Annotated in this window: 40 protein-coding genes and 1 riboswitch; of the genes, 29 read left to right on the forward strand and 11 right to left on the reverse strand. The window is 50.7% G+C overall.

Features of this window, described 5'->3' with window-relative positions; all coding sequences use genetic code 11:
- Nucleotides 1-437 precede the first annotated feature (437 nt).
- The 6 genes from QU597_RS04725 to QU597_RS04750 all read left to right on the forward strand — a co-directional run bounded on the left by QU597_RS04725 (nucleotide 438) and on the right by QU597_RS04750 (nucleotide 11,447).
- The gene (locus tag QU597_RS04725; RefSeq protein WP_236336020.1) at nucleotides 438-1,811 is read left to right on the forward strand and encodes a sugar phosphate nucleotidyltransferase; all 1,374 of its coding nucleotides are present in this window, start codon (nucleotides 438-440) and stop codon (nucleotides 1,809-1,811) included.
- Between the two features lie 138 nt (nucleotides 1,812-1,949).
- Nucleotides 1,950-2,029: riboswitch (cyclic di-GMP riboswitch) on the forward strand.
- A gap of 12 nt (nucleotides 2,030-2,041) precedes the next feature.
- Nucleotides 2,042-4,549, forward strand: coding sequence for a PA14 domain-containing protein (locus QU597_RS04730; protein ID WP_310831593.1), 2,508 nt, complete (start codon nucleotides 2,042-2,044; stop codon nucleotides 4,547-4,549).
- Nucleotides 4,550-4,760: 211 nt separating this feature from the next.
- Entirely contained in the window at nucleotides 4,761-6,278 is a 1,518-nt protein-coding gene (locus tag QU597_RS04735; protein WP_310831594.1) for a glycosyl hydrolase, read from the forward strand.
- Nucleotides 6,279-6,468: 190 nt separating this feature from the next.
- Nucleotides 6,469-9,015, forward strand: a complete 2,547-nt coding sequence (locus QU597_RS04740; protein WP_310831595.1) for a discoidin domain-containing protein — start codon at nucleotides 6,469-6,471, stop codon at nucleotides 9,013-9,015.
- 258 nt (nucleotides 9,016-9,273) lie between these two features.
- The gene (locus tag QU597_RS04745; RefSeq protein WP_310831596.1) at nucleotides 9,274-10,752 is read left to right on the forward strand and encodes a potassium/proton antiporter; all 1,479 of its coding nucleotides are present in this window, start codon (nucleotides 9,274-9,276) and stop codon (nucleotides 10,750-10,752) included.
- A gap of 239 nt (nucleotides 10,753-10,991) precedes the next feature.
- A complete protein-coding gene (locus tag QU597_RS04750; RefSeq protein ID WP_310831597.1) occupies nucleotides 10,992-11,447 on the forward strand; it encodes a Dps family protein in 456 nt (151 codons plus the stop codon).
- Nucleotides 11,448-11,563: 116 nt separating this feature from the next.
- Here QU597_RS04750 and QU597_RS04755 read toward each other — a convergent pair whose 3' ends face one another.
- Entirely contained in the window at nucleotides 11,564-12,268 is a 705-nt protein-coding gene (locus QU597_RS04755; protein ID WP_310831598.1) for an AIM24 family protein, read from the reverse strand.
- Between the two features lie 37 nt (nucleotides 12,269-12,305).
- Nucleotides 12,306-12,800, reverse strand: coding sequence for a hypothetical protein (locus QU597_RS04760; protein ID WP_310831599.1), 495 nt, complete (start codon nucleotides 12,798-12,800; stop codon nucleotides 12,306-12,308).
- Between the two features lie 265 nt (nucleotides 12,801-13,065).
- On the opposite strand from QU597_RS04760, the gene QU597_RS04765 reads away from it, so the two are divergent.
- The 10 genes from QU597_RS04765 to modB all read left to right on the forward strand — a co-directional run bounded on the left by QU597_RS04765 (nucleotide 13,066) and on the right by modB (nucleotide 24,091).
- Nucleotides 13,066-13,752 (forward strand): M50 family metallopeptidase, encoded by a 687-nt coding sequence (locus QU597_RS04765; protein WP_310831600.1) that lies wholly within the window; start codon nucleotides 13,066-13,068, stop codon nucleotides 13,750-13,752.
- 183 nt (nucleotides 13,753-13,935) lie between these two features.
- Entirely contained in the window at nucleotides 13,936-14,586 is a 651-nt protein-coding gene (locus QU597_RS04770) for a hypothetical protein (RefSeq protein ID WP_310831601.1), read from the forward strand.
- Nucleotides 14,587-14,841: 255 nt separating this feature from the next.
- The gene (locus QU597_RS04775) at nucleotides 14,842-15,807 is read left to right on the forward strand and encodes a helix-turn-helix transcriptional regulator (protein WP_310831602.1); all 966 of its coding nucleotides are present in this window, start codon (nucleotides 14,842-14,844) and stop codon (nucleotides 15,805-15,807) included.
- 257 nt (nucleotides 15,808-16,064) lie between these two features.
- Nucleotides 16,065-17,057, forward strand: a complete 993-nt coding sequence (locus tag QU597_RS04780) for an ABC transporter ATP-binding protein (RefSeq protein WP_310831603.1) — start codon at nucleotides 16,065-16,067, stop codon at nucleotides 17,055-17,057.
- The gene (locus QU597_RS04785; protein WP_310831604.1) at nucleotides 17,054-18,046 is read left to right on the forward strand and encodes an ABC transporter ATP-binding protein; all 993 of its coding nucleotides are present in this window, start codon (nucleotides 17,054-17,056) and stop codon (nucleotides 18,044-18,046) included. The genes QU597_RS04780 and QU597_RS04785 overlap by 4 nt, the downstream gene beginning before the upstream one ends.
- A 420-nt stretch (nucleotides 18,047-18,466) precedes the next feature.
- The gene (locus tag QU597_RS04790; protein ID WP_310831605.1) at nucleotides 18,467-20,137 is read left to right on the forward strand and encodes an ABC transporter substrate-binding protein; all 1,671 of its coding nucleotides are present in this window, start codon (nucleotides 18,467-18,469) and stop codon (nucleotides 20,135-20,137) included.
- A gap of 79 nt (nucleotides 20,138-20,216) precedes the next feature.
- Entirely contained in the window at nucleotides 20,217-21,221 is a 1,005-nt protein-coding gene (locus QU597_RS04795; RefSeq protein ID WP_236336041.1) for an ABC transporter permease, read from the forward strand.
- A gap of 11 nt (nucleotides 21,222-21,232) precedes the next feature.
- Nucleotides 21,233-22,126: a nickel transporter permease gene (gene nikC, locus QU597_RS04800; protein ID WP_310831606.1), complete on the forward strand. Its 894-nt coding sequence runs from the start codon at nucleotides 21,233-21,235 to the stop codon at nucleotides 22,124-22,126.
- A 481-nt stretch (nucleotides 22,127-22,607) separates the two neighbouring features.
- On the forward strand, nucleotides 22,608-23,396 hold the full coding sequence (gene modA / locus QU597_RS04805) for a molybdate ABC transporter substrate-binding protein (protein WP_370656252.1): 789 nt from the start codon (nucleotides 22,608-22,610) through the stop codon (nucleotides 23,394-23,396).
- Between the two features lie 38 nt (nucleotides 23,397-23,434).
- On the forward strand, nucleotides 23,435-24,091 hold the full coding sequence (gene modB, locus QU597_RS04810) for a molybdate ABC transporter permease subunit (protein WP_310833230.1): 657 nt from the start codon (nucleotides 23,435-23,437) through the stop codon (nucleotides 24,089-24,091).
- Nucleotides 24,092-24,201: 110 nt separating this feature from the next.
- Here the strand turns inward: modB and QU597_RS04815 are convergent, their stop codons facing one another.
- Both QU597_RS04815 and QU597_RS04820 read right to left on the reverse strand, forming a co-directional pair.
- Nucleotides 24,202-25,218, reverse strand: a complete 1,017-nt coding sequence (locus QU597_RS04815; protein WP_310831608.1) for a substrate-binding domain-containing protein — start codon at nucleotides 25,216-25,218, stop codon at nucleotides 24,202-24,204.
- Between the two features lie 120 nt (nucleotides 25,219-25,338).
- Nucleotides 25,339-26,112 carry a polysaccharide deacetylase family protein gene (locus QU597_RS04820; protein WP_310831609.1) on the reverse strand — a complete coding sequence of 258 codons (774 nt, stop codon included), beginning with the start codon at nucleotides 26,110-26,112 and terminating at the stop codon, nucleotides 25,339-25,341.
- A 195-nt stretch (nucleotides 26,113-26,307) separates the two neighbouring features.
- Between QU597_RS04820 and QU597_RS04825 the strand changes: the two genes are divergently transcribed.
- The 3 genes from QU597_RS04825 to QU597_RS04835 all read left to right on the forward strand — a co-directional run bounded on the left by QU597_RS04825 (nucleotide 26,308) and on the right by QU597_RS04835 (nucleotide 34,871).
- Nucleotides 26,308-27,717 (forward strand): deoxyguanosinetriphosphate triphosphohydrolase family protein, encoded by a 1,410-nt coding sequence (locus QU597_RS04825; RefSeq protein ID WP_310831610.1) that lies wholly within the window; start codon nucleotides 26,308-26,310, stop codon nucleotides 27,715-27,717.
- A gap of 371 nt (nucleotides 27,718-28,088) precedes the next feature.
- Entirely contained in the window at nucleotides 28,089-32,864 is a 4,776-nt protein-coding gene (locus tag QU597_RS04830) for a glycosyl hydrolase (RefSeq protein WP_310831611.1), read from the forward strand.
- Nucleotides 32,865-33,089: 225 nt separating this feature from the next.
- Complete coding sequence (locus QU597_RS04835; RefSeq protein WP_310831612.1) at nucleotides 33,090-34,871, forward strand: methyl-accepting chemotaxis protein; 1,782 nt, start codon at nucleotides 33,090-33,092, stop codon at nucleotides 34,869-34,871.
- 72 nt (nucleotides 34,872-34,943) lie between these two features.
- On the opposite strand, the gene QU597_RS04840 is transcribed toward QU597_RS04835, so the two are convergent.
- Entirely contained in the window at nucleotides 34,944-35,900 is a 957-nt protein-coding gene (locus QU597_RS04840; protein ID WP_310831613.1) for a D-2-hydroxyacid dehydrogenase, read from the reverse strand.
- Nucleotides 35,901-35,991: 91 nt separating this feature from the next.
- Here QU597_RS04840 and thpR point away from each other — a divergent pair, with 91 nt between their 5' ends.
- Entirely contained in the window at nucleotides 35,992-36,591 is a 600-nt protein-coding gene (gene thpR, locus QU597_RS04845) for an RNA 2',3'-cyclic phosphodiesterase (RefSeq protein WP_310831614.1), read from the forward strand.
- Between the two features lie 82 nt (nucleotides 36,592-36,673).
- A complete protein-coding gene (locus QU597_RS04850; RefSeq protein WP_310831615.1) occupies nucleotides 36,674-37,561 on the forward strand; it encodes a cell wall hydrolase in 888 nt (295 codons plus the stop codon).
- Nucleotides 37,562-37,629: 68 nt separating this feature from the next.
- Here QU597_RS04850 and QU597_RS04855 read toward each other — a convergent pair whose 3' ends face one another.
- A complete protein-coding gene (locus QU597_RS04855) occupies nucleotides 37,630-38,820 on the reverse strand; it encodes an MGDG synthase family glycosyltransferase (protein WP_310831616.1) in 1,191 nt (396 codons plus the stop codon).
- Between the two features lie 304 nt (nucleotides 38,821-39,124).
- Here QU597_RS04855 and QU597_RS04860 point away from each other — a divergent pair, with 304 nt between their 5' ends.
- The 5 genes from QU597_RS04860 (at nucleotide 39,125) to QU597_RS04880 (ending at nucleotide 49,604) form a co-directional block, all read left to right on the forward strand.
- Nucleotides 39,125-39,715 carry a TetR/AcrR family transcriptional regulator gene (locus tag QU597_RS04860; RefSeq protein WP_310831617.1) on the forward strand — a complete coding sequence of 197 codons (591 nt, stop codon included), beginning with the start codon at nucleotides 39,125-39,127 and terminating at the stop codon, nucleotides 39,713-39,715.
- A gap of 205 nt (nucleotides 39,716-39,920) precedes the next feature.
- A complete protein-coding gene (locus tag QU597_RS04865) occupies nucleotides 39,921-42,275 on the forward strand; it encodes a YhgE/Pip family protein (protein ID WP_310831618.1) in 2,355 nt (784 codons plus the stop codon).
- Nucleotides 42,276-42,750: 475 nt separating this feature from the next.
- Complete coding sequence (gltB, locus tag QU597_RS04870; protein ID WP_310833231.1) at nucleotides 42,751-47,346, forward strand: glutamate synthase large subunit; 4,596 nt, start codon at nucleotides 42,751-42,753, stop codon at nucleotides 47,344-47,346.
- A 547-nt stretch (nucleotides 47,347-47,893) separates the two neighbouring features.
- Complete coding sequence (locus QU597_RS04875) at nucleotides 47,894-48,823, forward strand: ABC transporter ATP-binding protein (RefSeq protein WP_310831619.1); 930 nt, start codon at nucleotides 47,894-47,896, stop codon at nucleotides 48,821-48,823.
- Nucleotides 48,816-49,604 (forward strand): ABC transporter permease, encoded by a 789-nt coding sequence (locus QU597_RS04880; RefSeq protein ID WP_310831620.1) that lies wholly within the window; start codon nucleotides 48,816-48,818, stop codon nucleotides 49,602-49,604. Before QU597_RS04875 ends, QU597_RS04880 begins: the two co-directional genes overlap by 8 nt.
- A 65-nt stretch (nucleotides 49,605-49,669) precedes the next feature.
- Here the strand turns inward: QU597_RS04880 and QU597_RS04885 are convergent, their stop codons facing one another.
- Together QU597_RS04885 and QU597_RS04890 are read right to left on the reverse strand one after the other, a co-directional pair.
- Complete coding sequence (locus QU597_RS04885) at nucleotides 49,670-50,119, reverse strand: bactofilin family protein (protein WP_310831621.1); 450 nt, start codon at nucleotides 50,117-50,119, stop codon at nucleotides 49,670-49,672.
- Nucleotides 50,120-50,203: 84 nt separating this feature from the next.
- Nucleotides 50,204-51,406 (reverse strand): M23 family metallopeptidase, encoded by a 1,203-nt coding sequence (locus QU597_RS04890; RefSeq protein WP_310831622.1) that lies wholly within the window; start codon nucleotides 51,404-51,406, stop codon nucleotides 50,204-50,206.
- Between the two features lie 250 nt (nucleotides 51,407-51,656).
- Between QU597_RS04890 and cls the strand changes: the two genes are divergently transcribed.
- Both cls and QU597_RS04900 read left to right on the forward strand, forming a co-directional pair.
- Nucleotides 51,657-53,084 carry a cardiolipin synthase gene (gene cls / locus QU597_RS04895; RefSeq protein ID WP_370656253.1) on the forward strand — a complete coding sequence of 476 codons (1,428 nt, stop codon included), beginning with the start codon at nucleotides 51,657-51,659 and terminating at the stop codon, nucleotides 53,082-53,084.
- A gap of 251 nt (nucleotides 53,085-53,335) precedes the next feature.
- Nucleotides 53,336-54,166 carry a YitT family protein gene (locus QU597_RS04900; protein ID WP_310833232.1) on the forward strand — a complete coding sequence of 277 codons (831 nt, stop codon included), beginning with the start codon at nucleotides 53,336-53,338 and terminating at the stop codon, nucleotides 54,164-54,166.
- 204 nt (nucleotides 54,167-54,370) lie between these two features.
- On the opposite strand, the gene ligD is transcribed toward QU597_RS04900, so the two are convergent.
- The 3 genes from ligD to ku form a co-directional block, all read right to left on the reverse strand.
- Entirely contained in the window at nucleotides 54,371-55,255 is an 885-nt protein-coding gene (gene ligD / locus QU597_RS04905) for a non-homologous end-joining DNA ligase (protein WP_310831624.1), read from the reverse strand.
- 71 nt (nucleotides 55,256-55,326) lie between these two features.
- Nucleotides 55,327-56,274, reverse strand: a complete 948-nt coding sequence (locus tag QU597_RS04910) for an ATP-dependent DNA ligase (protein ID WP_310831625.1) — start codon at nucleotides 56,272-56,274, stop codon at nucleotides 55,327-55,329.
- 35 nt (nucleotides 56,275-56,309) lie between these two features.
- Entirely contained in the window at nucleotides 56,310-57,281 is a 972-nt protein-coding gene (ku, locus tag QU597_RS04915) for a non-homologous end joining protein Ku (RefSeq protein WP_310831626.1), read from the reverse strand.
- A gap of 164 nt (nucleotides 57,282-57,445) precedes the next feature.
- Here ku and QU597_RS04920 point away from each other — a divergent pair, with 164 nt between their 5' ends.
- The gene (locus tag QU597_RS04920; RefSeq protein WP_310831627.1) at nucleotides 57,446-57,619 is read left to right on the forward strand and encodes a hypothetical protein; all 174 of its coding nucleotides are present in this window, start codon (nucleotides 57,446-57,448) and stop codon (nucleotides 57,617-57,619) included.
- Nucleotides 57,620-57,671 lie beyond the last annotated feature (52 nt).

A 57,671-nucleotide genomic window follows, 5' to 3' on the forward strand; every position in this document is an offset into this window, starting at 1 on the left:
GCTTTAGCTGCCGCTCCGCTCCTTGCCCTTAAATTGCCGCTACAACAAGCGGCAATCCAGATCTTTAGCAGGGAGCCAGCCTGCGGGCAAAGTAAGCAAAAAGATGCGATTCTTCCAGAACGCTCAGTCAAGCAAGAGTTCTTAATCGTAAGCTGTTATGGAATGGAACGGAGAGGAATTTTGGAACTGTAGGAACATAGTGTCCGCCTTTGTCTGCGGATTTCAACCGCGAACAGCGGTATAAATCAGGAAATCTGCAGACAACAGCGGCCGAAAGTCCAAACATTCTTTGCAGTGACTCTCATAACAGTGAGACCTTAAGGAATACTGCGCAGCAAAGGGCATTCTGTAAGGAGCATTCCAGCTTTCCACAGTCCGCAGCGAACTAATAACAATCCGATATTTTCGCGACAACACATAAATAGGAGGGTTCACTTATGAAACTGGTACTTCTATCAGGCGGTTCTGGTAAACGGCTCTGGCCTTTGTCCAACGATTCACGTTCGAAGCAATTTCTGAAGGTACTGGAAAGCCCGACGGGTGAACCGGAATCTATGGTACAGCGTGTCTGGAGACAGCTTGAGGAAGCGGGCATGACAGGTTCGTCTTATCTGGCAACTGGCCGCAGCCAGGTGGAATCGATTCAGAGCCAGCTTGGCAGCGAGGTTCCGATCATTGTTGAGCCTGAGCGCCGTGATACGTTCCCGGCCATAGCGCTGACAGCAGCTTACCTGTATTCGATGGCCGGTGTTTCTCCGGACGAAACAGTCGCTATCCTGCCTGTTGATCCCTATGTGGAAGCTTCATTCTTCGATACCGTAGTCCAGCTTGAGCAGACAATGGAGGAAAGCGGCGCAAATCTGGCGCTGATGGGCGTAGTTCCTGAACATGCGTCAGAGAAATACGGATATATCATCCCTACCACTGCTGAGGCGGGAACAAGCGGATATCTGCAAGTGAGCCATTTCCAGGAAAAACCTGACCGTGTACAAGCCGAAGGTCTGATCAGCAAAGGAGCCCTTTGGAATTGCGGGGTGTTCGCTTTCCGCTTAGGTTATCTGCTTGATATTCTGCAGCGCAAAGGGCTGCCGCTTAACTACGAGGAACTGCAGAAGCAGTATAAACTGCTTGCCTCCATCAGCTTTGATTACGAAGTGGTGGAAAAAGAGGAGAATATCGTGGTTCAGCCTTATGCAGGCTTCTGGAAGGATCTGGGTACCTGGAATACACTGACTGAAGAAATGAGCAGCAATCTGGTAGGGAAAGGTGTTGTCACTGCCGATTCTGAGGGAACCTGCCTGATCAATGAGCTGGATATTCCGATTACAGTCATCGGGGCGAAGGACTTAATTATCGCCGCCAGCCCGGATGGCATCTTGGTTACGCATAAAGCGGAAAGTCCACGGATCAAAGAAGTGCTGAAGTCTTACGAGCAAAGACCGATGTTCGAGGAACGCCGCTGGGGCCATTACAAGGTCATTGATTATGTGAAGTACGATGAGGGCAATGAAGTCCTGACTAAGCGGATTTTTATTGAAGAGGGCAAGAACATCAGCTACCAGCTGCACCGCAAACGCAGTGAAATCTGGACCTTTGTAAGCGGGGAAGCCAGCATTGTGATTAACGAGAAAATGCATAATGTGAAGGCGGGCGATGTGGTTCGCATCCCTGAAGGCACCAAACATGCGATCCTTGCGCTGACGGATGTGGAGTTTATCGAAGTGCAGACCGGATCTGAGCTGGTGGAAGAGGATAATATCCGAATCACCTTGGACTGGAAGGATATAGCATTACAACAGTTCATTTCGTAGGCCTAAATAATCTATTTAACCAATTGTTACAAATCCAAAACAGGTATTAAGAACCATTTATTAAGAAATCTTAATTTTTGCTATAAACCTACAACTTAATAGAGTCGATACTTACGGTAAGAAGGAGAAATCCTTCCAAAACGACAAAGGCAAACCTACTCGAAAGATAGGGACGCAAAGCTATAGGGCCTCTTAAAAGTGGCAGCCTGGCTACCGAAAGGAAGATCATTTTGAAAACTTACCGTAAGTTTCGTCTGTTGTCCGCCGTGTTGTCTCTGGCTGTGTTTTTGTCCGCAGTACCGCTTGGACTAGGACTTGCACCTTCCCCGGCTAAAGCAGCTTCAAGTACAGCTGTGCCAGTTAATCCGGACGCTTCAGCTGAAGCCGTCAAGCTCCTTGGTAACCTGTATTCTATTTCCGGAAAAGGAATTATTTCAGGCCAGCATGACTATCTGGAGAGCCCGGATGAATTTAGCAACAAGCTGAAAGGAACAAGCGGACAATATGCCGCACTTCACGGATATGAGCTTGGAGTAATCAGCGGACAATCGGAAAGCACTGCTGCAACGCAACGGAAGAATGTAGTCAATAGTGCTATCAACTGGGCCAAATCGGGCGGTATCGTAGCAATGACTTTTCATGAGAATCTGCCGGGCACTACGTATGATTGGGCAAATGTGCAGAAATCATTAACACAAGCAGAGTTCAACAAATATATAACACCAGGTACGGCACAGTACAATGCATTGATTGCCGACCTCGATAAAGTTGCAGTTTCACTCAAAAGCCTGCGGGATGCAGGAGTTCCCGTACTCTGGAGACCTTACCATGAGATGAACGGTGACTGGTTCTGGTGGGGAAAGAAGAGCAATTTCACTGATCTTTGGAATATTATGTATGATCGGTTTGTTAATTATCATAAACTTAACAATCTGCTGTGGGTATGGAATCCGAATGCTCCGAATGCCTGGTCTGATCCCTATGAGCTGACCTATCCTGGTGCGAATAAGGTCGATGTACTTGCAGCTGATATATACAATAATGATTATATGAATAGATATTATGACAGCTTGGTTAGTCTGGCTGCCGGTAAGCCGGTCGGCATCGGTGAGAATGGTGAAATGCCGAGTACAGCTAAGCTGCAGCTCTACCAGAAGAATTACGTTTATATGATGAACTGGGGAAAAATGCTCTATGATAACAACAGCACGACTACAATCACAAGCTTTATGAATGACAGCTACACCCTGACCCGGGATGAATATAAGGCGTGGACAGTCCCGGGCGCAACGGCAACGCCGACAGCTACGCCAACGGCAACGCCGACAGCAACGCCAACGGCAACGCCGACAGCTACGCCAACGGCAACGCCGACAGCTACGCCAACGGCAACGCCGACAGCAACGCCAACGGCAACGCCGACAGCAACGCCAACGGCAACGCCGACAGCTACGCCAATGGCAACGCCGACAGCAACGCCAACGGCAACGCCGACAGCGACACCAACGGCAACGCCAACGCCGACTCCTGTACCTGAAAATACATTGCAGGCACCGGTACCGTTGGTAAACGGGCTTGCAGGTGAATATTTCAAGAATATGACGCTGTCCGGCACGCCTGTGCTGGTACGCAATGATAGTTTGCTTAATTTCAACTGGCGTCAGGCATCACCGGATGCTTCATTGCCTGTAGATATTTTTTCCGTACGCTGGACCGGCCTGATTAAGCCTTCTTATAGTGAAACCTATCAATTCTATACAACATCGGATGATGGTATCCGTGTTTATGTGAATGGAACAGCCGTTATCGACAGCTGGATGAAGCAGAGCGGTACCGAGCGTACCGGAAGCATTGCCCTGAAAGCCGGACAGTATTATGACATTAAAGTAGAATATTATGAAAATGCCGGTGATGCCAATATCCGTATGATGTGGCAGAGTCCCAGCCAGGCCAAAGTAACCGTTCCTTCAAGCGCATTGTTCTTGAAAAGTTCCACATCATCTATAAGTACTGCAGAATCATCATTGGTGACGAATTCGCTGGCCATGGTGCAGACAGTAACAGTGTCGCCGACAACGGCACCAACGTCAACGCCGACAGCGGCACCAACGCCAACGCCGACAGCGGCACCAACGCCGACAGCAGCACCAACGCCAGCGCCGACAGCAGCACCAACGCCAGCGCCGACAGCAGCACCAACGCCGACAGCAGCACCAACGCCGACAGCGGCGCCAACGCCAACGCCAACGCCGGCACCAACGCCAGCGCCGACAGCAACGCCGACAGCAGCACCAGCACCTGCAGCCAACGGGCTGCAAGGGGAGTATTTCAACAACATGCAGCTGGCGGGAACTCCCGCTGTAGTACGTACCGACGCGGTCCTTGACCTCAACTGGCGTCTTGGCTCGCCGGATGCGGCGATCGGAGTGGATTTCTTCTCCGTACGCTGGAGCGGTAAAATTAAGCCCCTGTATAGTGAGACGTACCAAATCTATACCTCTTCAGATGACGGTGTCCGTGTCTGGGTCAATGGCAGTCTCATCATCGACAGCTGGGTGAAGCAGAGTGGAACCGAACGCATGGGAAGCATAAACCTGCAGGCAGGACAGTTATATGATATTAAAGTGGAATATTATGAGAACCAAGGGGATGCAAGAGCGAAGCTGATGTGGGAAAGCCCGAGTCAATTAAAGGGGACAGTCCCGTCAAGCGCCTTGTTCCTACCTTCCGCTTCCTAAAATAAGCGATCGGCAGTCTGTTCTATCACCGCCGTCACTGATGCTGGTTAAGCCGTTACAATACTAAATCCTCAAAAGTCCACCTATTAGGGCCCTGCTTACCAGCAGGGCTACTAAGCTATAGGCCTCAGTTGGCTGCAAAATGACTGCCCTGCTAATGGAACCGTCACTTGCTCCATAGAGGTTTAACGGCTGGAGAAAGGAGTTAACATTGAACACTAACCGCAAGTTCCGGCTATTTACGACGATTTTGCCTATAATCTTCATTCTCTCTTTACTGCCCTGGTCGGAGGTACGCAGCCTTCCGGTTACCCGGACTGTGGTTACCCCGGCAGCAGTGAATACTCCGATCAATCCTAACGCTTCCCAGGAGGCGGCCGATTTGCTGACCTATCTATCGAATCTCAGCGGAAACGGCATGATTTCAGGACAGCATGACTATCTGGAGAGTCCTGATGAATTCAACAATAAGCTGAAAAAGGCCACCGGGCAATCTGCTGTTTTGCATGGCTATGAGCTTGGAGCCATCAATAATCAATCGGAATCTGCCATTAAGCGTCAGCGTAAGGCTGTAGTAAACAGTGCAATCAAATGGCATAAGGGCGGAGGCATCGTAGCGATGACCTTTCATCAGAACCTGCCCGGCACTTCTCCGGAATGGTCCAATGTGCATATGAGTCTCAGCCAGGATATGTTTGATGCCTATGTGACCCCGGGAACAGCACAATATAAGAATCTGATTGCCGATATTGACGAGATTGCCGGGTATCTGGAAGATCTTCAGGATGCCGGAGTACCGGTTTTGTGGCGTCCCTATCATGAAATGAACGGAGACTGGTTCTGGTGGGGGAATAAAGACAACTTCACTAAGCTCTGGGACATCATGTATAACCGTTTAACAAACACGCACAAGCTGAATAATCTGCTATGGGTATGGAACCCCAATGCACCTAATGAATGGTCGGATGATTTTGAGCCATATTTCCCCGGATCGGGAAAAGCAGACATTTTGGCGGCAGATATATATAACAATGACTTCAAGCAGTCCTATTATGAGAATCTGCTGAAGCTGGCAGACGGAAAGCCTATCGGCATCGGGGAAAGCGGAGAGCTGCCAGACCCTGTTATATTGTCTCAAACCCAAAGTAAATGGGTATATACCATGACATGGGGGAAAATGCTGACTGAAAAAAATGATCTGCAGAAAATCAAAAATTTTATGAATGATAATTATATCGTTTCCCGCGATGATTATATTATTATGCTCGCTAGTAAACCGAACACGAAGCCTCCCGCTTCGACCAAGGGATTAAGGGCGCAATATTTCAATAATACAGACCTGGCCGGCGGAGCACAGCTGATCCGTAATGACAACAAAATTGACTTCAACTGGCACGGGGACTCTCCGGCAGTCGGCCTCGGGAAGGATCTCTTCTCGGTTCGCTGGACCGGAACGATCATGCCGATATATAGTGAGAAATATACATTTACGGCCTCTTCGGATGACGGAGTGCGGCTCTGGATTGACGGTAAACTGGTGATTGACAGCTGGAAGAAGCAGAGCGGCGTCGGACGCGAGGGAAGTAACGAGCTTACCGCCGGAACCTCATATGATATTAAAGTGGAGTACTATGAGAACCGCGGGGACGCCAACATCCGTTTATTATGGAAGAGTGCCAGCCAGAAGCAGGGGATTATCCCCAAAAGTGCATTAACCCTCCCTAAGTAACCTAATCTGGCTTTACGACTTATGGGCAGACACCCCGGAAGAAAGCGAGGACAAAGGAATGAGGACTAAGAAAAAAACAACCAGACCTCTAAAGTTACTACTAAAATTTGCAGCTTTAACCATCTTGTTTCTTATGTCCGTTTCTGTCTTCGGAGATGATGGAACGAAGCGGGGCGAAGTGGAGGTAGACATGACTAAGTTGTCCTCAGCGGCTGATTCAGGTCCGGCTTTACCGGACGGAAATGTACTGTGGCAGCTGGGTCAGCGTGATGGATCTGCCGGAGAATTTGCAGCTTCCGGTTCCTCAGACGCTAAAAAGATTTATAATGCTGTCTCTACCGCAGCCAAGGCTGTTGAGCTGAAAGGCGTTCCTTCGGGCCTGCGGGGAGACACCAACCCTGAATTGATTATTACGTATAACTTGAATAAGATCCCGGCGAACGGGGTCTTATTTCGCGTAAGTATTCTCGATGCATACAAATCCGTTCCGCAAATGAGTGTTTTCTCCAATCATCAGCTGTCAGGCATCATACAGATTGCCGGTGTCGCCGGGACGGACAGCAAATATACCTTCCGCAAAACGTATGAACTCTATATCCCGAAGGAACAGCTGGTGCAGGGCAGTAACGAGCTGAAGCTGCGGACTACACGCGGTATTTATTCCTCAAGTATGGAAGATAAGTACGACTGGTGGACCTGGGATTCCTTGAGTCTTGAATCGCTGAATGCTCCTATTAAAGAGCCGATTCACGGCAGCTATACACTGACCGGCACAATGGTCAACAACAAGCAGTTTTATTTTGATGAAGGTGCGGTTACTCATTTGCCTTACATCATGAAGTGGCTTGGCGTGGCTTACAGCGGCAACATTATGCGCACCAGCTGTGCCAGCGATGTCGGCCGCTCCTGCTCCAACATGGAGGATTATTACAAAGTACTTAGGGATTACAATATGCAGTCAGTTGCCCTGTATCTGTACACGGGAGATATTAAGCTCAAAGCTGACGGCTCGCTGCCGGAAGAGGCAGAGAAGAAGCTGACGGATTACTTTAAGCAATACGGCTCGTACTTTCAGTATTATGAAGTAGATAATGAGCCAGGCCTGTTCAATCGTTCAAAAGCTGTCAATCTGGCGATCGCCGATTGGCTGAACAAGAAGGGCAAGGCAATTGCCCCTCATTTGCAGACAGTGGCACCTGGCTGGGCTTACTGGCCGAGCTATAGCGCGGATTCCTGCGGCAATCAAAAGGGGACGGTCAAACAGTGCGGTGACCCTGACGGCTGGGAACGTGATCCGGAGCAGCGCAATGAGCTTGAAGAGGTAACCGATTTGACCAACGGGCATTCCTATGGGGAATCCTATATTTTCAGCAACGGAGGCAGCTTTACTGAGAATCTCAAGACCTTCGGCGGAGCTGCAGACGGCCTGGGCAAAAAAATGCTGACGACTGAATTCGGTACTTCGGATAGCCACGTGGATGCTTACCAGTATGGGGCTTCCGAGGCTACAGCAGCAGTGTTTGACCGGATTATGCGCGCCCATATCGGTTATGCGGATATGTTTGTGCAGCATGCCGCCTTTTTCAAAAACTTCAGTTTGTTTAAATACGGATTCAATTTGGAGGAGCATGATCCGGCCAAGACAGAGATTTACTATACAAAATCCAACGAGGATTCCCGTGTCAGTATCATGAGAAGACTTAGTCTCGCTTATGCAACGCACGGTACACCGTTAACCTATCAGATCAGTAATAAGGATCAGCTGGCAGACAAACTTGTATACGTCCGTGCTGTTGATACCTCTACCCTTACGCCGCTGGCAGGCAGCGGTGCAACCTCCAATAAACTGCTGATTAACTTTGTGAACTTTGAAGAGACAACGCAAAAGGTCTCCGTGAAGGTAACGATGCCGAAAAAAACAGTCTACGAAGGAGAACGGTTTGGCAACGGAGATACTTATGAGGAAGCCCGCAGTTATATTTCTGGCAGAAGTGCAACACCTGTACTGGAATTTAACGAGACCCTCGCCCCGGGGGAGGCAGTGCAGTATATTCTGCAGCCCTCCTCAGAGGTAGCGGATACGGCGCCGCAAGGCTTCAAAGCGGCAGCAATCAAAGGATTATCCATGAAACTGAGCTGGCTGGAGGCCCCCGGAGCAAGTTATGAAGTGCTCCGGGCCGACGGCTCCGGCGGGGATCTGAAGGTTATTGCAACGGGAGTTCAAGAAACCGGATACATTGACAGCGAGCTGCAGGAAGGTACGCTTTACACGTATGCGGTAAGAGTTGCAGGTTCAGGCGTTATGTCTGAGAAAGTGCAGATTACGGCTACTGGCCTGGTTCCGCTTGACCGGACCGAATGGAAAGTGTCGTCCAATGTCAATACCGAAGCCTCGAATCCGTCAAGTGCGATAGACGGGGACCGGCGTACACGCTGGGATACCGGCAAACATCAGGCCTCGGGAGAATACTTTCAGATTGACCTAGGCAAAGAGCATTCGGTGGAGGCTGTAGAATTGGACTATTCGTTGTCCTCCTATGACTATCCGCGTGGTTATGAGCTTTATGTATCTAATGATGCGGCGAATTGGAAGCTCATGGTTAGGGGAAAAGGGCAGCTGAACAGCACCAAGATTAGCTTTTCCCAAGTAAAAGCCCGCTACATCAGGATTTTGCAGACGGGTTCCGGCGGCAACTACTGGTCCATTCAGGAGATGCAGGTTTACTCAAGAGAATAACAGCTTGATGGGCAGAGAAATGCTGCTTAATAAGGGAGACCCAGCTATATTTATGGCCGGGTTTTTTTGCATTGGGAGGAAATCCTCCGTCTTAGGCAAGTTCAATACACGGAAGGATGTATGATGCTACAGAGTTGGTGCATTCTAAATGCAGTGTGGACCGGTTGTCTCAAAAAAAGCATTTTAGGGTTAATAACGTAAATAACGCTGGAACAGCGGTAAGCATTGTAATAATAGAACAGGGGGGAGATGCGGAAAATGACTCATTTAGCGGACAGTGTTATCTTATTACTCGCGGTTCTGCTGCTGATTGGAGTGCTATCAACCAAATTCTCGACACGTTTCGGGATGCCGGCACTGGTGCTTTTTATCTTGGTAGGGATGGTGCTCAGTCATTTTGTATATTTTAATAATGTATCTTTAACTCAAATTGCCGGAATATTTGCGCTTGTGGTCATATTATTCGAAGGAGGAATGCAGACCAGCATAAAGGATATCCGGCCGGTTATGGCATCCGCATTGTCCCTGGCTACGATCGGCGTGCTGCTTACGACTGCCATTGTAGGAGTGTTCGCCAGGTTTGTGCTCGGAGTGCCGTGGGCAGAAAGCCTTCTGTTCGGGGCAATCGTCGGTTCAACGGATGCGGCCGCAGTTTTTTCCGTTCTCGGCGGCAAAAATATTGATAAGCGCCTGACCTCCACACTGGAAGCAGAGTCCGGAAGCAATGATCCGATGGCTGTGTTTCTGACAGTTTCGCTGATCGAATGGATTGAACATCCGGAAACGGCAATATGGAGCATGCTGCTGTCCTTTGTTTGGGAGATGGGGATCGGACTCCTCATGGGGGTTGTGATTGGCAAGCTGGCTGTATATTTAATCAATAGAATCAATCTGGATTCCACCGGACTGTATCCGGTGCTGGCGATAGGATTTGCTGTACTGACCTACGGCGTTTCGACGCTTGTGCACAGCAGTGGACTGCTCGCCGTTTTTGTGATGGGATTGACGCTTGGCAATTCAGAACTGATGTACCACCGGACCATTATGAATTTCAATCACGGGTTCGCCTGGATGATGCAGATTGCGATGTTTATCCTGCTTGGTCTGCTGGTTTTCCCTCAGGAGCTCTCTGAGATCGCCTGGCAGGGACTGCTGCTGTCTGTAATTCTGATGCTCGTGGCCCGGCCTGTCGGGGTATTTATAAGTCTGTTATTTGCTAAGTTTTCAGTCCGTGAGAAGACACTGTTATCCTGGGCGGGTCTGCGCGGCGCGGTGCCGATCGTACTGGCTACCTACCCGCTTCTGGCCGGGCTTCCTGAGGGGCGGATGTTTTTTAATGTGGTTTTCTTCGTTGTCCTGACATCGGCTGTGATTCAGGGAACAACCATCTCCCCGCTGGCTTCCAGGTTAAAGCTGGTGGGTAGTGACGAAGCAGCACAGCCGTCGCTTATGGAACTGGTTGCACTTGGAAAGACCGATTCCGAATTTAATCATATCGGGATTGAGTCCAGTATGCCGATTGCCGGAATGCAGATTGCGCAGCTGAATTTGCCGGATGATATTCTCTTTACGGCGATCATCCGCAATAAGGGAATCGTTACGCCGCACGGCAGTACCGTGATCCTGCCCGGAGATACCGTTTATGTGCTGAGTCCTAAGGCTAAACGCGAAGAGATGCGGGCGGTTTTCCGGAGCGGAAAAGGCAAAGCAGCGGAAACATATATTCCTCCGGTGTAGCAAATATGCCAATAATGTAAAGTTTTATTCCACAGTCAGGTAATTTGTGGCAATATAGGTGCGTTTGGATGAATGTGACACAAATAACAGGTTTCTAAAAGGAGGTATGCTAGAATTTGCAGCAACAAAATCGTAAAATGCTTGCGGGAAAGCAATATTTATGTTATATTGTATATAGATTTAGAACAAGTCTAAATACAATAAATAATATATAATTACACTATAGGAGGTTATTTAGAATGGGTACTCATGTAAAGAACCAGACAGAACTGCACGCAGCATTGAACCGCCAAACCGCGAATTGGAGCCTGCTTGGGGTGAAATTGCATCACTATCACTGGTATGTGAGCGGATCACAATTTTTCACTCTGCATGCTAAATTCGAAGAACTCTACACTGAAGCAGCCACTTATGTGGACGACCTGGCTGAGCGGTTGCTCGCTATTGGCGGCAAGCCGGCCTCTACGATGACACAATATTTGGCCCTGTCAGAGCTGAAGGAAGCTGCCGGCAGCGAAAGCCCCAAAGAAATGGTTGCCCAGCTCGTTAAAGACTTCGCGCTTGTCTCCGAAGAGCTGAAGAGCGCCATCGCGGCTGCGGAGGAACTTAGTGATCAACCGACTGCTGATCTGCTGATCGGCATCAGAAGCAGCGTTGAGAAGCATGCCTGGATGCTAAACGCTTATCTGGCGTAAGGATACTATAACTGAAGGCTAGGACTGCAGCCCGGTGTACGGATTGCAGGAGCAAAGAGTGCCCGTGCGATAACCGCACGGGCACTCTTTGTTCAAACGATTCTCTCACAAGTCGTCTATTTGATAAATACACCGCCAAACGGCAGCGCCTCGCGCAGAAACCGTTTAATAATACCGTCCTCGTTATTATCCCGCTCAAAGCGGCGGCTCTGGCGTCCGGCTTGAAACAGTACAGGTCCATGGCCTGTCATCTTCCAGTGATAGCTCATATGCTGGCTGGCCAGATGATTGCCGTACACGGTCAGCTCAAGCTTGGCATTCTCCGGATACGCTATTAGACTGCCTGCATCGACGTAGAGCGGATCGGAGGGATGAAGCTCGGCTTCGCACACCGTTCCCTCCGTCAGTATACCGATGCTCCCGTTGCCGGCAAATTTGACTTTGACAATGTCGCGGGTAACCAGCATATTCTTCATGCTCAGCACCCGCGTCTGCATCGTGATTCCTTTACTGTAGAAGAAGAGATGCCTGAAATCATAGAGCAGATCGCTTTTACCGTTCAGCTGCAAGGTTTTGACACGGTAACCGGGAGGCAGTGCTGCCACAAACCGGCAGGGGCCGGACATATCCGAACGGATCAGCTTGCGCTTGCGGTACATGCCTTTGACGTCCATCAGCCGGTCTGCCCGTCCGGATGAGGGGCCCTGATAGGCGATAATTTGCTGGGGATGCAGCACATGAACCTCTTCATTCTCCCCGATAGTAAAAGCAACGGCCTGTCCGCTGCCGCTGTCGCCTTCATCCTGGACATCGACGTTCATCGTACACACTCCTTCATATTAGAGAGAGGTCAGGCTGCTAGCGCAACCGGTCCCCTCTTCTTGAGCGGTGGCGCATGGTAAAGCGCAGCAGCCGGATAATCAGGAAATAACCAAGAATAAGGGCGAACCCGGTAATCACCGTAACCTTTATCCGGTTATAGTAGTTTTCACGCGCAGTGCGGTCATTTTTCAGCTCGTCAACCACCAGGCTTAACTGGCGGTTCTGCTCCTGGAGTGCCTCGTTCTGGGAACGGTACGCTTCCATTTGCTCCTGGGTCTGTCCCAGTGCGTCTACTGTCTCACTAAGCTCATCTTTGGTCTGCTGAAGCTCCTCAACCGTCTCCTGGTAGTTTTCCTGCAATTGATTCACTTCACCGGGCAGTTCTGAGAAATTCTGCAAGCCTTTATATAAATCACTGAAATAATTGGCTTCTGCTGCCGGAGCCGGGACGCAAGCGGAAATTCCAAGCAGCAGCAGAGCCGAACCAAGCAGCTTCATCCATAGGTTTGATAAGTGCTTTTTTCTGTTCATCTTATTCACCGCCTGTATAGGTTCATACTGCTCTTATTTTAACATAGAGCTGCATTTATAGGCATTAATCAACGTAGTTTGACATCATTTGGCGTCTAGTGGAAGATTACCGCATAACTTGCGGCCGCCGGGTCTTAAGCATTTTTACCCTGCCGCTGACAGCAATAACCATAGAGTAATACAGTACTGCGGACTGGCAGGTTTCATTTTGGCTACCTTGCAGCAGGAATATAACGTATACTTTGAACGGGAAGGGGCTGAGGATATGAATAAATGGCTGAAAACGCTGCTGATACTGGCAGGGTCGGCGCTATTGACACGCTTAATTCCATTTTCATCGCTATTCCGCAATCTGGATACAATGTTCCATGAATTCGGGCATGCACTGATGACCCTGCTTCTCTCAGGCGATGTGCTGAGGATCGAGCTGTATGCGGATCACAGCGGTGTGACGTATTCTGCGGTTGAAGCCGGTCTAAGACCGGTGCTGGTGTCGTTGTCAGGATATCCGTTTGCCTCCTTATTCGCCCTGCTGCTGTTTTTTTTGTACAGTAGGGGACGTCAGCGGTGGGGGCTGCTGCTGTCTGCTGCTGTGGCGCTGATTATGCTGGTGCTGTATGTCAGGGGCGCCTTTGGTATACTGTGGCTCAGCGGTTTGATCGCACTCAATCTGGCAATGGTGTTCCTATGGCCCAAGGCAAGCAAATATTACTATTTGTTCCTGGCCTTCTTGACCCTGGAGGAATCTGTAATGGGCACACTGTATCTCTTGTCAGCTTCACTACTGACCCCGTCCCGTGCAGGTGATGCGGCTAATTTAGCCGGATTAACGCCTCTGCCCGCTATATTCTGGGCGGTGGTCTTCTTTCTTTTTTCATTCCTTTGCGCAAAATGGTCTCTGGGATATTTTTTCAGGCAGGAACGTTTGCAGAAACAAAGGGGCGGCAGGTAGGAGTCATCCATTTCGTCACGTTTAGACAAAAAGTCAGATTTAGCAAAGAGGCAATCCACTTTTAAAGTAGATTGCCTCTTTTTTTGTCGATATTATAGATGCGAACATACATTCCATGACAAGGAGTTGTCCGCCATTATTGGTACATTAATAGAAGAACCAAAAAAAGAAAGAGGTGGAAATATGCAAGCAAGTATCCAGCCCATATTTACATGGAGCCGCAGCCGTGTTTTTGCAGGAGTTTCCCAGAGTTTAGTGTTGCTTGTGGAATGGAAAGGCCTTCCCCCGCGTGAGGAGCTGCGCAAAAAAAGCCGCAAACTGCTTGCCCGGGAAATCGAGCTGCGCATATGGCTTGAAGCCCACATGACATTTACAGGAGCTTATGGCTGCATCACTGAAGCAGGAGAAGGAAGATCGCTGCTGCTGAAGCTGGGTAAGATCCATTCCGGGTCCCGCAAATTCATCTGTCTTGAATTTAAAACCGAAGCCATGCCTGCCGGAATTCATGAAGCACTCTGGCTGCAATGGCAATACAGACAACCACCTGTGGAGCGGATAAGAGAACTTCCGCTGCAAAAGCTGGGACTGGAATATACGCATCATACCGATGTGCTGGGTAATGGCAGCAGCTTTCATGTTGAGAAGCATATGGAGCTGCTGAGAACGGTGAAGGTACTGGAGGAAGCAGCATTGCTGCGTACGCGTAACTCAGACCCGTCACTGTCCGAGAAATTGCGGAGACAGGCAGATAAACTGCTGCTGCTGGCGGCGCGCTCTGGTGATATGCAGCTGGTGAAGGAGGCGGAGATGGTGTATAGACAGCTTGAAGCTTAACTCAGCTGCACATTGTGAAGGGGTGGAACGAAGCAGAATATCAGTTGTAATAAACTGAAACATACATAATAGCACAACCTTAACTCTCTTTCTCGATCATTTAACAGCTCATGTAATATATATGTGTGGTAATGTAGTAAAATAGTTCTATTATATTATCTTAATTCGGTTATTACATTATTAGTTGTAGATATATATAACTAATTCATTTAAAATAATGGGTCTATTTTACCATATATCAAGGGGAACTGAACAATGACAGACCGATTAATCCGGCTGATGCGCATTATCACACTAGTGCAAGCTAAACCTGGAATCCTGGCACGTGAGCTGGCTGAACGCTGCGGCAACAGTGAAAGAACGATATATCGGGATATGGACGCGCTAAGCGCAATGCATATCCCGATTACCCATATGGGACATGGGAAGGGATATGCGTTTATCGGTAATTTTGCATTGTACCCTTTAGATCTGACGGATAGTGAGGCGGCTGCATTTTCCGAGCTGCGCAATGTGATGAAAGACATCAAGCCTTTGCTGCCGACTGAATTTGAAAATGCCTATGAGAAAATAATGGCTGCACAATATAAGCAGAATGTGGAAAGGGAAGAAAGAATGGAAAGCGTCACAAAAGAAGCCGGAAATCCTTGGACGGAACGGAGTCCAATGGCGATCGAGCAATCGGCTTTTTTAACGGAAATATTGTCCGCTGTGATGAAACAAAAAAGCTTCCATGCGGACTATTGCGAAAATGCAAATGAGGAAAGAGGGTTACAGATTGATCCTTACTGCCTTGTTCCGCTGGAGAACCGGATCTATGTGATCGGCTTATGCCACAGGTTTGGGAGAATCCGGGCCTTTCATATTAACGGTTTTTCCAATGTCACCCTGCTGAATAACTGGTTTTCAAAAGAGCGGTTTGATTTACAGTCCTTTATGTCGCAGAAATGGAGCCTTGATCCTGACAGCCTGCAGATAGAGTTCAGAATCAGGTTTTCCGAACGGATGATGGAGAGAATCAAATATGAAGAGCTGATGATGAAACCCACTAAAGTTGACCGCCAGAACTGCTGCCTGCACTTTAAAGTAGCCATCGAACAAGATATCGGTTTTGTCCGCTGGATCATGGGGTTCGAGGAAGAAGCGGAAATTCTGGAGCCGTTTTATTACCGGGACATGTTGAAATATCATATGGAAAGATGGCTGATGTTATACAAATAACATAGGATGTTACAGGAGTTATTCCTGTTTCACCATCATTAAACCCTCTAAATTCATCAGGTTAGTTAAGTGTACAAATTTTCCTTGTCTACGGTACATTTCTATAGTAATGTTATACATTAAATAACAACTATGTTGATTTAACCCGAAATTAATATCATTCTATGTCAGGTTCGGGTCATAATATCTTACTTTTTAAGGTTTTTTTATCCTCCAATTTGACCTTTGTTCAATTTTTAGTAGAAAGAGGGTTCATCATGATCCAGCCAATTCTGAAAATTGAGGATTTGCATACCCATTTTTTTACCGACCGCGGTGAAGTGCCTGCCGTTGACGGCGTTGACCTGTACATCAATCCCGGGGAGGTCCTTGGCGTCGTTGGCGAATCCGGCTGCGGTAAAAGTGTGACCTCATTGTCCATCCTGAAGCTGGTTCCGAACCCGCCAGGGAAGATTGTGGGCGGCCGTATCCTATTAAAAGGCCGGGATATCGTCCCACTTAAGGAAAAAGAGATGCGTATAATCCGTGGTGATTCCGTATCGATGATTTTTCAGGAGCCAATGACCTCGCTCAACCCGCTGTTTACAGTCGGGCAGCAAATCATCGAAACGGTGCGGCTGCACCGCGGCTTGTCCAAAAAAGAAGCGCGGGAGCACGCGGTCGAGATGCTGCGCAAAGTCGGCATTCCGCGTCCAGAGGCTATTATTGATGAGTATCCTCATCAATTGTCAGGGGGCATGCGCCAGCGGGTAATGATCGCGATGTCCATATCCTGCAGTCCGGAGCTGCTGATTGCCGATGAGCCGACTACGGCGCTGGATGTAACCATTCAAGCGCAGATTCTGGATCTGATCCGCCGCCTGAATGAAGAACAGGGAACAGCTGTGATGCTGATTACCCACGATCTTGGCGTCGTTGCAGAAATGTGCCACCGGGTTGCCGTAATGTATGCAGGCAAGGTGGTCGAGGAGGGCAGTGTTCGTGATATATTCAAGAATCCGCTGCATCCGTATACCCGTGGCCTGATAGAGTCCGTGCCGCGAATGAATGAGACCCGGGAACGGCTGTATTCCATCCCCGGCAATGTGCCGATTCTCAGCACAGAGATGCAGGGCTGCCGGTTCGCTCCCCGTTGTGCGAATGTTATGGATGTCTGCCGTGAGTCGCTTCCGCAGCTTACCCTGCAGGAGGAGCAGCATAGCTGCAGATGCTGGCTGCATGAAGTCAGTCAGGAGGAGGCAGTGGTATGAGCGAAAGCCTGCTTGAGGTTAAGAACCTCAAAAAATATTATCCGATCAACAAGGGATTTTTCAATAAAACGCAGGGCTTCATCAAAGCTGTAGATGATATCTCGTTCTCGGTAAACAAAGGCGAAACCTTTGGTCTGGTAGGGGAGAGCGGCTGCGGCAAATCGACAACCGGGCGTTCGCTGCTGCGGCTGATAGAGCCGACAGCAGGCGAAATCTGGTTTGAAGGGCAGGACATTACGAAGCTGTCGATGGAAGAAATGCGCAGGCGCCGCCGGGAAATGCAGATTGTATTTCAGGATCCGTTTTCCTCACTGGATCCGCGAAATACGGTGCAGCGGATTCTGGAAGAGCCGATGATCGTTCACGGGGTAGGCGATGCTAAGCAGCGGAGGGCTGCCGTGGAGCGGCTGGCTGACGTTGTTGGTCTTGCCAAAGCGCATCTGCAGCGGTATCCGCATCAATTCTCAGGCGGACAACGCCAGCGGATCGGCATTGCCAGGGCACTGGCTCTGCAGCCTAAACTGATTATCGCCGACGAGCCAGTGTCTGCACTGGATGTTTCTATCCAGTCACAGGTGATCAATCTGATGCAGGATTTACAGCGGGAATTCGGATTGACCTACATATTTATTGCCCATGATCTTAGCGTAGTGAAGCACATCTGCGACCGGGTTGCTGTAATGTACCTGGGACGGATCGTGGAGGTTACGGATAAGCACAAGCTGTATGATGAACCGCAGCATCCGTATACACAGGCACTGCTCTCGGCGGTTCCCGAACCGGATCCCGATATCCGCAAGGAACGGGTAATTCTGCAGGGTGAGGTGCCGAGCCCGGCCAATGCGCCGGTCGGCTGTGCCTTTAATACCCGGTGTCCGCGGGTGATGGATGTATGCCGGAATGTAAGGCCGCCGCTGCTTGAGACCGGAGCAGGACATTTGACTGCCTGCCATCTCTATGACGGAGAGGCGAATGTCCGGCTGGCTTAAATGACTAACAACCACATCAATATAAGATGAACGGTAGGTATGACTGGAGGCAAAAGCAGCGGAGGGGAAGTTTGGAACTGTAGGAGCGAATGCGTCGGCTTGAAAGCTTTCCGCAGGAAGGCTCGCTTCGGAAGCATGTGCTAGGTTTGGATTTCTAGCGCGAAATGCGGTTAAATCGGGAAATTCAAACCTAACAGCGGCCGGAAGTCCAAACATTCCCCGCAGCCTGCGTATGATGCCGGAAGGGTGAAGCTAGAGTTCATTTTATAAAAGAAAACTCAACCAAGAATGACCTTCGTATTCATCGTGAACGGTAATGGCCGTGAGTAAAGGAAGTGGATTTGGTATATGGCTGCACTTTGCTGCAGCTCCATATAAACGCTTTAATACATTCAATGATAGAAGGGAGCTTTTCTAGAGATGAAGAAATGGAGTAGTCTTGCACTGGCAGTAACTCTTGGGGCTGTTTTGACACTAAGTGGCTGCGGAGGTAATAACAACAATGCCGGCACAGAAGCAACTGCGGGTTCCAATGCAGCGGCAACCACCGCACCGGAAAGCTCTCCGGATGCAGCAGCATCCACACAGGACACATTGATTCTGGGACGCGGCGGCGACTCTGCCTCGCTGGATCCGGCCATCGTCACTGACGGCGAATCGCTTAAGATTGCCCATCAGGTATTTGACTCCCTGCTGGAATACAAGCCGGGAACTTCCGAAGTACAGCCCTCGCTTGCTGACAGCTGGGAAGTTTCAGCAGACGGTCTGACTTACACCTTCAAGCTGCATCCGGGTGTAAAGTTCCATGATGGAACGGATTTTGATGCTGAAGCGGTTGTGTTCAACTTTACCCGCTGGAGTGATCCTGCAAGTGAGTTCAAGTTCGAAGGCGATTCCTTTGATTACTACGATTCCATGTTCGGTCCGGACGGCAGCCGTGTAATCAAAGAAGTGAAGGCTGTGGATGCCACAACCGTACAATTTACACTCAACCAGCCGCAGGCTCCGTTCCTGCAGAATATCGCAATGACCTCGTTTGGGATTGCCAGCCCTACCGCTATCAAGGAGAAGAAAGAGAACTTCAAGAATGAGCCTGTGGGTACCGGGCCGTTTGTCTTCACAGAATGGAAGCATAATGATTCCATTACGCTCGACAAAAACCCGAACTACTGGAAAGAAGGGCTCCCTAAGCTGAACAAGGTGATTGTCCGTTCGATTCCGGACAACTCTGCACGCTTCAATGCGCTGCAGAATGGTGAAATCGACCTGATGGAAGATCTTAGTCCGGATGACCTGTCGACCCTTGAGGGCAACACGGAGCTGCAGAAGATTGAGCGTCCGCCGTTCAATGTCTCTTACCTCGGCTTCAACTTTAACAAGAAACCTTTTGATAATGTAAAAGTAAGACAAGCGCTGAACTATGCTGTAAATAAACAGGCGATTATCGATGCTTTCTTCTCAGGCCAGGCTACTGCCGCTGTGAACCCTATGCCTCCATCACTGTGGGGCTATAACGATGCTGTGAAGGATTATGAATACGATCTGGACAAAGCAAAGGCACTGCTGGCTGAAGCCGGTTATCCTGATGGTCTTCCGGATACTGTAACCCTGTACGCTATGCCGGTATCCCGCCCTTATATGCCTGACGGTAAAAAGGTTGCGGAAGCCATTCAAGCCGACTGGGAGAAGATCGGTGTTAAAACCGTCATTGAGTCCCCGGAATGGGCGACATACCTCGATGACACCAAAGCTGGTGAAAAAGATGATATCTACATGCTCGGCTGGACCGGTGATAATGGCGACCCGGATAACTTCCTGTATACGCTTCTCGACAAGGATGCTATTCCTGGTAACAACCGCAGCTTCTATGTAAATGAAGAACTGCACACCATTCTGATCAATGCCCAGAAGGAAACAGATCAGGCTAAACGCTCCGACCTGTACAAACAGGCTCAGGAAATCATCAAAGCGGATGCGCCTTGGATTCCGCTGGTCCACACAACTCCGCTTCTGGCTGCAAAAGCCAATTTGAAAGGCTATGTTCCAGGTCCGACAGGTACGGAATATTACAGCGAAATTTACTTCGAATAGTATGATCCATCAGCATTTTCTTGCCGCCGCGCTTTCGCTGCGGCAAGTTATGTTGTGGATCGCTGGAAGGTGAGCCGACTTGAACTCCTACCTATTAAAACGTGTTATGGTATTAATCCCGGTTCTGATCGGGATGACGATTATTGTATTCTCGATTATTCATGCCATTCCGGGTGATCCGGCAGAGACGATCCTCGGGCAAAAGGCAACTGAACAGTCCAAACAGGCGTTACGTGAACAGCTCGGCCTCGATAAGCCGTGGCTGCAGCAGTATTTCAATTATATGGGGGATTTGCTGCAAGGCGATCTCGGGACTTCCATCCGTACTAAAACACCGATTGCCAAAGAAATTATGCCTTATCTTGCAGCTACACTGGAGCTTACGGCGGCCAGTATGCTGTTCGCCACAATTGTAGGTGTTAATGCGGGGATTCTAAGCGCTTGGCGGCAGAATTCATGGTTTGACTATACTGCGATGATCATTGCACTCATTGGCGTATCTATGCCGATCTTTTGGCTGGGGCTGATGGAGCAGCTGTTATTCGCACTGAAACTGCATTGGCTTCCTTCTATAGGAAGGATGGATCAGCGCAATCCGGTGGAGAGCATCACTAATCTCTATATTATTGATACGATTATTGCTGGACAGTGGGGTCAGCTGTGGACAGTTATTAAGCATTTAATCCTGCCAAGCATAGCGCTCGGCACCATTCCGATGGCGATTATCGCCCGGATGACCCGTTCCAGTATGCTGGAGGTTATGAACTCCGACTATATCCGTACGGCTAAAGCTAAAGGAATGTCGCAATTCCTGGTCGTGTACAAGCATGCGCTGAAAAATGCCCTGATCCCAGTGTTAACGGTGGTGGGGCTGCAGACAGGCGCTCTGCTCGGCGGTGCCGTTTTGACCGAGACGATTTTTGCTTGGCCTGGCGTGGGAAGGTATATATTTGAAGCGATAAGTGCCCGTGATTATCCTGTCATTCAGACCGGAATCCTGATTATTGCTTTTATTTTCGTCGTTATTAATCTGCTTGTGGATCTGCTTTATGCGGCCGTTGATCCGCGCATTAACTACAAGTGAGGGGTGAACCGATGGGACAAGCAACAGTTAACGTAACACCCCCGAATGTACAGGCCGAAAAGGTTTCCGGACCTTGGCGTGATGCGTGGAAGGCTTTCCGCAAAAATAAGACGGCGATGCTCGGGCTTTGTATTATTGTGTTTTTTGTGCTGATAGCGCTGCTGGCGCCATTTATTGCCCCTTATGGTTATAAGGAGCAGGAGCTGGTAAACCGGCTGAAGGCGCCTTCTGCCGATCATTGGTTCGGTACTGATGATCTGGGGAGAGATTTGTTCACCCGGATTCTATACGGTGCCCGCATTTCACTGTGGGTGGGATTCTTCTCGGTCATCGGATCGATCGCCGTAGGGACTTTTCTGGGAGTGTTGGCCGGGTTTTACGGCAAATGGATCGATATGCTCATATCCCGGATGTTTGATATTCTGCTGGCATTTCCGAGCATTCTGCTGGCGATTGCGATTGTGGCCATTCTCGGGCCTTCGCTGCAAAATGCGCTTTATGCCATTGCAATCGTTAATATTCCTACGTATGGACGGCTGGTGCGGGCGAAGGTCCTTTCCCTGAAATCGGAGGAATACATTACGGCAGCCCGGGCGATTGGAATGAAGAACTCGCGGATTCTGTTGACCCATATTCTGCCTAACAGTCTGACGCCTATTATAGTGCAGGGCACGTTAGGAATCGCTACTGCGATTATCGAGGCGGCTGCACTCGGCTTCCTGGGGCTCGGCGCCCAGCCGCCGGACCCTGAATGGGGGAAGATGCTTTCAGATTCCCGGCAGTTCATTCAGAAGGCGCCGTGGACGGTGATTTTTCCCGGCCTGTCCATTATGCTGACTGTGCTGGGCTTCAACCTGATGGGGGACGGCCTGCGTGATGTGCTCGACCCGCGGATGAAAAATTAGGGTAAGTAAGTTGGTCCAAAGGTATATAGATTGTATAAAAGAAATCTCTCTTTTAAAATGGTTGGACGCACTTCCATTTAACAAAAGAGTGGTTTCTTTTTTTTGCGTTTTTATAGATGTTATAGTCCATTGCCCGTTTAAACAGCGGAGAGAACGGAACGATTGTGGAAAAGCGGTAGCGGTCGCCTTGGTCTCCGGATTTTCACCGCTAAGGGGAATGAAAAAAATCTGGAGAGCACAGCGATTGGAACAACGTTTCGTTCGCGGAGCGTCCTCACCAAGCACAACCGTTTATCCAACTCCAAAAACAAGGGGGTTCCCAGTGATTTCATGGCTTATGGGACACCTCTTATTATTTTAAAGAATAACTAATCTATACTATACATAGCTAAATATAAGTAAACATAATCAAACGTATAGTAAAACAAAAAAGGATATGCTAGAATATCATCTAAATATATAAGATGCAGGAACGGGAGGGATAGGAATGTTCAAGAAATTAGCAGTAGGAGTTATGTCTGTCTTGCTGGTTTCAGGCTTAGTGGCAGCATTCGGAGGCCAACTGGAGGCGGCTACGAAGAAGACGGAAATAATTGTATCGGCGGCGGCAAGTCTGCAAGACAGTCTGGATAAGATCGCCGAGCTCTATGAGAAGCAGCATCCCGATATTGATCTTGTTTTCAACTACGGCGCTTCTGGCACCTTGCAGAAGCAAATTGAACAAGGCGCTCCTGCTGATCTGTTCTTCTCTGCCGGGGATAAGCAAATGAAGGCGCTGGTGGATGGCGGGCTTATCACTGCTCATAAAGAATTACTGAAGAATCAGCTGGTGCTTGTGGTGCCTTCCGATTCCACAGCCCGCATCACCACAATTACACAGCTTACGGATAAATCCTTTAAAAAGGTAGCTGTCGGCCAGCCGGAATCGGTGCCGGCCGGCCAATATGCGCAGCAGGCTTTGACTGCCAAGAAGGTGTGGAACACATTGCAAAGCAAACTGGTCTTTGCCAAGGATGTACGCCAGGTGCTCTCGTATGTAGAGACTGGGAATGCGGATGCCGGTTTTGTCTATAAGACCGATGCCCTGACTTCCGGGAAAGTGAAGATCGCGCTTACGGTAGGAGCAAATGTGCACACTGCGATTAATTATCCGGTTGGAGTTGTCAAAGAATCGGATCACCTTACGGCAGCTAAAGCCTTTTACGATTATGTGCAGACCAAAGAAGCTGGCAGCATCTTCACTGGTTACGGATTTACGCTGGCTAAATAATTTAGAATGATGATAAGCGGGGTGGGGATCGGATGGGGATGAACTGGACTGATTTTTTCGCCCCGGTCTGGCTTTCGGTCAAAATCTCTTTAATTACCAGTATAATTGTATTCATTCTGGCTACCTATGCGGCCAAGCTGATGGCGGGCCGGAAGTTTCCGGGACACAATCTGGTTGAGACCGTGCTGCTGCTGCCGCTTGTCCTGCCGCCTACTGTAGTGGGATTCGTGCTTTTGGTAATCCTGGGGCGCAGGAGCTGGGTTGGCAGGCTGTATGAGCAGTTTACGCAGCATACCATCCTGTTCACTTGGGGGGCAGCCGTTATCGCAGCGGTGGTTGTCGCTTTTCCGCTCGTATACAGAACTGTTAAAGCTGGGTTCGAAGGCGTAGAGAAGGATCTCGAAGATGCCGCCCGCGCTCAGGGGGCCAGTGAGCTTCAGGTTCTGCGCTATGTGACGCTTCCGCTGGCCAGCCGCTCGCTGGCTGCGGGTTATGTGCTGGGCTTCGCCCGGGGGCTTGGGGAATTTGGCGCCACGATCATGGTGGCGGGCAACATTCCCGGCCGCACCCAAACCGTGCCGACCGCGATTTATGTAGCTGTTGACGGCGGGAATATGACGCTTGCCTGGATGTGGGTCTGCTCGATTATTGCCATTTCGGCCCTAATGCTGATGTTCGTCAACCGCCGTTCCTGAAGCGTAGAATGCAAAAACTCCGGCTATGCCTGTGTAACCAGGTAAGCCGGAGTTTTTGTGTGCAGCTTAACTCTCATTTAACTCTCATTTAACTCTCATTTAACTCTCATTTAACTCTCATAAATTATCCTGCCTGTATCGGAAAGATCATAGCTGTGGATGGAGCTAAGCTCGCTCTTAAAGGCAGAGGAGCGCAGAATATCAAGCACTGCACTGATCCACTGTTCATTCCCAGGCTTCTTGAGCATGACCAGATCGTAACGTTCCTTGATCAGCGGAATGAATTCAAGTCCATCAACAATTTTGGCCGCCTTCTCAGTGCCGATGCCGACATCGGCTTCGCCGCGGGACACTCTTCCGGCAACAGCTAAGTGGCTGTTCTCCTCGGTGTCATATCCGATTAGCTCTGCGGCGCGGATGCTGTGCAGACGCAGCTGCTCGTCCAGCAGGACCCGTGCGCCGGAGCCGCGTTCCCGGTTAATCAGCTTCAGCTCCTTCTGCTGCAAATCCGACCAGCTCCGGATGTTCTTCGGGTTGCCCTTCTGTACATAGAACCCTGCACTGCGTGCCAGCAAATGGACTACGATATAAGAGGAACCGACCAGAAGCCTGCGGATATAAGGAAGGTTATATTCGCCTGTATCGCCATCCAGCAAATGAGTGCTGACGATGTCGGATTCGCCATGATACATGGCGATCAGGCTGTCCAGACTGCCTGCATAAGAACGGAGCGGGCGGGTGGACGGGAGGCTGCGTTCCAGATGGCTGGCCAGAATATCCAGCGACATGTCCTGTCCGGTAATGACAACATTCGTTCCCGCAGCTTTATTGGAATACCCCGCAGGCTGGGCGAGATGAAGCGGCACCGAGAATGTGGCTGGAGGCAGCACGAACGGGGTGGCAGGCGGCAGAGTGGAGGATGCTGCTGGACCTCCCTGCAGGCCGGCGGCAGAGCTGCTGCGTGAGTTCTGCTTGTAGGCCTCAAGATCGGTATGGTCCACCCGCATTTGCTTACCTACGCGGTAAGAAGGCAGCTCGCCTTTTTTGATCAGGTCATAGACCTTTAACTTGGATATCTTCAACAACCGGGCGATTTCCTCGGTAGTGTAGGAAGTGTTCTCGGACATAGGGGAAAGCCTCCTAAAGGATGCACTGCTCCAGCGCTCATTAAGTCTTGATGATAGCTCAAGACTACCTTATTTTGAAGACCCGTGCAATTAAAGAACCTTGAGGAGTCAGCGAATTGATTAATAAGCCAGTTGTCTGTTGTTTTCCGCTTTCTCGGTATTCGCCAGTCCGATCAGCTCGGAGACGGTAACAAAACGGAAGCCCTGTTTCTCCAGTGCAGGCAAAATAATCTGGAGGGCTTCCCTCGTCTGAGATTGCCCGTGAACATAGTCGTGGAAGAGCACAATATCGCCGCTATGGGCGTTCTTGATGACTTTATTAGAGATGCTCCATACCCCTGGACGGTTCCAGTCGCGTGTATCCTGATGCCAGGACCACAGTACCGGCTTCAGTCCCATGCGGTTGGAGACGTCCACCAGGGTTTCGTCATACATTCCGCCTGGTGGTCTGAACAGACTGCTGTGCCGGCCCGAAATCTTTATAATCTCATTCTCTGTCAGCTCCAGTTCCTTCATAACCTGCTCTGCGGAGATTGGTTTTTTGAAATAAACGTGATTGTACGTATGATTAGCCAGCTCGTGCCCTTCGTAGATTACGCGTTTGGCAATCTCAGGATAAGCAGCGATTTTTTTGCCGATGGCAAAAAAAGTGCATTTGGCGTTGTAATCATGCAGCACATTGAGAATTTGAGTGGTTTCCGTCGGATCTGGACCGTCGTCAAAGGTTAGGGCGATCACCTTTTGACTGGTTGGCACTTCCCAGATCATATCCCCCTTCTGCTCGTAATAATAGCGGTTTTTGACATCTGAACGGGCCAGCAGCGGGTTTGAGCAGCCGAGCAGAAGTACCAGTGCAGTGAGTGTCACGGCGGAAATGCGGCAGCTTGTTTTCATGGGTATCTCAGTTCACTCCATACCGGACCCGCCTCTGGAGAAACGGGCTATTTTGACATTAGAATGCACCATGACTGCGGTGAAATATTCACTATGGACCGGACAGGATGTATATTTCTATTTTAGAGTGAAAGTTTTGCAGGAAATGAATTATAATGTAGTACTAAATACAGAAACAGGATAGGGGCAGCGGATATGACACTTATTGAGAAAAGAGAGCATCGGCAATATCCGGAAATTACCCGTCTGGAAACGTCACGAGCCGCCTATGAGCGTGATTATTCACGCCTGATCCATTCGCCGACTTTTCGCCGGCTGCAAGGTAAATCACAGGTGTTCGGCGCCGGAACCGGCGATTATTACCGGACGCGGCTTACCCATTCACTGGAGGTAGCGCAAATCGCCCGGGAAGCGGCCAAAAGCCTTCTGCGCTCCTACCCGGAAGTGGAGACAGGACAAGCGGATAATCCGGGCCTGGTCATTGATCCGGAGGTGGTGGAATGTGCCGCCATCGCCCATGATTTTGGGCACCCGCCGTTTGGGCACAAGGGGGAAGAGGTGCTCGATAATATTTTGGAGCAGCTCATTGCCAAGAAGGCAGCTGAAGAAGCGCTGAAGTCAGGCGCGGGTCCGGTACAGGAACAGATTATCCACGGGAATATGAAAAGGCAGTATGAGCATTTTGAAGGCAATGCGCATAACTTCCGTCTGATTATGTTTCTTGAGAAGCGCGAGAATATAGACGGCCTGAATCTTTCTGATGCCGTGCTGCTGGGGATCAACAAATATCCTTTTCCCGGCACGGTGCTTAAGAAAGGAATGTATCTGTCCGAATGGAATTATATCTCGGAGATACGGGAAACGTGGGGAGTTCCTGCAGGAAAGAAGACGCTGGAAGCCCAGCTCATGGATCTGTGCGATGATATCGCCTACTCTGCGCATGATCTGGAGGACGGGATTAAGGCGGGTAAAATCGAAGTGCATGAACATTTCATGCATGATGCCTACATTCAGCGGCTGATCGTAGAGAAAATCACGACGCTGGAGGATTCCTTCTGGACGGGCTGGAAGCCCGAGGCCATCCATACGAAAGTCGAAGAAGTATTAAGCGATTTCCTTCGGGTCTGGATGGAAAAGATGCCGACCTGCGAAAATGATTATTCCCGTACCCGCCGTGAGGTTAAAGCCTACTGGGTCAGCACCTTTGTCGCCAGTCTGGGGGTTATCCATGACGGAGACTGGAAGAAGGTTACCTTTATCAAGGATGGCAAAGAGGACGAGGATATGCTGCGGACGGTCAGTGTGCTCAAAAGCTTCGCCTGGGTGACGATGATCCGTGATCTGCGTGTGCAGCGCCTGCAAAAACGCAGCGAGTGGATTTTGCGGCGGCTGTGGGCGGCGTTCAATGATCCGGAAACCTCGAAGGCGATCATTCCGAGCGACTGGCTGCAGCGCTTCGAGAAGGATCAGCGGCAGAACAAGCCGATTTGGACCTGGGAGCATATGGTGATTGATTATATTGCCGGGATGACGGATGCATTCGCCGAGAAAATATACAATGAACTGTATGGTTTGAAGGTAGGATCGATTTACGATTTGGATTAGAAAAACGAACCGGACCCGTTAAGGGTTCCGGGTTTTTTTTTTTCTGTTTTTCTGGTCTTGGCTTTTCTTTTCTGGTGCTGATTTTAGTTTTCTGGTCTTGTATTGTGTTTTAGTTATTATTTTGTTAGTACTAAAATTGGACCTTTAGAATTATTTTTATACCCAAAGTGAGTTTGATTAATCTGAATATACCTTTATTTATCAAGGTTTTTTCGAAACATGGCTTATCTTAAATTTATATATCTTCAGCTGAAGGAATTATTTTATTTGAAAAAGTTATTGTTTAATTATTATTTAAGTGCTACTATTACCAGGAAGTTATTGGTGTGATTTTGTAATTGAAAGCACTTACACAAAAGGAGGATGAGGTAGTGAAGAAATTTAAAAAGAGTTTCCTGCTATTCCTGACGGCCATCATGCTGTTTTCACTGGCCGCACCGGCACTTGCCGGCAGTAACGCACAGGAGAAGCTGGATACGCATTGGGCGAAAGAGAGCATTGGAAAGTGGCGCGGGAACGGCGTCATTCAGGGCTATCCTGACGGGTCCTTCAAGCCGGATAATCAGGTTACCCGTGCAGAGCTTGCGAGCATCATCAATAAGCTGTTCGGGTTCAGCACACTTTCGGGAACCCCGTTCTCGGATGTGCCTGCCGGAGCCTGGTATGCCAGGGATTTAGCCATAGCGAAGCAGGCGGGTTATTATAAAGGCTTTCCGGATAATAAAGCGAAAGCGGATACACAGGTAACCCGTCAGGATGCTGCAGTGCTCCTGGCATCTGTATTCTCGCTTGCCCCCGCTAATGGAGGGATTACAGCGGCATATACGGACGGGGCTGCTATCAGTGCCTACGCTGGAGAAGCTGTTCAGGCGCTGAAGGGCACAATCAACGGCTATCCCGACGGCTCTTTCCGTCCGGATCGTCCAATCACCAGAGCAGAAGCTGTCAGTATCATTGACAGGCTGGTCAGCGGCTACTATAACATGGCTGGAACGTTCACCGGCGGCGATATTACCGGCAATGTACTGGTGAACCGCAGCGGAGTAGTATTGAAGGATGCGAGGGTTTCCGGCAACTTGTATTTGGCTCCCGGAATCGGCAGCGGTGAAGCTGCGCTGGATAATGTAACCGTACAGGGATCGGTGTATGTCTCCGGCGGCGGTGAAAATTCAATTCATTTCAAAAATTCGAAACTGGCGGTTGCCCAAGTGAACCGGCCGGACGGGAAGGTACGTATCGCTGCAGAAGGAAATACAAGTATCGGACGTTTGTTGATTGAAAGCGCTTCTATTATAGAGCTCGAATCCGGCGCAACAGTTACAACGTTGATAATCGGCAATAATGCCCAAGGTACGGTGCTCAGCGGCAAAGGAGCGATCGGCAGACTTGAGGTGCTTGCTTCTTCCGTCAGCTTAAACGGCAAGACGCTGGCACAAGGCAGCTACACTGTGAAAGATGGAGCTGCCGCAGCAGAAGGCACCACAGCCGGCAGCACAGCGGGGAGCAATCCGGGCAGCAGCAACGGAACCGGCGAAACCGGCGGAACCGAAACGCCGGAAATCCAAATCGTGGATACCGCAGCAACTCCGGCTACGAAATCCTTATTTGCTTATCTGGACGAGATGAGCGGCAAGCAGACGATGTTCGGGCATCAGCATGACACCACCGTCTCTATAGCCGGCAAAGATACGAATGGCAGCGTAATCTCCGATGTATACAGCGTTACCGGCGACTATCCGGCGGTATTCGGCTGGGATACCCTCTCCCTGGACGGCTATGAAGCACCTCCCGGAGTCAGCGGGAATTATGAAGCCAGCCGCTTAGGGCTTACTGCTGCTATGAAGCATGCCCATGAGCTTGGCGGCATCTTGACACTGAGCACGCATCCTTATAATTTTGCCACCGGAGGAAGCTTCAATGATACAGGGAACACTAAGGGGGCAACAGCATCCGTAGTTGCGCGGATTCTGCCGGGCGGTGACAAGAATGCTGATTTCAATACGTATCTCGACAGGATCGCAAATTTTGCCAACAACCTGAAGGATGATAACGGCAGCCTGATTCCGGTGCTGTTCCGTCCGTTCCATGAGCAGAATGGCGGATGGTTCTGGTGGGGAGCGGCAACGACAACCAAAAGTGAATATGCTGAGCTGTACAGATACACCGTAGAATACCTGCGGGATGTCAAAGGCGTACACAACTTCCTGTATGTATTCTCGCCAAACGGCTCGTTCAACGGGAATGAAAATGAATATTTAACTACCTATCCGGGAGATCAGTATGTGGATATTCTGGGGATGGACCAGTATGACAATAAGGACAATGCCGGTTCTGATGCTTTCCTGAACGGGCTTGTCAAAGATTTGAAGATGATCTCCGGGCTCGCCCAGTCGAAGGGGAAGATCGTTACCCTCTCTGAATACGGCTACAGCGCCGCCGGGATGAAGACCACCGGTAACAATGAGCAGGCATGGTTCACCAAGGTGCTGAATGCGATCAAGGCGGACCCGGATGCGTCCAAAATCTCCTATATGCTGACCTGGGCCAACTTCGGTGAAGGCAATAATTTATATGTTCCTTACAAAAATGTGCCCAACAAGGCAGATCACGAGCTGGTGGGTGATTTCGTCAATTTCTATAAGGATTCTTATTCGGCGTTTGCCGGCGATATCAAAAATGACAATAAATACAGCCGTGTGGTAAATGCTGCAGCGAAGCAGCCCTTCCTGCATATTGTTTCTCCGAATAATGTCGGTACGGTTACTGAGGCCAAGACGGTCATCCGCGCCAAGGCGGCGAATTTTGTTCCTGCCAAAGTTACCTACACTACAGGAACTAATGCCGAGACCGAAATGACGCTCGGAGCGGACGGCTATTATTCCGCAGTCTGGCAGCCGGAAGCAAGCTTGAACGGTACAACGGCTGACATTACGGTAAAGGCATACGGAACAGGAAATGTGCTGCTTACACAGAGCATCTCTGTATTTGTGAAGATTAACGAAGTTGCGGTAAAAGAAATCCCCTTTAATATAGCAGCCGATGCCGGTCTAATTCAGAACAATGGCACCTGGTCCGGCCTGGCAGGCAACGGGGAGACCATTAAGACGGAGCTTCAGCATGCGGTACTGGCCGGGGACGGCAAGCTAGCAGTCAACATCACTGGCGGACTGTCTCCCGAAGACACCTGGCAGGAGCTGAAGCTGCAGCTTACACCGGCGGCTCTCGAAGGTGTTAATTTAGCCAAAGTCAGCCGGGTGAAGCTGGGAGTGCTGATTCCTGAAGCGGCGCAAAATGAATCCGGAAATGCTGCGGTCCGGACCGTTGTGCAGCTGCCTGAGGACTGGAATACCAAGTATGGCATGGATTCCAGCTACAAAGCGTTGTCCGCTCTGGAGAAAGTGACAGTTGACGGTGCCCGGTATTACAAATATGACGCGGTTGTAGAGTTGGATAATGCTGAGAAATCGGCAGCCGCTACGGGTCTGGCGATCTCCATCGTTGGCAGCGGGCTTGTCTCGGATGGCGTGCTTCCGGTTTACGTAGACGATATCGGTCTATATAACAGCTACACTGCGCCGGTAGCCGACAATGCGCTGGTGGATGATTTTGAATCCTATGGCTCCAGCAGCGAGGCGCTTGCGGCTAAGTATCCAAAAGCCGGCGGTGATGATATCAGCGCTACTCTAAGCACCGAACGTAAAAATTCCGGAAGCTACGGCATGAAGCTGCAGTACAGCCTGAACAGCCAGCAATATGCCGGGGTCGGAAAAAGCCTGGGCTCGCTCGACTGGTCTGCTTATAACGCAATCAGCCTGTGGGTGGCATCTGATGGCAGCGGCTCCTATGCGGAAACGGGGAAACCGCTGAAGCTGGTTGTCCAGCTTGTGATTGACGGCGGATACTTCGAAGCTTATCCGGTCATCACCCCGGATCAGAACGGTAAGGTCGTCCTAAGCCTTAAGAATCTTACAGAGATGAGCTGGGGCAAGGGCGGTGCACTTACTGAGGAAAGACTGAAGCAAGTACAGAGCTTTAATCTTTATGTGAATTCCATGGACGGCCAGGCGCATGAAGGTGCACTCTATTTTGACGATATCCAGGCGGTGTATGATCCTGCAATGCCTGATCTGTCCGGTGAGGACGGAGGAGAGTCCGGAGGACACGCGCCAGGTGTGCTGTACAAATTCAGCAGCGCTGAAGATATTGCCGGCTGGGTAACAGCAAACGGGGACAGCGCCAAAGCGAAGACTCCTGTGTTTTCGGAAGAAGAGCAGGCTGCAGGTGTGGAGTTCGATATGGTCAATACAGGTCAGAATGCAGACGGCAGCTATAAGCAGTCCTTTGAGCTTGCGGTTGATCCGGTTAAGCTGGATCTGAGCGGGCTGGATACGATAAACGCCAAGGTTAAGCTGTCAGCCGGCACGGCCAAAGCCCGGCTGTTCATTAAGACGGGAGCCGGCTGGACATGGTCAGACAGCGGGACACCTGTAGCGGTAGACTCCAGCGGGTATAAGACACTGACGATTTCACTGCCTGCCGCAGCCGAAGCAGCGGGTGTAGATCTGACTGCCGTAAAGACCATCGGTATCAAGATTGAAGATATTGCTAACAGCGGGGGCACGGCGAACCTGTTCCTGCAGGAGATTGCGCTGGCTGTTGCAGTTCCTGACATTTATTACGGGTTCGAAGGCGGAACAGACGGCTGGGCCGCGACGACTGGCACTGCCGTGGTATCCAAGGCTGTTTATGCGGAGGGCAGCCAGTCTTTAGGACTGGATTTCACTTGGACCGGTGCGGGTTCTTCACTTGAAGTGTCAAAGACCGCCAATCTGGATCTAAGCTCCTTCAGTGGAATTACCGCCAAAGTGAGAGTGGTATCTGATCATCCTGATGTACAGGCCAAACTGTATTTGAAGCTGCGCGGATATGCCGTTTGGCTGGACTCCGGGGCGAAGGCGGCAGCCGGAACAGGGTTTACGGAGTTCACCATTGACTTCAATGATATCTACAATGTGTACGTAGGCAGCGGAGCAGAGTTTACACTGGATGATCTGAAGCAGGTAAATGCTGTAGGCATTCAGCTGATTACCCCCTCTGAAGCCGGAAATGCAACGGTTTATATTGATGATGTGAAAGTTTTGCAGTAAAGGTATTCCGGTTTGTTTAAGATCCCGGGGCTCTCTAGGTTGAGAGTCCCGGTTTTTTTTGCAGCAAAAGAACGAGTCCCGATTAAATACCTGACATCGCCTAAATATATCCCCGGAATCTGCCGAAATATAGAGTGTAATCCATCGTTTTGCCCTTTTATGAAAAATGAAAGCAATCGATATGAATTACATGTAAGGTTTTCGGAAAATAGAGGGGGCACATATATGGGACAAAATCGGAAACTAAAGGAACTGAAGGAATTCGTGTTAAAGCATGGAAGTGGAATAAAGAAAGTTGTTGCTAACAGCAACAGGAGCATTGGTGTAAAGATAGCTTCAGGCTACGTGGCTTTAGCGATTTTGGTTTTAATTATTGGGGGCGCTTCTCTCTTTCAAATGAACAACATGCAGAAGAACACGGGCAACATTGTGGAGAATGTGATTCCTGCACTGGATCAGGTACATAAGATCAACTATTACATGGAGCATATTATGGCTTTGAGCATGCAGCATATTTTGAACGCAGACAGCGCAGAAAAATCAAAGCTGGAAGAACAGCGGGGTCAGTTTATCCGAAAAGTAACGGATGCGATGAAGAGCTACAGGCAGTCGGTTAGCGACAAAACACGGCTGCAGCAGCTGACAGCGCTGGGCGATAAATGGGAAGAATATATGACCATCAATAATCAGGCGATTAAACTCAGCAGCTCAGGGGATGAGGAGCTTGCCCTTGAGGTTTCCCAAAAAGGAATCGCTGCCTTCAATGCCATGCAGACCGATTTAGGCGCATTGGTAGACTATAGCCAGAAGGAAGCTGCGCAAGAGGGAAGTCATTCCGTTCAAACGTTCCATACCTCGATTACGATAAATATTGTGATCATTGTGCTGGTATTGGTGGTCATAGGCTTAATCAATATGGTGATCCGCAAGACAATGATTAACCCGCTTAAGAAAGTAACCGCCCATTTGCAGCGGATTGCAAGCGGAGATTTGACCTCAGAGGATACCTTTATCGTTAATGAGGATGAGATCGGCCGGCTGGCCAAAACAGTAAATGAGACGAACCGCACACTTCTGGAGATCGTTAACCAGATCCGCCATGTCTCGGGGGTTATCGCCAACCAAGGGGAAGAACTGGTGCGCACGGTTTCGGGTACGAAGGAAGGAAGCAGCCAGATTGCTCTTACCATGGAAGAACTGGCCAAGGCGTCAGGAAGTCAGGCGGAAGCCGCGGTGGAAGCCTCCAAAGCTGTCGATGACCTGAACAGGCTGATCGGAGATTTTGCCGGAAAAGGAAATGAGCTGCTGCATCACTCCGAGCAGGTGCGTTCCAAAGGCGACCGGGGCAGACAGCTGATGGATAGCTCAGTCGCGCAGATGGGGCAGATTGCAGAGGCTGTATCTCAGTCCATGGAGACGGTAGAAGAGCTGAACCGCAAGAATGAAGGCATATTCCGGCTGGTCGGCTCGATCCGCAATATCTCCGAACAAACGCATTTGCTGGCTATCAATGCTGCAATTGAAGCCGCCAGGGCCGGAGACAGCGGACGCGGCTTTGCGGTAGTGGCGCAGGAGGTGCGCAAGCTCTCGGAGGATGTGCAGCAGACGGTAGCGGAAATTACCGGCATAACGCAGGGGATACAGCTGGATTCGAAGGATATGGTAGAGAATTTGCGCAAAGGTGTCCTGAAGACAGAGGAAGGCAGCCGGCAGATCGTAGAGACAGGTGACGCTCTGGCCGAGATCAACAGGTCGGTAAATGTTATGGCCGGAACCATTGAGAATATGGGCCATAATATTGCGCAGATGACCGGTGCCAGCGAAAAGATGAACGAGTTCAGCCAGCATATTTCAGCCCTGGCGCAGCAATCGGCAGCCGGTGTAGAAGAAACCTCGGCTTCTGCCCATGAGCAGGTGAGTGCAACCAGTGAGGTTGCAGAAGGAATCGGGCAGCTGAAGAGCCGCCTGATTGAGCTTGAGGAATCTGTAAAACGGTTTGTAGTATAAGAAAACAGCCCCCTTGGGGACATATACTCACAAAGAGTACATGTCTTTATAGGGGGCTGTTTTAGTCTGCAATTAGTATTGGCGGTTATAATCAACAACGTTACGTGAAGGGGTGCCGGTCTTCAGATAAGCCTCCATATTGGCAGTGAAAATTTCGACCACCCGGTCGGCATAGCGGTCCGTCGAACCCGCACAGTGCGGGGTAATGACGACCTGCTCCATACCCCAGAGAGGGTGCTCCGAAGGCAGGGGCTCAGTCTCAAATACATCCAGGCCGGCACCGGCCAGCCGGCCGCTGTTCAGCGCGGCCATCAGGTCTTCTGTATTTGTTGTGGCTCCGCGCCCGATGTTGATATAATAAGCGCCTGTTTTGCAGGCGCCAAATACGTCTGCATTAAACAAATCCTGCGTTTCGTCCGTAAGCGGCAGCGTGTTTATGATGAAATCAGCCTGGCTGACAGCTTCTGTGAGCTGGCCGGTTGTGTAGACCTGGTCAAAGCCGGGAGCGGGGTTACCTGAACGGCTGACTCCGATCGTGTTCATCCGGAAGGCTTTGGCGATTCTTGCCGTTTCGCTGCCAATGGAGCCTGTACCGGCAATAACGGCTGTCTTGCCGGTCAGCTCACTCTCCGTACCGTCTGAATGCCAGTTGCGATCCTGCTGATTACGGATAGCGGTATGCAAATTCCGGGTGAAGATCAGCATAAAACCGAAGATGACGGCTGTAATCGGTTCAGCATGGACACCGCTGGCATTCGTTAGTATAATTCCCCGCTGCTCCAGGCGTTCCAGCGGCAGTTTTTCAACACCTGCTGACCAGGTTTGCAGCCACCGGAACGGTGAATCCGGGCGCAGCAAGGTGTCACTGATGCCTTTGCCCCAGCCGATTACGATTTCTGCCTGGGCGAGCACCTCCAGATCCGGTTTTTTGGCATCTCCCAGTGTAAGGGTATAACCTGGGGCGGCGGCGAGGATGGATTCCTGCTGCCGGGATGTAAGGGGCTGTAAACATACAATAGATTTAGTCAATGAAGGTTCCCTCCTGGTATGCTTTTTAGTAAAAATGGCTGATTCTGTATACAATAAGGATAACAAATCTGCCTGGAAAGGTGAAACTGATATGAAATCTGCTGCGAAAGAAACGGAGCGACTGTTTATAGCTGTGAAGCTGCCTGCGGAAATAAGCAGAGTATTAGGGCAAGAATGCGCTGAGCTGTCTGAAAGGCTGAAGTTTGCCAAATGGACACATCCGCTAGACTATCATATTACCCTCCAATTTCTGGGTGACACACGAAAGGAACAGATTCCGGCGCTGCTTGAAGCACTGAAGGAAATTTCCGGCAAGCATGCTCCGTTTAAACTGCAGCTGAAGGAATGGGGAACCTTTGGTCCGGGAAGTGCGCCAAGAGTGCTTTGGGCCGGGGTGTCAGGCGAGCTCGAGAAGCTTCAGGGGCTTCAGCGTAGTGTGGTTTCTGCAACGGCTCCCCTGGGTTTTAGTGCAGAGGAAAGACTATATGCCCCCCATCTTACGCTGGCCCGCAAATACCGGGATGAGCTGCCTTTCAGCACGGAACGGCTTGGGAATTTACAGGTCCATAAGCCGGGTGACGAGAACAATTGTTCGGAAAATGACTGGACGGTAGAAGGCTTTGTGGTGTATGCTACTAGGATGCATGCCATTCCTATGTATGAAATCATCGAAAATTTGACATTTTTCTAATGATAAATCGACAAGAAAGTTTTCAAAGCTTCCATTTTCGGTTACATACAATAGGAATGTGCCGTAAAATAGGAGGTAAAAAATGGAAATTTTTAAACAAAACCGCTGTATTGCGCTGCTTGTCGGCGTTATTCTAGTGTGTTTCTCTGCTATAAGCTTGCTGAGCCCCGGTAGAATTAACGAAGGGCAGAATACATTGAAGATGGATAAATTTGGAGGTGCCGGCCATGCATCTGCAGCAGCCCTGTTGCCGCAGACAGCAGTAACCCCTGAGAGGATAAAAGGAACGGTTAAACCCATGCTCTACACCACAGCGGCAATTCCGGGCCATGTCTGGAACGGCAAACAAACGGTGGACTGGTTCACTCCCGCTAAGCTGAAGCTTAAGGCAGCAGCCGGGACGCAGCCCGCCAAGCCGAAGACCGTTGTGGTGAAGGTGTCGCCGGAAGCGCAGCAAGCGCTGAAACAGGCGGCAGCTAAGGGGAGTCAGAGCGTAACCAAAGTAAAAACGGCATCTCAGCAACATCCCCCCACAAAATTGTTCTTCTCCCGGACCAAGCTACTAAGCCAGGAACAGCAAGCACAAGCAACCTGGAGCTACGCGGTATCCGAAGAAGACCTGCTACTGCTGCAAAAAATCGTTATGGCAGAAGCGGAAGGTGAACCGTACCAGGGCAAGGTGGCAGTCGCCAACGTTGTTCTGAACCGGCTGCGGTCAGCCAATTTTCCCGACACTATACATGAGGTTATTTATCAGAAAAGCCAGTTCAGTCCTGTGGCGAACGGGCGTCTTCAGCGAGTAAAGCCGAATGAAGACAGTATTAAAGCAGTCAATGCCGCGCTTTCCGGGGTGAAAGAAGTTACTGACGATACTTATTTTTTCCTGTCTCTAAAGTTGGCACAGGATCTTACCGTGCATCATTCACGGACCTACGCCAAGACAATCGGCAATCATACATTCTATAAATAATTACGAAAACTGAAAAAGCCTCCATATCCGTATGACTCCGGATTGGAGGCTTTTTATTGGGTTCTTCATTAAGGTGTGACATAGACAGGCTCTTCCGTCCGGGCTTGTTGCGTCCGTGCAGTCCGTGGTTCAGCTGCCCCGTCTGCACTCTTGCCCAAGAGCTGCAGCACGGTGGAGGCACAGTTATGCGGCTGCTGCCGTTCCAGGGCCAGCCGGCGTTTCCGCTGCTCCTCAAGACCGGCATATTCCCGCAGCAACAGGGAAAACCATCTGTCCACCACATCCGAATCGAGCACCTCGGCGAGTCCCAGCTCTACGAAATATTGGGCATTTTTCTCTTCCTGTCCCGGAATGGCACTGTAGAAGAGCATCGGTATACCCTTGGCCTGACCTTCTGTACAGGTCATCCCGCCAGGCTTCGTAATCAGCAGATCAGATGCATCCATCAGCTTATTGATTTCGCTGCTGTATCCCAGGATCTTCACATTGGGATGATTCAGCAGGGGAGTGGCGCGCATTTTGGCCACAAGCTTATCGTTGCTGCCCATGCAGAAGACCAATTGGATGTCGTCCATCCGGGCGGTCAATGAATCCATGACATCTTTGCCGAACATCAGACCCCATCCACCGCCCATAATCAATACGGTAGGGATATCGGCAAGCCCGAGCTCCTTGCGGAGCTGCTGCTTGCTGGAACGCTCCCAGAATTTCGGATGCACCGGAATGCCGGTGACCGTTACCAGTTCAGGAGGAACACCCCGTCCGGTCAGAATCGATTTGACCCGGGAGGTTGAGACCAAATAGCGGTCTGCCTCGGGATTAACCCAGCTGCCGTGAGCATCATAATCAGTTATCAATGTATACAGCGGTATATCCAGCCCCTGCTGCTTCAGCCTGGAAATGACGGCAGCAGGAATCGGATGGGAGCAGATAATGAGATCAGGCTTAAGCTGCTCGATCACCTTTTGGGCATGTGTATAAAAAATCCGGTGAAGTGCCGCTCGGGTCAGCCGGTTCAGTGATTTATGATATTGGGTTTTATACATCATGCCGACCAGCTTAGGCTGGCTGCTGACTGTTTTGCGGTAAGCGGAAAGAATCCAAGGAGCAACCGTAGGATTCAGGAATCTCCCCAGCTCAATGACCCGGCACTGGACGTCCGGGTTAAGCAGTCTGATTCCTTCGGCCAGAGCATAGGCTGCCCCTGTATGGCCCGTGCCGAAGCCTTCCGAAAACAGCAGTACTCTTTTCTTTCGCATAAGTTCACCTGCTACTTTCCTTCATGGGTAGAATTGCGGGTTCTCTTCTTAGGGCGAATTGGAGATACCTCTTCAGTAAAACATTCTCTTATATTATACAAGGGAATTAGCTTCTTTTCTCACATTATACAAATAAGACGTAAATAGAAAGTTAAAACCCTGCAAAAAAATAAAAAAATATGGAGAGCTCAGGTATTGCAAACAGATATATAAAGTGATAAAGTGGTTAATGACCGAATGACCGGATTAGTAAAGTGGTCAAAATGCGGTGGCAACGATTTTTCGAAGGAAAGGGTGGGTACGGGTGGCTGTGGTAGATCGAAGGCAGCTGGTGCTTCAGGCCGCGACGAAATGTTTTTCATTATTCGGCTATAAGGCAACCACAATGGATCAGGTCGCAAAGATTGCGAATGTCGGAAAAGGAACGATCTATACCTTTTTTACGAATAAGGAGCAGCTGTTTGATGAGATCCTGCGTGATGTCATTATCGAGATGAAGAAAATCGCCGAGCGGGAAGTCAAACACGATAAGCCGTTTTTTGATAACCTGCACAGGGTTCTGGATGCGCTGCTTGAATTTCGAAGCGAACATGAGCTATTCATCAAGCTTTCCCAGGAAAGTCGCGATTTCGGAACGCCGCAGGCTGGTGAAGGGCTCGATAAGATCGAGCGTGTTGTACTTGAATATTTGGAACGGGAGGTGGAACAGGCGATACGTCAGGGGGAGATTAAGGATTGCGACCCTAAGATTGTGTCCGTTGTTATGTTTAGGCTTTATATCGTGCTGACAGCCGAGCTGAACAAGGTGCATGTGTCTTTAAGCAAAGAACAGATCAAGGATTATTTTCAGTTGTTTCTGTCCGAAGGCTTGGCACAGAGAGCTTTGCACTGCTGATAGGCTCCTGGCATAGGACGTCCGCATGAATGCGAGATGCGCGTGACAACATATTTTTTTTGCCTTTCGCTGACCGATTGAGGAAAATGGTCAACCAGTGTTCCTGCAAACTTTCAGCAGATTAGCAATTTTGTGAAAACTGTTCTGATAGAGAGAGACTTATAGCTTCATAAAAAGAGCATATGATTATAAGGAGAGAACCAGAATGAAATCTTTATCCGTGTTTATTAAGGACCTTGGCGCGGCGCTTAAGAATCCTAAAGTGCTGATACCTATGTTCGTTGTCCTTTTCATTCCTGTGCTGTACAGCGGATTGTTCCTGAAAGCGTTCTGGGACCCGTACGGTAAAATGAACGAGCTGCCGGTCGCTGTTGTAAATGAAGATAAAGGTGCCGATTATGAAGGCTCGAAGCTGGCCGCCGGTAACGAGCTGGTAGAGGAACTCAAAAAGACCGACGGGTTTAAATGGAACTTTGTGACCCGTGAGCAGGCGGAGGCCGGACTGGACGATAATACCTATTATATGGCGATCATCGTTCCTGAAGATTTCTCAGCCAAAGCAACTACCCTGCTGGATACAGATCCGCAGCCGGCCAAAATTATTTACGAGCCTAATGAAGGCTACAACTTCCTTGCCGGGCAAATCGGCGGAACTGCAGTAAAAGATATCAAGACAAAAGTATCCGCCAAGATAACAGAAGCTTATACAAATTCCGTATTTGATAAGATTACTGAGATCGCCAGCGGCCTTGGTGATGCCGGAGACGGCGCTTCAAAGATCGCAGACGGCGCAACGAAGCTGGACGACGGTGCACTGAAGCTTAGAGATAATCTGCTTGTGCTGACCGAAGGTACCGGCAAGCTGGTTAATGGCGTAGCACCTCTTACAGAAGGTGTGACTGCTCTGAATACAGGTGCAGCAGCACTGGAAAATGGCAGCAGCACCCTGGCAGGCGGACTTGAACAACTGTCTGCCGCCCACAAAAAGCTGCAGGCAGGCGTATCGCAGACCGCAGCCGGAAGTAAGCAGCTCAGCGACGGTCTGAAGAAGACTGAAGCCGGAGCGGCAGCGCTGCAAGCCGGAACACAGTCGGCTGTAGACGGAACTGCGAAGCTGCAAGCGGGAACGCAGTCAGTGGTTGAAGGCAGCTCGAAGCTGGCGGCAGGCCTGACTTCTTCCGCCGAAGGCAGCGCGAAGCTGGAAGCCGGTCTGAAGGCTTCCAAGGACGGCAGCGCTAAAGTAAGCGCTGGAGCTAAAGCAGTGGCTGATGGTCTGCAGCAGCTGGTTAAATCGAGCCCGCAGCTTGCGGCGAGCCCGGATGTGCAGAAGCTGCTGGCGGCAAGCGCCGCTGTAGCCGAAGGCACAGCGCAGCTGGATGCGAGCCAGCAGCAGCTGCTGGCAGGTGCGACCTCCCTGCACAGCGGCCAAGAGCAGCTGGTACAGGGTGCGAACCAGCTGCACGACGGTTCGCAGCAGCTGGACGCAGGTGTCAGCCAGCTGCATGACGGAGCGCAGCAGCTGAATGCCGGCAGCACTCAGCTGCTGCAAGGACAACAGCAGCTGCTGGCAGGTGCTGCGAAGCTGGAAACAGGCGGCAATACTCTTTCCGCCGGTATGAAGCAATTCGGCGCGAAGCTGGATGAAGCGGCAGCAGGCGGTGCGAAGCTTGCGGATGGCGGCAAGGCGCTGGAGGCCGGAACATCCAAGCTTCTGGCAGGCGCAGGCCAGCTCAGCAGCGGCCTCACATCGGTAGCCGATGGTTCCAAAAAGCTCAGCGACGGTGCAGGCCAGCTTAAGGATGGCCTGGATGAACTGAAATCCGGATCAAGCGAGCTGGCCACGAAGCTTGGCGATGCCGCTTCGCAGACCAGCACGGTGAATAAAACGGACGCGCTGGTGTCCATGTTCGCACAGCCGGTTAAGATTGAAGAGGTTAAGGTCAGTGCAGTACCTAACTATGGTACCGGCTTTGCTCCTTACTTCCTGTCGCTCGGATTGTTCGTAGGCGCACTGATCTGTACACTCGTTATTCCGATGAGAAGCTCTGAAGTGCTTGAGGCGAGCCGGTTCAACCGGTTTATGAGCCGCACACTGACCTTCTCTATGATGAGTATGCTGCAGTCCCTGATGGCGGCAATGATCGTGCTTTACGGATTGGGACTTGAAGTACAAAGTGTACCGTTGTTCTATGCTTTCACCTTTATTACAAGCATTTCCTTCATGTGGATGATTCAAGCGATTGTTACCTGGATGGATCAGCCTGGACGTTTCGTAGTCATCGTTATTCTCATTTTCCAATTGACTACAAGCGCAGGTACCTTCCCGTTGGAACTGATTCCGAACTGGATGAAATTCTTCAATCCGCTGCTGCCTATGACTTACAGCGTCCGCGGATTCAAAGCAGCTATTTCCACCGGAGATTTCAGTGCCATGTGGAGTGATGCGGGACTTCTGGCCATTTACGGCATTGTGTTCCTGGCGCTGACCTTTACCTATTTCATGACCCGTGAGCAGGAAAATGAAGTTATGGTAAAAGGTGAACAAGCGTTGACTGTATAATCAGAATTTGAGGTATAGATTAAAATTAGCAAAGAACGCCCCAGACTGGGGCGTTCTTTGCTATTCTTTACTAGAATGCTCCAAAAATACAGTGCAAAAGTTACATCATATGGAAAGAAAACATTTGAAGCGTTTTCAATGAATAAGAACTTATTCGTTATTTGTGTATAAATATGCATCGGAAAGTTTTTTTACACTTTTACTCACTAAAGCTGTACCGTAAAAACATTTGTTAATCAAACTCATAAAAAACTTTAAATTGCACTCATGTCAGGTCGATGATAAACTTATATAACCAATCTGGCTTGAATAATTATTAAGATTTTTCTGAAAAATTTTCCTAAGATATAAGGTACTATACTCTTTAGGTCTTTTTATCTTATATTTTATGTGAAGCGGATGCCGCCTGATTTAAGGACGTGCAGCCGCTTCTTGTGAAGATAACGTCTACTTTATAATAGAAAGGTTGCGTATGATGAGACACACTGAACTGCCCGGCAAACAGGGCCTTTATGATCCCCAGTTCGAAAAAGATGCATGCGGCATGGGTTTTGTTGCCCATATTAAAGGAAAACCTTCCCATGATATCGTTAGCAACGCTTTGACTATGCTCTTTAATATGGAGCATCGGGGAGGACAGGGAAGCGAGCCGAACTCTGGTGACGGAGCCGGCATTATGCTGCAGATTCCACACCGTTTCTTTGCCGGTGAAGCCAGTAAGCTTGGCTTTGAACTGCCGGAACAGGGCTTTTATGGCGTGGGTATGATCTTTTTGTCTCACAACGAGGAGATCCGCGCCCGTCACGAGGCTCTCTTAAATGAGATTATTGCCGAAGAAGGCCAGGCGGTGCTTGGATACCGTGATGTGCCTACCTTCGACGAAATGCTGGGCAAGACCGCTAAAGCAGCCAAGCCTTATGTCCGCCAGGTATTTATCAGCCGTGCGGAGGGCCTTGCCGATGAGCTGGCTTTTGAACGCAAGCTGTTTGTAATCCGCAAGCGTGCCGAGCTCGCCATCCGCTACGGCGGTGTGGAAGAGGCAGAATCCTTCTATATGCCAAGTATGTCCTGTCGGAAGATCGTATACAAAGGCATGTTGACAACCGAGCAAGTAGGCCAGTTTTACCTGGATCTGCAGAATGAAGAGCTGGAGTCGGCGATTGCGATGGTGCACTCCCGTTTCAGCACCAATACGTTCCCAAGCTGGGAGCGTGCCCACCCGTACCGCTTCATGATCCATAATGGCGAGATCAACACACTGCGGGGGAATGTGAACTGGATGCATGCCCGCCAGTCCCTGTTCAAGAGCGAAGTATACGGTGAAGACCTGAGCAAGATCAAACCGATCGTAAATCCGGACGGTTCCGACACTGCGATGTTCGACAACACCTTTGAGTTCCTGTATCTCAGCGGACGCTCCTTACCGCATGTGGCGATGATGATGGTGCCTGAGCCTTGGAGCAATCATGAAAGTATGGGCGATGAGAAGAAGGCATTCTATGAATACCACAGCACCCTGATGGAGCCGTGGGACGGCCCCGCTGCGATGGGCTTTACCGACGGTGTGCAAATCGGTGCAATGCTTGACCGTAACGGCCTGCGCCCTGCACGCTATTATGTAACCAAAGACGATATGATTATCTTATCCTCTGAAGCTGGAGTGCTTGATATTCCGGCAGAGAATGTACTATATAAAGACCGCCTGAGACCAGGCCGCATGCTGCTGGTGGATACGAAGCAGGGACGCATTATCTCCGACGAGGAAGTAAAGGCCGCCATCGCTTCCGAGCAGCCTTACCGCCAGTGGCTGGATGAGCATCTGATAGGCCTCGATCAGCTTCCGGATGCTCCGGAGCTGCCAAATCCGAAGCATGACAATGTGCAGCAGCTGCAGCAGTCATTCGGCTACACGTTTGAGGATCTGCGCAAGGTATTGGAGCCTATGGCTTCCACCGGTGCCGAAGCCGTTGCTTCCATGGGCTACGATGCCCCGCTGGCCGTGCTCTCGGACCGCCCGCAGCGTCTCTACAACTACTTTAAACAAATGTTCGCGCAGGTAACCAATCCGCCGATCGATGCGATCCGTGAGGAGCTGGTTACTTCTACAGCCACCACGATCGGGCCGGAACGCAACCTGCTGAAGCCGGAACCGGAGAGTTGCCGGCAGATTTCACTGGAATCGCCGATTCTCTCCAACGAGGATTTCGCTAAGATCCGCCATGTCCGCCGTGCCGGCTTCAAGTCGATGTCGATTCCGATCCTGTTCCCGGCTGAGCTTGGAGCGGAAGGAATGCGCATTGCCCTGGAACGCATGAATGAAGCAGCTGACCGTGTTATGGCTAAAGGACATAATATTCTTATTCTGTCTGACCGCGGAGTAGACCGTGAGAATGCCGCAATCCCGGCCCTGCTGGCTGTATCCAGCCTGCATCACCACTTGATCCGCTCCGGGACACGGACGAAAGTCAGTATTCTGCTGGAGTCCGGCGAACCGCGTGAAGTGCATCACTACGCGCTTCTCCTTGGTTACGGCGTGAGTGCGGTCAATCCGTACCTTGCTTTTGAAAGCTTGGATGACATGATCGGCCAAGGCCTGCTGCGCGGAATTTCGCATGAGAAGGCTGTGAAGAATTACATTAAGGCTGCGACTAAGAGCGTAGTTAAAATATTGTCCAAGATGGGGATCTCCACGATCCAATCGTACCGCGGCGCACAGATTTTTGAAGCTGTCGGCCTGAATTCGGAGTTTGTGGACCGTTACTTTACCTGGACACCTTCCCGTATCGGCGGTATCGGTCTTGAGGAAGTAGCTGCTGAAGCACTGATTCATCACAACCGTGCGTTCACCGACAAGGACGGCAACGACAAGGTGCTTGATTCCGGCGGTGAATATCAATGGCGCAGTGACGGGGAAGAGCATCTGTTCAACCCGCAGACGATTCATCTGCTTCAGCATTCCGTACGGAGCGGTGACTATGGTTTGTACAAAAAGTATGCGGCGCTCGTTCAGGGTGAGAGCAAGAAACACCAGACCATCCGCTCCATGCTGGAATTCAAATCAACGAACCAACCGGTTCCGCTCGAAGAGGTAGAGCCTGCAGAATCGATTATGAAACGCTTCAAGACCGGAGCAATGTCGTTCGGTTCCATCAGTAAGGAAGCTCATGAGACACTGGCGATTGCAATGAACCGCATCGGCGGCAAGAGCAACACCGGTGAAGGCGGGGAAGATCCGGCGCGCTTTATTCCGGACGCTAACGGCGATTCCCGCCGCAGTGCGATCAAGCAGGTGGCATCTGGCCGCTTTGGGGTAACCTCGAATTATCTGGTGAACGCTGATGAGATCCAGATCAAGATGGCACAGGGGGCTAAGCCTGGTGAAGGCGGACAGCTTCCGGGCCGCAAGGTATATCCTTGGGTAGCCGAAGTGCGCGGTTCCACAGCGGGTGTGGGCCTGATTTCACCGCCGCCGCATCATGATATTTATTCCATCGAGGATTTGGCCGAACTGATTTATGATCTGAAGAATGCCAATCCGCGTGCAAGCATTAATGTGAAGCTCGTGTCTGAGGTGGGTGTCGGAACGATCGCTGCCGGCGTAGCCAAGGGCCGTGCCGATATTATTCTGATCAGCGGATATGACGGCGGTACAGGGGCATCCCCGTTGAACTCCATCCGTCATGCCGGTCTGCCGTGGGAGCTTGGACTCGCGGAGACGCATCAGACGCTTATGCTGAACAACCTGCGTGACCGTGTTGTACTGGAGACCGACGGTAAAATGCTCAGCGGACGCGACCTTGCGGTAGCTGTACTGCTGGGAGCAGAAGAGTACGGATTTGCTACAGCACCGCTTGTAGCGGTAGGCTGCATCATGATGCGCGTATGCCAGATGGACACTTGTCCGGTTGGTGTTGCGACACAGAATCCGGAACTGCGTAAGAACTTTACCGGCGACCCGCAGCATGTCGTGAACTTTATGACATTTGTGGCTCAGGACCTGCGCGAAATCATGGCTGAGCTGGGCTTCCGCACCATTGAAGAGATGGTCGGACGTACGGATTGCCTCGATGCTGTGCGTGCTTCGAGTCACTGGAAGAAGAAAGGCGTAGATCTGAGCAGTCTGCTGCATACTCCGGAACTGCCTGAAGGCAGCACCCGCTTCCGCAGCAAATTCCAGAACCACGGCCTGGAAGAAACCATTGATGTATCGAAATTGCTGGATCTGGCAGCGCCGGCACTGGAATCCGGCCAGGCGGTAGAAGCCTCGCTGCCGATTACGAACGTCAACCGTGCAGTGGGCACGATTCTGGGGAGCGAGCTTACCCGCAAATACGGGGCCGCAGGTCTTCCGGATGATACGATCCGTCTGCACTTCACCGGCTCTGCCGGACAAAGTCTGGGTGCTTTCGTACCGAAGGGTATTACAATTACGGTCGAAGGTGACTCCAATGACTATGTGGGTAAAGGGTTGTCCGGAGGCAAGCTGATTATTAAGCCGTCCCCTAAGGCTACCTTTGCCGCTGAGGACAACATCATTATCGGGAATACGGCGCTTTACGGAGCGACCAGCGGTGAGGCGTATATCAGCGGTATCGCCGGTGAACGGTTCGCCGTGCGCAACTCCGGTGCGAAGGTAGTTGTTGAAGGTGTGGGCGACCACGGCTGTGAATATATGACCGGCGGCCGTGTGGCCGTGCTTGGTCCAACCGGCCGCAACTTTGCGGCAGGGATGTCCGGCGGTATCGCTTACGTCTATGATCCGGACAATACCTTCATCAAACGCTGCAACCTGGAAATGGTGCTTCTGGAGCGTGTAGAGGAAGCGGATGAAGCAGCTGAGCTGCACAGCCTGATTGCCCGCCACTCAGAGCTTACAGACAGTGCTGCTGCAAGCCGGATCCTGGACAGCTGGGAAGCTTCGCTGCCGAAATTCGTCCGTGTTATTCCGAAGGATTACAAACGGATGCTGGAGCAGATCCGCAAGGTAGAACAGACCGGGTTAACCGGCGAAGCTGCCCTGATGGCTGCCTTCGAAGCTAATATGCGTGAACTTGCGCGTGTTGGAGGCTAATTAGAAATTGCCGTAACTAACTGAACGGCTGTAATAAGTAGTAAAAGGCTGAATCCTTCCGAATGAGGAAGGATTCAGCCTTTTTTCCTATTATTGTCCTTTTTCCTTATTTCCAGGAAAAAGGCAGGTTGTGGTAATATGGAAAATATATAAAATGAATTATGTAGATATAGAAGCAAGGAGGAAGTAACGAAGGGGAATTTGATCCTTATGGAGCAGGAGCGTCCGCTTTTGGTCTTGGATTTGAACTTAAGATTAACAAACAGGGAATAGTGGCGGAAGAGAATTTTGGAACTGTAGGAGCGATAGCGTTCGCCTTTGTCTGCTGATTTCGTCCGCTAATAGCGGTTCAAATCAAGAAATCTGCAGACAACAGCGGCCGGAAGTCCAAATATTCTCTGGAGTCACGGCCAATCCTGAACCGATACTCTCAATTTCAATCTAGACAACAGCGACCGGAAGTCCAAACATTCACCGCAGTTACGTCTCACGCCTAACTTAGAGTCTAGAGTAGTTCATTTTATAAACAAAGAAAGGAAGTGAATTTATGCCAGTTACGGCAGAAGTAGCGACTAAGCCGGTTGCCAGCCTGATAGGGGTCACCAAAAAAATGGGTTCCAAGACGCTGGTCAGTGATCTGACGCTGGATATTCCGCCCGGACAGATTTTCGGGTTCCTTGGGCCGAACGGTGCCGGTAAAACGACAACGATCCGTATGATGGTGGGACTGATTTCCATCAGCCGCGGCGATATTCTGATCTGCGGGCGCAGCATCAAGGACCATTTTGAGGAAGCCGTAGCCAACATCGGAGCGATCGTGGAAAATCCGGAGATGTATAAGTTCTTAAGCGGTTATCAGAATCTGCGGCAGTATGCCCGAATGGTCAAGGGTGTTACTAAGCAGCGGATTGATGAAGTGGTAGAGCTGGTCGGGCTTGGCCAGAGAATCCATGACAAAGTAAAAACATATTCGCTTGGTATGCGCCAGCGGCTGGGAGTCGCCCAGGCACTGCTGCACCGGCCAAAGCTGCTGATTCTGGACGAGCCGACCAACGGGCTGGATCCGCAAGGGATTCGTGAGCTGCGGGATTATTTGCGGCGCCTGTGCCAGGAGGAAGGAACGACAGTTTTTGTCTCCAGTCACCTGTTGTCGGAGATGGAGCTGATGTGTGACAGTGTGGCTATTATCCAGAATGGGCGTCTCGTAGATGTCAAACAGCTGAAGACGGTAGGAGATGCGGTGCTGCCGGTCCAGGAAACGCTGTTTGAGGTCAATGATCCGGAAGCTGCACTGGCGCTGATCGGCCGCGGAGTAGTGAAGAACGGCGGGGTTTCTATCGAGGCAGGACGCGAGGAAATCGCCGAACTGAATGCACGGCTGGTGGCCGCCGGTTTCAAGGTGTACAGCATCAGGGCGCTGTCACGTTCACTGGAAGATCAATTCTTGGAAATTACCGGAGGTGAAGGCATTGGGTGAGTTCGCAGCTCTCATACATAATGAGAATATCAAGATTTACAGCCGTGTCCGTACATGGATTATGCTGTTTATTCTGGCACTCATGAGTGCGCTGTTTCCTGCATTGGTCTACTATACGAGCAGCGGTGATTCATCGGGAACCGGATTATGGGACAACTTTCAGATGGCGGTGACGATCGCTTTTTTCCTGAATACAATCTTTACAGTGGTGGTGGCTTCTGACGCTGTGGCGGGCGAATTCTCCTGGGGAACGATTAAGCTGCTGCTGATCCGCCCGTGGAGCCGCTCCAAAATCCTGCTCTCCAAATACATCTCCATGGTGTTGTTCAGCTTGCTTAGTACAGCCGTGCTGATTGTATTCGCCTATGCTTCATCCCTGATTTTCTCCTCTTCCGAGGGGGGCGCTGTAGCGAATCAGATGTCCTGGAGTCCGGCGGAATATTCCTTCCTGGATGTGTTCTGCGGGTACATCGAGCTGTTTTTGACCGCTGCACTGGCTTTTATGGTCTCCAGCGTTTTCCGGGCTAGCGGTCTCGCCATCGGGCTGTCGCTGTTCATTATGTTTACCAAAAATATTTTCGTCAGCATCTTCAATCCCGAACGCTTCGAGTGGGCCAAATATCTGATCTTTACACATATGGATCTGCGGGGATATCTGCTGACAGACAGTGGTCCGGGAGGGGTCACCCTCGGGTTCTCCATAGCGGTACTGGCTGTTTACTACCTGCTGTTCCTGGGAGTTTCCTGGCTGGTTTTCAGCAAAAGAGATGTCGCCGCATAAGGAGACAAAGCTACTCTTAAGTGTATTTAAAGTGTACCCGGCCGAACGAAGCGGGCTAAGCCCGCTTAGCCCGCTTCGAGGTTATTCTGCTGCTTGGAGGCGCGTTTGCCTGCCTTGTCAGCCTTCTTGGCTTCGGTGTGCCCGCCTGCCGCTTCATTGGCGGGCTGTTCGGCTGTGATGACAGAGCCGTTCAGCACGCTGCCTTCCATGATGCTCAGCATGCCTGCTTGGATATTACCGTGCAGCTGTCCGGTTCCCGTCATGGTGAGCCGCTGATCGGCAGTAACGTCACCATATACTTTTCCGGCAATAATGACCTCCTTGGCTTTTATCGTGGAGAGCACCGTACTTTGTTCGCCGATGGTTACAGTCCCCTGGCACTGGATTTCACCGCTGAAGTTACCCTCAATCCGCAAATTGGTATCGCATTGCATCTTGCCCTCCAGATTGCCTCCATGTCCGATCAGCGAATCGGTAGACCTGAACAGCGCTGATTGCTTGCTTCTATTCCACATGCCTTTACCCTCCTAAACATTGTGTGGGCTTAACCGCTAATGAAATACTCCAAAACGAACAAAACTGCCTATGAAGCCTTAGCCTTATGGTTTCACATATCCTAAGGGATTGACCGCTTTGTTCTGCTTCACTACCTGAAAATGGAGATGAGGGCCTGTGCTGCGTCCCGTATTGCCAAGTGTGCCGATTTGCTGGCCTTTGCTCACCTTATCACCCACAGTGACAGTCATCCCGTTCAAATGCATGTACCAGGTTTCCAGACCGTTCGAATGCTTGAGAATAATGTATTTGCCTCTTGCTCCCATTTGCTCAGAGGCAGTGACCTCACCGTCCATTGCCGCGTAGACCGGATCCCCGATGCTTCCGGCAATATCAATGCCTGAATGATAGGCGGAGACGCCTTCGAAGGGATCGGAGCGGTAGCCAAAGCTGGAAGTGATCATTTTGGAGTGGGTTGGCCAGATGACGGCCGGCGCCAGACGTTTTTTTTCTGCGAGGGCTTTGGTAGCCTGCAATTGAGCTTCTGCGCTCTTGGCCTCCTTGGCCTCTGTAATCGTTGTGGTGATGCTGTTTACCATCTCTTCCAGCAGGCTGCGGATTTCTGCGTAGTCATCTCTGGTTTCCTGCACCAGCTCCAGAGGGTCATCCTGGTAGACAGCGATATACTCCCCGCCAACCTGTGGCGCTACAGTGCTGTTGAATGCGGAAGAGATGGCTCCAAGACGGAAGCTGACGGCAGACAGGGAAGAGGAAGCAGCAGCAGGCTCCGGTTCTGGGGCGAAAGCGACTCCATAGTTCCGGGCGGATGACGCCGCTGCGTCTGCAGCCGGTAGGATTCCGGAGAGGGTACCGGTGGTGGACATAGAAGTAGAAACCGGATCGTTCTCTGAGTCTGTATCCCGGCCGGTATTGCCATCCGTATTAATCAGGGATTGCAGCTGCGCTTCAAGCTCATTCACGCTCTTCAGTTGATCTCGGATGTTCTCGGCTTCCTCTGACAGTTCCGTTACCTGGCTGCGGAGCTGCTGCAGGGTCTGTTCCTTATCGGCAACCTTCATTTCCATCCGGAGGTTGGTCAGCGACAGTGAAGCAGCCTCGGCTTCCAGCTCGGCAATGGAGCGTGAGGCATGAAAATGCATCGAGGTGACCAGACTGGAGATGGAGAGGGCAGCTGCGGCCGGAATGGCCAGGGCAAGCGGCTTGGATAACTGGAGCTGTCTGACCGGACGTCCGGCCTCGCGGACAACAAGCAGGGTAATCCGGTTGTGATCTGGCTGAGTTTTCATAGCTTCTCCTTTCTGCGGCTTAGGGAGCCGCCTTGTGTTCTCATGCGGTCCAGCGGTTTGTGATCCAATGGGCTCATCCGATTCGTCCTACTACTCTATGTATTCCAGCTCTTTGGTGAACATGACAACGGTTTGCTTGAATAAAGTAGGAGAGTTACGGCAAAACCTGTATTGATATCGGGTTTTCAGGGCAAGGCCCAATGGTCTGCCTGACCAGACTGCCGAAATTTATGGAGGTGACGGCTTGAAAATAATTGTGCTCTTACTCGGTCTTTTTGTACTGCAGATTGCTATCATAGTGCTGCTGGAATACCGCCGTCCGCAAAGGGCGCTGGCCTGGGTGTTCCTTAGCTTCTGCTGCCCTCCGCTGGGTCTGCTGCTCTATTATTTCCTGGGGAGGGATTATTGGCAGAGCCGCAAGATAGACAAGGGCTGTATACCTTCGAGGCTTAGTGAAATCGGTGCCCATGTCTCCGGTAAAATCAAAATTGTCCAGAAGCCGGAGGAATGCGGAAACCCGGCGTTTACCGGCCATGAGGAGCTGCTCTATCTGCTCGCCAGGCTGTCCGGCCGGAATATTACAGGCCGTAATCGCAGCCGGATCCTGCCAGATGCACAGGAGGCCTATGCTGCCATGCTGGAGGTGATGGAAGCGGCGCGGGAACATATCCATTTGGAATTCTATATTTTTCGTGACGATGAGATTGGGAAGCACTTCCAGGAGGTGATGGTCCGCAAAGCGCGTCAGGGGGTCAAGGTGCGTCTGCTGTGTGACGGGCTCGGCAGCCATCGTCTGAGCCGGAAATTTATCGCCACCTTAAAACATGCGGGAGTCGAGGTTCATTTCTTTTTGCCGCTGCTTCATTCGCTGCTGGACCGCAGGTTCAATTACCGGAATCACCGCAAAATTATGGTTATTGACGGTCTGGTAGGATTTACAGGAGGGATGAATGTCGGGGATGATTATTTGGGCAAAGACCCCAAAATGGGCTATTGGCGCGACACCCATCTGCGGCTGGAGGGAGATTCTGTATATCATCTGCAGGCTATATTTCTGAAGGACTGGAAGCTGGCGGCCGGAGACTGGCTAAGCCATCCGCGTTTTTTTCCCGCCCATAGCTGTACTGAACAGGAAGCTGTACTGGTGGTGGCCAGCGGACCGGATGGAGCGATTGATGCATCCGAGGAGATGTATTTTGCCGCGCTTTGTTCAGCCAGAAGGCGTATCTGGATTACCTCGCCTTATTTCATCCCCGATCCGACCATCTGCCGGGCGCTCAAGAATGCGGTGCTCAGCGGGGTGGATGTAAGAATCATTATTCCTGCCAAACCGGACAACAAGCTTGTCTACTCGGCTTCATTGTCCTATCTGGAGAATCTGCAGGATGCGGGAGTGAAGTTTTACCGCTATACCAGAGGTTTCATGCATGCCAAAGTCATGATTATTGACGACCTGCTGGCGACCATCGGCAGTGCCAATTTGGACATGCGCAGCTTCTATTCCAATTTTGAGCTGACAGCCGTTCTGCTCCATCCGGAGAGCATTGCTGAGCTGGCCTCGGACTTTGAAAAGGATTTACAGTACAGCCCATTTATTGACCCCGAAAAATTTAGAGAGCGAGCCTGGAATGTCAAGTTGATTCAAAGCCTTTGTCAGCTGTTATCCCCGCTATTATGACCGAAAAGAGGACAAAAACAGCACTTTTCGAAGGCTGAAACATGTTCCATTCCTTATTTGGCCCTCTTTTGTGATATAATGAAGGTATAAGAAGAAATATAAGAAAGTATCTCTTGAAATGATGCTTTCGATAATTCTTTTAAATACTTTTTTATAGGGGGAGTTCTATGAATGTAAGCCAGCAGATCTTTACGAATGAGGATCAGAAAAAACCTCAAAAATCCGGGTCTGTGAGGACAGCCAGACTAAAGATGGCTCAACGGATTGTTATGATGGTGCTGGGCGCGGCAATGATGTCCGTTGCGCTTGAAATTTTTCTTGTTCCCAATGAGTTGATTGACGGCGGAATAACCGGTATTTCCATTATGCTATCCCATATTTTCAACATTCCTCTCGGCATTTTGCTGACGCTGCTCAACCTGCCGTTTCTGGTTATCGGGTATAAGCAGATCGGCAAAACTTTTGCCTTATCCACCTTATTTGCCGTAATTCTAATGTCTATCGGCACACAATTGCTTCATCCGGTCAAGCCGATTACGGTTGAACCTTTACTGGCAGCCGTGTTCGGGGGCGTTATTCTTGGGGTCGGCGTAGGACTCGTTGTAAGATACGGGGGATCGCTTGACGGTACGGAGATTGTGGCCATTCTGGTTTCTAAGAAGCTGCCGTTTTCTGTCGGCGAAGTAGTCATGTTCTTCAACTTCTTTATTCTTTCCGTAGCGGGCTTTGTATTTGGCTGGAATAATGCCATGTTCTCACTGATTGCCTACTACATTGCCTTTAAGATGATCGACGTTACCCTTGAGGGTCTGGATCAGTCGAAATCAGTCTGGATTATCAGCGATAAATTCCGCGATATCGGGGAAGCGCTGACGGAGCGCCTTGGACGCGGTGTTACGTATCTCGATGGCGAAGGCGGATTTTCCGGTGAAAACAAGAAAGTAATCTTTGTAGTCATTACTCGACTGGAAGAAGCGAAGCTTAAATCGATTGTTGAAGATTGGGATTCTGACGCATTTGTTGCGATCGGTAATATCCACGATGTAAAAGGCGGCCGTTTTAAGAAAAAATCAATCCATTAGCGTTTGTCCGGAATAACGGGCACGCTGCCCTGAAGGAAGGTATATTTACGAAAGTCAGAGCAATCAATCCGGCGCCCGCAGCAAGCCACGCCGTATTCTCATATAGAATACCTTCCGTCCAAAAGCTGGACACCTGATAAGCCCGCAGCCTGTTAAAGGCATCTGCGGGCTTATTGCTGCCTGTGGAAGGATTTGGCGGCTGCTTCATGGCAGCTTCGAGACAATATCACTGACCGGCTGCGGCGGCACCTTGGCAATAAGATCTCCCATGCGGCTCAGGCGCTCCTCAATATTCAGCAGATGGTAATCAGCAGGTGAAACATTGCGGGCGACCTCCTCCCACAGGAGCGGGGTGGATACAGTAGCCAGCGGCCGGGCACGCGGTGTATAGGGAGCGGCTAAGGTTTTGCCGCCGTAATGCTGCAGATAGTCGAAATAAATTTTGTCGCCGCGGTGTTTCTTGAGCCGCTCCAATGTGAACAGATCCGGACGCTTTTCGGTGACATAACGCCCAACGAAATGGCCGATTTTACGCAGCTCATCAAATGAAATCCCTGGATTCACCGGGATAATAATCTGCACTCCCGTTGCCCCGGAGGTTTTGGGAACCGAATCCAACCCCAGTGATTTCAGCACATCCCCGACCATAGCGGCCGCCTCCATAATACGCGGCTCCACTTCAAGAGAAGGATCCAGATCGATCATCCACTCACAGGGCAGGCTGCTTCCTGCATAATGCAGCGAAGGGTGAAATTCCAGCGCAGCCAGATTGCCAAGCCAGATCAGTTCGGGCAGGCCCTGCAGGACGATATATTCAATCCCGTCCTGCAGGGCTGTCTTCACAAAACCAGGCAGCGGCTGGGGGGCATTCTTCTGATAAAAGGACATCCCCGGCACACCGTGCGGATAGCGGATAACCGTTAACAGCCGGTCTTTGCAGTAACGCAGCAGGTAAGGGGAGAGTGCAGCCAGCTTTTGCAGGTAAATCCGCTTGGTGATTCCGACCTCCGGCCAGAGAGGCTTGTCCGGGTTCGTAACTGTGATCTCTTGTCCGTCTACGGTAATGGAACCTTTGAGCATGCCCGGCATAGGGTATCCTCCTTTACATAAGTCTCAGTACAGCGGGTAAGCTATGCTTCTAATCGGCCTGGAAGCAGAGCTTACCCTCTTTGCCCGATCCGGCAATCCTCCGGAGGCAGGTCTACCTGTGCCTGTATCACCGGCTGGCGCAGTGTGCCTGAGCTGTTCCATTCCAGAAAATGCAGCTTGAATACGAGGCTGGGTTTGATCCAGACGGCGCCCTTACTGCGCTGTGGAAGGGACGCGAAAGGCATTACGGGAATGGTCAGGTTATGTGCCTGCGCAGTCAGATTCCGCCAATCCATGGCAGTCATCCGTCCCGCCCCCGCATGTCCGATATAGTGCAGCTTGCCTGCATCGTCATAGAGCCCGAACAGCAGGGCATTTACGATGCCGTCGCGGAAGGTGACGCCGCCGGCAACTGCGGTCACATCAGAGATGATTTTTCGCTTCTGCCAGCGTTTATCTTTCCCGCCGGTGGCATAGGTGCTGTTAATGTCCTTGCAGACAATCCCCTCCAGTCTTCCGTTCAGGGCAGCGGAGAATAGCTCTGCCGGATCCGCGTAGCTGGGCACGTTCTGCACATGGGGATGCGGCAGCAGCATCTCACTGAGCATCTGCTGCCGCCGGGATAAGGGCTGATCCAGCAGCCACACCCCGTTGCAGAAGAGCATATCAAATACCATATACAGGACCGGTACCTGCGGCGTCACAGCCCGGATGGCTGCTGCGCTTTTCAGACTGTCGCGGCGCATCACTTCATGGAAGGACGGCTTGCCGCCGCTGAGCGCGATGACCTCACCGTCCAGGATGAAGGAGTCTGCGCGGCAGTAGCTGCAGGGCACCGTCAGCTCAGGATATTGCAATGTGCGCCGGTTGCCGCGGCGGTTGATCAGCTCTACATGGTTCCCGTCATAATAAGAGAGCATACGGACTCCGTCCCATTTGATCTGGGCGATCCACTGGCTGCCGGACGGGAGCTGCGCAGCGAGTACAGGTTCAAACGGTGTAACCGGCTGCATCTCCATGGCGCACCTCCTGACTATTTTGTATGCACGAAGGCTCAGGAAACGGTCTCTTTGCTTTTAGGGCTGCGCCGCTTCGCTTTGGGAGCTATAACCGGAATTGGCCCGGTTGCTTCGTTAACTACGGCAGTTCCCGGTGCCGCTTCAGCTGCTTTGGCTTTGGCTGTTTTTTTCTTTGCCGCGGCTGCCGTTTTTGGCTTGCTGGCGGAGCCGGCCAGAGAAGGGCCGGGATCGGGCGGGATGTGCTGGACAGCTTCGATACTGGCCTGCAGTGCAGCCATCAGATCGATAACATTGCTCTCCTGCCGGGACGGTGCGATATGGAATTCCTCCCCGGAAACTTTATGGGAGATCAAGTCCAGCATCCGCTGACGGTAGTCGTCCGTATATTTCTCCGGCTCAAAAGGAGTGGACAGCTGAGAGATCAGCAGCTTGGCCATATCCAGCTCTTTATCGCTTACCATGCCCGCTTCCGGCAATCCGGGAACCTGGGAGACCGGCCGCACCTCATCAGGATAAAAGATGGTCTCAATCGCCAGGCAGTCCTCTAGCACACGGATGGCGGCCAGGCTGCTTTTGGAGCGGATGGAAATCTTGGCAATCCCGATCTTACCTGTCTGGCGCATCGCCTCCATCAGCAGCCGGTAAGCATTAGTGCCCGCCTGGTCAGGAGACAGATAGTAGGTCTTTTGAAAATAAATCGGGTCGATCTCCGTCAAATCCACAAAATCAAGGATCGTAATATTTTTGCTGCTTTCTTCGGTCAGCTGATCCAGCTCCTCTTTGTCAAACAGGACAAACTTTCCTTTTTCGTACTCATAGCCCTTGCCGATCTCCTCCCAGCCCACTTCCTTCTCACAAACCGGGCATTTGCGTACATAGGACAGCGGACTGCCGCATTCCTTGTGGATGTACCGCAGTGAGATGTCTTTATCCTCCGTGGCGGAGAACATTTTGACCGGTACATGTACAAGTCCGAAGCTGATGGCTCCTTTCCAAACGGTATGCATCGATATCGCCTCCTGATAATAAGTGCTATGGCTTAGTATGGGGCGATGCCGCATTTTCTAGCCTGATGCATTTTTTGCGAACCTTGGGAAAAAATAAAGCCAGGCCCCTGAAGGGGAGCCGCGTCAAGCGGTATGCTTTACAGCGAAGAAAAGTGGAGGAACCTATGGACAGAGGACGGAATGAGTGGAGCGATGCGCTGCCTTGGCAGGATATTCCGGCAGAGGTCGTGGATTGGGCGAATATTATCGCAGATCCGGATGATGAGCTGAATATAGACGCCGCGGGGTATTTGGATGCGGATGCAACGATCGGCGAACCCGAAGCGGACGAGGAATAAGAGTGAAAAAGCGTAAGCTTCAGAAGCGAGTTTTGTACGAACCTGATACAGC

Origin of the sequence: Paenibacillus pedocola (genome assembly GCF_031599675.1) — a bacterium.
GTDB classification, from domain to species: Bacteria; Bacillota; Bacilli; order Paenibacillales; family Paenibacillaceae; genus Paenibacillus_AQ; species Paenibacillus_AQ pedocola.

Coding starts and splice junctions, on each gene's coding strand:
- QU597_RS04865 (WP_310831618.1), top strand. CDS start 39,921: ATGAAATCTTTATCCGTGTTTATTAAGGACCTTGGCGCGGCGCTTAAG.
- thpR (WP_310831614.1), top strand. CDS start 35,992: ATGAAATCTGCTGCGAAAGAAACGGAGCGACTGTTTATAGCTGTGAAG.
- ligD (WP_310831624.1), bottom strand. CDS start 55,255: ATGCCGGGCATGCTCAAAGGTTCCATTACCGTAGACGGACAAGAGATC.
- QU597_RS04835 (WP_310831612.1), top strand. CDS start 33,090: ATGGGACAAAATCGGAAACTAAAGGAACTGAAGGAATTCGTGTTAAAG.
- QU597_RS04890 (WP_310831622.1), bottom strand. CDS start 51,406: ATGAAAACTCAGCCAGATCACAACCGGATTACCCTGCTTGTTGTCCGC.
- QU597_RS04885 (WP_310831621.1), bottom strand. CDS start 50,119: ATGTGGAATAGAAGCAAGCAATCAGCGCTGTTCAGGTCTACCGATTCG.
- QU597_RS04725 (WP_236336020.1), top strand. CDS start 438: ATGAAACTGGTACTTCTATCAGGCGGTTCTGGTAAACGGCTCTGGCCT.
- QU597_RS04785 (WP_310831604.1), top strand. CDS start 17,054: ATGAGCGAAAGCCTGCTTGAGGTTAAGAACCTCAAAAAATATTATCCG.
- QU597_RS04740 (WP_310831595.1), top strand. CDS start 6,469: ATGACTAAGTTGTCCTCAGCGGCTGATTCAGGTCCGGCTTTACCGGAC.
- QU597_RS04900 (WP_310833232.1), top strand. CDS start 53,336: ATGGCTCAACGGATTGTTATGATGGTGCTGGGCGCGGCAATGATGTCC.
- modB (WP_310833230.1), top strand. CDS start 23,435: ATGAACTGGACTGATTTTTTCGCCCCGGTCTGGCTTTCGGTCAAAATC.
- QU597_RS04820 (WP_310831609.1), bottom strand. CDS start 26,112: ATGAAAACAAGCTGCCGCATTTCCGCCGTGACACTCACTGCACTGGTA.
- QU597_RS04775 (WP_310831602.1), top strand. CDS start 14,842: ATGACAGACCGATTAATCCGGCTGATGCGCATTATCACACTAGTGCAA.
- QU597_RS04910 (WP_310831625.1), bottom strand. CDS start 56,274: ATGGAGATGCAGCCGGTTACACCGTTTGAACCTGTACTCGCTGCGCAG.
- QU597_RS04920 (WP_310831627.1), top strand. CDS start 57,446: ATGGACAGAGGACGGAATGAGTGGAGCGATGCGCTGCCTTGGCAGGAT.
- QU597_RS04875 (WP_310831619.1), top strand. CDS start 47,894: ATGCCAGTTACGGCAGAAGTAGCGACTAAGCCGGTTGCCAGCCTGATA.
- QU597_RS04745 (WP_310831596.1), top strand. CDS start 9,274: ATGACTCATTTAGCGGACAGTGTTATCTTATTACTCGCGGTTCTGCTG.
- QU597_RS04750 (WP_310831597.1), top strand. CDS start 10,992: ATGGGTACTCATGTAAAGAACCAGACAGAACTGCACGCAGCATTGAAC.
- QU597_RS04755 (WP_310831598.1), bottom strand. CDS start 12,268: ATGAACGTCGATGTCCAGGATGAAGGCGACAGCGGCAGCGGACAGGCC.
- QU597_RS04780 (WP_310831603.1), top strand. CDS start 16,065: ATGATCCAGCCAATTCTGAAAATTGAGGATTTGCATACCCATTTTTTT.
- nikC (WP_310831606.1), top strand. CDS start 21,233: ATGGGACAAGCAACAGTTAACGTAACACCCCCGAATGTACAGGCCGAA.
- QU597_RS04790 (WP_310831605.1), top strand. CDS start 18,467: ATGAAGAAATGGAGTAGTCTTGCACTGGCAGTAACTCTTGGGGCTGTT.
- QU597_RS04825 (WP_310831610.1), top strand. CDS start 26,308: ATGACACTTATTGAGAAAAGAGAGCATCGGCAATATCCGGAAATTACC.
- QU597_RS04770 (WP_310831601.1), top strand. CDS start 13,936: ATGCAAGCAAGTATCCAGCCCATATTTACATGGAGCCGCAGCCGTGTT.
- gltB (WP_310833231.1), top strand. CDS start 42,751: ATGAGACACACTGAACTGCCCGGCAAACAGGGCCTTTATGATCCCCAG.
- QU597_RS04765 (WP_310831600.1), top strand. CDS start 13,066: ATGAATAAATGGCTGAAAACGCTGCTGATACTGGCAGGGTCGGCGCTA.
- QU597_RS04850 (WP_310831615.1), top strand. CDS start 36,674: ATGGAAATTTTTAAACAAAACCGCTGTATTGCGCTGCTTGTCGGCGTT.
- QU597_RS04760 (WP_310831599.1), bottom strand. CDS start 12,800: ATGAACAGAAAAAAGCACTTATCAAACCTATGGATGAAGCTGCTTGGT.
- QU597_RS04815 (WP_310831608.1), bottom strand. CDS start 25,218: ATGTCCGAGAACACTTCCTACACTACCGAGGAAATCGCCCGGTTGTTG.
- QU597_RS04855 (WP_310831616.1), bottom strand. CDS start 38,820: ATGCGAAAGAAAAGAGTACTGCTGTTTTCGGAAGGCTTCGGCACGGGC.
- ku (WP_310831626.1), bottom strand. CDS start 57,281: ATGCATACCGTTTGGAAAGGAGCCATCAGCTTCGGACTTGTACATGTA.